This window comes from Halosimplex salinum, assembly GCF_003730195.1.
Lineage (GTDB): Archaea > Halobacteriota > Halobacteria > Halobacteriales > Haloarculaceae > Halosimplex > Halosimplex salinum.
The window spans coordinates 335,069-390,989 of sequence record NZ_QWGG01000002.1 but is presented as its reverse complement, the minus strand read 5'-3'; the positions used below and the strand labels follow the sequence as shown (position 1 = coordinate 390,989).

Annotated in this window: 52 protein-coding genes (2 of these 52 cut by a window edge); 23 read left to right on the top strand and 29 right to left on the bottom strand. The window is 69.7% G+C overall.

Going from position 1 to position 55,921, the window contains the following annotated elements; translation table 11 throughout:
• From D1409_RS25375 to D1409_RS07185, 3 genes are all read left to right on the top strand, one after another.
• On the top strand, positions 1–517 hold the final stretch of the coding sequence (locus D1409_RS25375; RefSeq protein ID WP_235853525.1) for a helix-turn-helix transcriptional regulator. Its footprint begins 836 nt before the window's first position; 517 of the gene's 1,353 nt are visible here — the last part of the coding sequence; the start codon falls outside the window, past its left edge; its stop codon occupies positions 515–517.
• Positions 518–619: 102 nt separating this feature from the next.
• Positions 620–1,411, top strand: coding sequence for an electron transfer flavoprotein subunit beta/FixA family protein (locus tag D1409_RS07190; RefSeq protein WP_123535528.1), 792 nt, complete (start codon positions 620–622; stop codon positions 1,409–1,411).
• On the top strand, positions 1,408–2,361 hold the full coding sequence (locus D1409_RS07185) for an electron transfer flavoprotein subunit alpha/FixB family protein (protein WP_123535526.1): 954 nt from the start codon (positions 1,408–1,410) through the stop codon (positions 2,359–2,361). The genes D1409_RS07190 and D1409_RS07185 overlap by 4 nt, the downstream gene beginning before the upstream one ends.
• 382 nt (positions 2,362–2,743) lie before the next feature.
• On the opposite strand, the gene D1409_RS07180 is transcribed toward D1409_RS07185, so the two are convergent.
• Together D1409_RS07180 and D1409_RS25175 are read right to left on the bottom strand one after the other, a co-directional pair.
• On the bottom strand, positions 2,744–3,745 hold the full coding sequence (locus D1409_RS07180) for a serine hydrolase domain-containing protein (protein WP_328587663.1): 1,002 nt from the start codon (positions 3,743–3,745) through the stop codon (positions 2,744–2,746).
• Positions 3,746–4,250: 505 nt separating this feature from the next.
• Positions 4,251–5,480 (bottom strand): hypothetical protein, encoded by a 1,230-nt coding sequence (locus D1409_RS25175; protein WP_206424997.1) that lies wholly within the window; start codon positions 5,478–5,480, stop codon positions 4,251–4,253.
• Between the two features lie 272 nt (positions 5,481–5,752).
• Between D1409_RS25175 and D1409_RS07170 the strand changes: the two genes are divergently transcribed.
• Positions 5,753–6,412 (top strand): HAD family hydrolase, encoded by a 660-nt coding sequence (locus tag D1409_RS07170; RefSeq protein ID WP_123535523.1) that lies wholly within the window; start codon positions 5,753–5,755, stop codon positions 6,410–6,412.
• 111 nt (positions 6,413–6,523) lie between these two features.
• Here the strand turns inward: D1409_RS07170 and D1409_RS07165 are convergent, their stop codons facing one another.
• Positions 6,524–6,790 (bottom strand): DUF7571 family protein, encoded by a 267-nt coding sequence (locus tag D1409_RS07165; protein WP_123535521.1) that lies wholly within the window; start codon positions 6,788–6,790, stop codon positions 6,524–6,526.
• 136 nt (positions 6,791–6,926) lie between these two features.
• On the opposite strand from D1409_RS07165, the gene D1409_RS07160 reads away from it, so the two are divergent.
• Entirely contained in the window at positions 6,927–7,232 is a 306-nt protein-coding gene (locus D1409_RS07160) for a hypothetical protein (RefSeq protein ID WP_164471600.1), read from the top strand.
• Positions 7,233–7,785: 553 nt separating this feature from the next.
• Complete coding sequence (locus tag D1409_RS07155; protein ID WP_123535517.1) at positions 7,786–8,628, top strand: polyprenyl synthetase family protein; 843 nt, start codon at positions 7,786–7,788, stop codon at positions 8,626–8,628.
• Positions 8,629–8,683: 55 nt separating this feature from the next.
• Here D1409_RS07155 and D1409_RS07150 read toward each other — a convergent pair whose 3' ends face one another.
• Positions 8,684–8,863 (bottom strand): hypothetical protein, encoded by a 180-nt coding sequence (locus tag D1409_RS07150; protein WP_123535515.1) that lies wholly within the window; start codon positions 8,861–8,863, stop codon positions 8,684–8,686.
• Positions 8,864–9,398: 535 nt separating this feature from the next.
• Here D1409_RS07150 and D1409_RS07145 point away from each other — a divergent pair.
• The 4 genes from D1409_RS07145 (at position 9,399) to D1409_RS07130 (ending at position 15,065) form a co-directional block, all read left to right on the top strand.
• A complete protein-coding gene (locus tag D1409_RS07145; protein WP_123535513.1) occupies positions 9,399–11,027 on the top strand; it encodes a DUF255 domain-containing protein in 1,629 nt (542 codons plus the stop codon).
• A gap of 91 nt (positions 11,028–11,118) precedes the next feature.
• A complete protein-coding gene (locus tag D1409_RS07140) occupies positions 11,119–11,922 on the top strand; it encodes a TrmB family transcriptional regulator (RefSeq protein ID WP_123535511.1) in 804 nt (267 codons plus the stop codon).
• 135 nt (positions 11,923–12,057) lie between these two features.
• A complete protein-coding gene (locus tag D1409_RS07135) occupies positions 12,058–13,122 on the top strand; it encodes a metallophosphoesterase family protein (RefSeq protein WP_123535509.1) in 1,065 nt (354 codons plus the stop codon).
• Positions 13,119–15,065, top strand: coding sequence for an ATP-binding protein (locus D1409_RS07130; RefSeq protein WP_123535507.1), 1,947 nt, complete (start codon positions 13,119–13,121; stop codon positions 15,063–15,065). The genes D1409_RS07135 and D1409_RS07130 overlap by 4 nt, the downstream gene beginning before the upstream one ends.
• A gap of 72 nt (positions 15,066–15,137) precedes the next feature.
• Here D1409_RS07130 and D1409_RS07125 read toward each other — a convergent pair whose 3' ends face one another.
• Positions 15,138–16,994, bottom strand: coding sequence for an ATP-binding protein (locus D1409_RS07125; RefSeq protein ID WP_123535505.1), 1,857 nt, complete (start codon positions 16,992–16,994; stop codon positions 15,138–15,140).
• A 558-nt stretch (positions 16,995–17,552) separates the two neighbouring features.
• On the opposite strand from D1409_RS07125, the gene D1409_RS07120 reads away from it, so the two are divergent.
• Positions 17,553–18,365 (top strand): endonuclease/exonuclease/phosphatase family protein, encoded by an 813-nt coding sequence (locus D1409_RS07120; RefSeq protein ID WP_123535503.1) that lies wholly within the window; start codon positions 17,553–17,555, stop codon positions 18,363–18,365.
• A gap of 125 nt (positions 18,366–18,490) precedes the next feature.
• Positions 18,491–18,850, top strand: coding sequence for a DUF7113 family protein (locus D1409_RS07115; protein WP_123535501.1), 360 nt, complete (start codon positions 18,491–18,493; stop codon positions 18,848–18,850).
• Between the two features lie 27 nt (positions 18,851–18,877).
• Here the strand turns inward: D1409_RS07115 and D1409_RS07110 are convergent, their stop codons facing one another.
• From D1409_RS07110 to D1409_RS07070, 9 genes are all read right to left on the bottom strand, one after another.
• On the bottom strand, positions 18,878–19,261 hold the full coding sequence (locus D1409_RS07110; protein ID WP_123535499.1) for a DUF5789 family protein: 384 nt from the start codon (positions 19,259–19,261) through the stop codon (positions 18,878–18,880).
• Between the two features lie 118 nt (positions 19,262–19,379).
• Positions 19,380–20,273, bottom strand: coding sequence for an ABC transporter permease (locus tag D1409_RS07105; protein WP_123535497.1), 894 nt, complete (start codon positions 20,271–20,273; stop codon positions 19,380–19,382).
• Complete coding sequence (locus D1409_RS07100; protein WP_123535495.1) at positions 20,270–21,310, bottom strand: ATP-binding cassette domain-containing protein; 1,041 nt, start codon at positions 21,308–21,310, stop codon at positions 20,270–20,272. Before D1409_RS07100 ends, D1409_RS07105 begins: the two co-directional genes overlap by 4 nt.
• A gap of 36 nt (positions 21,311–21,346) precedes the next feature.
• A complete protein-coding gene (locus tag D1409_RS07095) occupies positions 21,347–22,054 on the bottom strand; it encodes a helix-turn-helix domain-containing protein (protein WP_123535493.1) in 708 nt (235 codons plus the stop codon).
• Positions 22,055–22,121: 67 nt separating this feature from the next.
• On the bottom strand, positions 22,122–23,123 hold the full coding sequence (locus tag D1409_RS07090; protein ID WP_123535491.1) for a lipid II:glycine glycyltransferase FemX: 1,002 nt from the start codon (positions 23,121–23,123) through the stop codon (positions 22,122–22,124).
• Entirely contained in the window at positions 23,120–24,289 is a 1,170-nt protein-coding gene (locus tag D1409_RS07085; RefSeq protein WP_123535489.1) for a GNAT family N-acetyltransferase, read from the bottom strand. Before D1409_RS07085 ends, D1409_RS07090 begins: the two co-directional genes overlap by 4 nt.
• Positions 24,282–25,910: an alkaline phosphatase family protein gene (locus D1409_RS07080; protein ID WP_123535984.1), complete on the bottom strand. Its 1,629-nt coding sequence runs from the start codon at positions 25,908–25,910 to the stop codon at positions 24,282–24,284. The genes D1409_RS07085 and D1409_RS07080 overlap by 8 nt, the downstream gene beginning before the upstream one ends.
• Before the next feature lie 221 nt (positions 25,911–26,131).
• Positions 26,132–27,388: a DNA double-strand break repair nuclease NurA gene (locus D1409_RS07075; RefSeq protein WP_123535487.1), complete on the bottom strand. Its 1,257-nt coding sequence runs from the start codon at positions 27,386–27,388 to the stop codon at positions 26,132–26,134.
• A complete protein-coding gene (locus D1409_RS07070) occupies positions 27,385–27,777 on the bottom strand; it encodes a DUF7522 family protein (RefSeq protein WP_123535485.1) in 393 nt (130 codons plus the stop codon). Before D1409_RS07070 ends, D1409_RS07075 begins: the two co-directional genes overlap by 4 nt.
• An 85-nt stretch (positions 27,778–27,862) precedes the next feature.
• On the opposite strand from D1409_RS07070, the gene gpmI reads away from it, so the two are divergent.
• A complete protein-coding gene (gene gpmI / locus D1409_RS07065) occupies positions 27,863–29,449 on the top strand; it encodes a 2,3-bisphosphoglycerate-independent phosphoglycerate mutase (protein WP_123535482.1) in 1,587 nt (528 codons plus the stop codon).
• 23 nt (positions 29,450–29,472) lie between these two features.
• Here the strand turns inward: gpmI and D1409_RS07060 are convergent, their stop codons facing one another.
• From D1409_RS07060 to D1409_RS07050, 3 genes are all read right to left on the bottom strand, one after another.
• Positions 29,473–30,438: a Gfo/Idh/MocA family protein gene (locus tag D1409_RS07060; RefSeq protein WP_123535480.1), complete on the bottom strand. Its 966-nt coding sequence runs from the start codon at positions 30,436–30,438 to the stop codon at positions 29,473–29,475.
• 94 nt (positions 30,439–30,532) lie between these two features.
• Positions 30,533–30,769 (bottom strand): amphi-Trp domain-containing protein, encoded by a 237-nt coding sequence (locus tag D1409_RS07055; RefSeq protein WP_123535478.1) that lies wholly within the window; start codon positions 30,767–30,769, stop codon positions 30,533–30,535.
• A 90-nt stretch (positions 30,770–30,859) separates the two neighbouring features.
• Complete coding sequence (locus D1409_RS07050) at positions 30,860–31,936, bottom strand: saccharopine dehydrogenase family protein (RefSeq protein ID WP_123535476.1); 1,077 nt, start codon at positions 31,934–31,936, stop codon at positions 30,860–30,862.
• 228 nt (positions 31,937–32,164) lie between these two features.
• On the opposite strand from D1409_RS07050, the gene D1409_RS07045 reads away from it, so the two are divergent.
• The 3 genes from D1409_RS07045 to D1409_RS07035 all read left to right on the top strand — a co-directional run bounded on the left by D1409_RS07045 (position 32,165) and on the right by D1409_RS07035 (position 34,679).
• Positions 32,165–32,659: a DUF892 family protein gene (locus D1409_RS07045; protein WP_123535475.1), complete on the top strand. Its 495-nt coding sequence runs from the start codon at positions 32,165–32,167 to the stop codon at positions 32,657–32,659.
• Between the two features lie 105 nt (positions 32,660–32,764).
• Positions 32,765–33,109, top strand: a complete 345-nt coding sequence (locus tag D1409_RS07040; protein WP_123535473.1) for a hypothetical protein — start codon at positions 32,765–32,767, stop codon at positions 33,107–33,109.
• Positions 33,110–33,692: 583 nt separating this feature from the next.
• Positions 33,693–34,679, top strand: coding sequence for an AAA family ATPase (locus D1409_RS07035; RefSeq protein WP_123535471.1), 987 nt, complete (start codon positions 33,693–33,695; stop codon positions 34,677–34,679).
• Here the strand turns inward: D1409_RS07035 and D1409_RS07030 are convergent.
• Genes D1409_RS07030 through D1409_RS07015 form a run of 4 tightly spaced genes read right to left on the bottom strand, consistent with a single transcriptional unit; the run spans position 34,639 to position 38,064 of the window.
• Positions 34,639–35,337 (bottom strand): DUF7519 family protein, encoded by a 699-nt coding sequence (locus D1409_RS07030; protein WP_164471599.1) that lies wholly within the window; start codon positions 35,335–35,337, stop codon positions 34,639–34,641. The genes D1409_RS07035 and D1409_RS07030 overlap by 41 nt on opposite strands.
• Complete coding sequence (locus tag D1409_RS07025) at positions 35,334–36,599, bottom strand: DUF58 domain-containing protein (RefSeq protein WP_123535468.1); 1,266 nt, start codon at positions 36,597–36,599, stop codon at positions 35,334–35,336. Before D1409_RS07025 ends, D1409_RS07030 begins: the two co-directional genes overlap by 4 nt.
• Complete coding sequence (locus D1409_RS07020; protein WP_123535466.1) at positions 36,596–37,201, bottom strand: DUF7269 family protein; 606 nt, start codon at positions 37,199–37,201, stop codon at positions 36,596–36,598. Before D1409_RS07020 ends, D1409_RS07025 begins: the two co-directional genes overlap by 4 nt.
• Positions 37,198–38,064, bottom strand: a complete 867-nt coding sequence (locus D1409_RS07015; RefSeq protein ID WP_123535464.1) for a DUF4129 domain-containing protein — start codon at positions 38,062–38,064, stop codon at positions 37,198–37,200. The genes D1409_RS07020 and D1409_RS07015 overlap by 4 nt, the downstream gene beginning before the upstream one ends.
• A 220-nt stretch (positions 38,065–38,284) precedes the next feature.
• Between D1409_RS07015 and D1409_RS07010 the strand changes: the two genes are divergently transcribed.
• Positions 38,285–40,309, top strand: coding sequence for a bacterio-opsin activator domain-containing protein (locus D1409_RS07010; RefSeq protein ID WP_123535462.1), 2,025 nt, complete (start codon positions 38,285–38,287; stop codon positions 40,307–40,309).
• 83 nt (positions 40,310–40,392) lie between these two features.
• The gene (locus D1409_RS24380) at positions 40,393–40,566 is read left to right on the top strand and encodes a DUF7837 family putative zinc-binding protein (protein WP_164471598.1); all 174 of its coding nucleotides are present in this window, start codon (positions 40,393–40,395) and stop codon (positions 40,564–40,566) included.
• A 46-nt stretch (positions 40,567–40,612) separates the two neighbouring features.
• Here the strand turns inward: D1409_RS24380 and D1409_RS07005 are convergent, their stop codons facing one another.
• Positions 40,613–41,311: a hypothetical protein gene (locus D1409_RS07005; protein ID WP_123535461.1), complete on the bottom strand. Its 699-nt coding sequence runs from the start codon at positions 41,309–41,311 to the stop codon at positions 40,613–40,615.
• Between the two features lie 212 nt (positions 41,312–41,523).
• On the opposite strand from D1409_RS07005, the gene D1409_RS07000 reads away from it, so the two are divergent.
• Positions 41,524–41,718, top strand: coding sequence for a hypothetical protein (locus tag D1409_RS07000; RefSeq protein ID WP_123535458.1), 195 nt, complete (start codon positions 41,524–41,526; stop codon positions 41,716–41,718).
• A gap of 97 nt (positions 41,719–41,815) precedes the next feature.
• On the opposite strand, the gene D1409_RS06995 is transcribed toward D1409_RS07000, so the two are convergent.
• The 5 genes from D1409_RS06995 to D1409_RS06975 form a co-directional block, all read right to left on the bottom strand.
• On the bottom strand, positions 41,816–43,018 hold the full coding sequence (locus D1409_RS06995; protein ID WP_123535457.1) for a carboxylate--amine ligase: 1,203 nt from the start codon (positions 43,016–43,018) through the stop codon (positions 41,816–41,818).
• A 42-nt stretch (positions 43,019–43,060) separates the two neighbouring features.
• Entirely contained in the window at positions 43,061–43,675 is a 615-nt protein-coding gene (locus D1409_RS06990; protein WP_123535455.1) for an arsenate reductase/protein-tyrosine-phosphatase family protein, read from the bottom strand.
• Positions 43,672–44,778, bottom strand: coding sequence for a polysaccharide deacetylase family protein (locus D1409_RS06985; RefSeq protein WP_206424996.1), 1,107 nt, complete (start codon positions 44,776–44,778; stop codon positions 43,672–43,674). The genes D1409_RS06990 and D1409_RS06985 overlap by 4 nt, the downstream gene beginning before the upstream one ends.
• A gap of 68 nt (positions 44,779–44,846) precedes the next feature.
• Complete coding sequence (locus D1409_RS06980; protein WP_123535453.1) at positions 44,847–46,400, bottom strand: flippase; 1,554 nt, start codon at positions 46,398–46,400, stop codon at positions 44,847–44,849.
• Between the two features lie 332 nt (positions 46,401–46,732).
• Positions 46,733–48,079: a polysaccharide deacetylase family protein gene (locus tag D1409_RS06975; RefSeq protein WP_123535451.1), complete on the bottom strand. Its 1,347-nt coding sequence runs from the start codon at positions 48,077–48,079 to the stop codon at positions 46,733–46,735.
• A 231-nt stretch (positions 48,080–48,310) separates the two neighbouring features.
• Here D1409_RS06975 and D1409_RS06970 point away from each other — a divergent pair, with 231 nt between their 5' ends.
• From D1409_RS06970 to D1409_RS06955, 4 genes are all read left to right on the top strand, one after another.
• The gene (locus D1409_RS06970; RefSeq protein ID WP_123535448.1) at positions 48,311–49,252 is read left to right on the top strand and encodes a hypothetical protein; all 942 of its coding nucleotides are present in this window, start codon (positions 48,311–48,313) and stop codon (positions 49,250–49,252) included.
• Positions 49,253–49,259: 7 nt separating this feature from the next.
• On the top strand, positions 49,260–49,835 hold the full coding sequence (locus D1409_RS06965) for a metal-dependent hydrolase (RefSeq protein WP_123535446.1): 576 nt from the start codon (positions 49,260–49,262) through the stop codon (positions 49,833–49,835).
• Between the two features lie 558 nt (positions 49,836–50,393).
• On the top strand, positions 50,394–51,329 hold the full coding sequence (locus D1409_RS06960; protein WP_123535444.1) for a glycosyltransferase family 4 protein: 936 nt from the start codon (positions 50,394–50,396) through the stop codon (positions 51,327–51,329).
• Positions 51,322–53,271, top strand: a complete 1,950-nt coding sequence (locus tag D1409_RS06955; protein WP_123535442.1) for a hypothetical protein — start codon at positions 51,322–51,324, stop codon at positions 53,269–53,271. Before D1409_RS06960 ends, D1409_RS06955 begins: the two co-directional genes overlap by 8 nt.
• 633 nt (positions 53,272–53,904) lie before the next feature.
• Here the strand turns inward: D1409_RS06955 and D1409_RS06950 are convergent.
• Complete coding sequence (locus tag D1409_RS06950; protein ID WP_123535440.1) at positions 53,905–54,735, bottom strand: class I SAM-dependent methyltransferase; 831 nt, start codon at positions 54,733–54,735, stop codon at positions 53,905–53,907.
• Positions 54,736–55,292: 557 nt separating this feature from the next.
• On the bottom strand, positions 55,293–55,921 hold the 3' portion of the coding sequence (locus D1409_RS06945) for a DUF1616 domain-containing protein (RefSeq protein WP_123535438.1). It continues 376 nt past the right edge of the window; the window shows 629 of its 1,005 coding nt (coding positions 377–1,005); the start codon falls outside the window, past its right edge — the gene reads right to left on this strand; the stop codon is at positions 55,293–55,295.

Below are 55,921 nucleotides of genomic sequence, written 5' to 3'. Positions count from 1 at the left end.
GGTCGCGGCTGCGAGCGCCGCCGTGCTCGCCGTCTACATGCGCCGCGACGAAGACGACGACGGCCTCGGCGGACTCGTCGGTAGCGGCGACGACGGGAGTTCCGGGACGGACGCCGGCGCCGAGTCCCCCGCCGAAACCGAGAGCGACGGTGCCGCCGGAACCGACTCCCCGGCCGATACAGACGTGTCGGCAGACGACGAGAGAGCGGGCGTCGCGGCGGGGGCGGCGGCCGGCGCCGGTGCCGACGTGACCGCCAGCGCGGGCGACGCGACCGACGACGGCGGAATCGACGAGGAACTCCTCAGCGACGAGGAGCGCGTCGAGCGACTCATCGAGCGAAACGGCGGACGGATGAAACAGGCCGCCATCGTCCAGGAGACCGGCTGGTCGAACGCGAAGGTCTCGCAGTTGCTCTCGGCGATGGACGACGACGACCGGATCGACAAGCTCCGGATCGGTCGCGAGAACCTCATCTCGTTCCCCGACGAGGACGTCACCGACATCGACTCGGAGTGACCGGCAGATTCTCCCGTGCGTGGCGATTTCGACGGCGAAAACGCCGAACAACGGTCCGGCCCTCGGAAACGTTTAACCGCCGACCGGGCCAACGTTCGGTGCATGAAAGTCCTCGTCACAGTCACCGACGTGGCAGTCGTCGACGACGAGTTCGAGATCGACGGACTCGACGTCGACGAACGCTATCTCACCTACGAACTCAACGAGTGGGACGACTACGCCGTCGAGGAGGCCGTCCAGATCGCCGAGGACGTGACGGACGTCGAGGTCGTGACCGTCACCGTCGGCCCGGAGCGCTCGGAGGAGGTGATCCGGAAGGCGCTGGCGAAGGGAGCCGACCGCGCGGTCCGCGTCTGGGACGACGCCATCGCCGAACGGGACCTGCTCGACGCCGAGACGAAAGCCGAGTTGCTCGCCGCGGTCGCCCGCGAGGAGGAGCCGGACCTGATCCTCTCGGGCGTCCAGAGCGGCGACGACAGCTTCGCCGCCACGGGCGTCACGCTCGCCGAGAAACTCGGCGACGAGTGGGCCGCCGTCGTCAATCAGCTCGACCTCGACCAGGACGAGGGGCTCGCCTCCGTCCACCGCGAGCTGGAGGGCGGCGTGGACGAGTTGACCGACGTGGAACTGCCGGCCGTCCTGACCATCCAGACGGGGATCAACGAGCCCCGGTACGCCAGCCTCCGGGGGATCCGACAGGCCCAGAACAAGCCCCTCGACGTGAAATCGCTCGAGGAGCTGGGCCTCGACGGCAGCGCGCTGGAGTCGCCCCTGCGGTGGACGGCGACCTACGAACCGGAGAGCGAGGGCGAGGCGACCGTGTTCGAGGGCGCCCCCGACGAGACAGCGGGTGAACTGGCCGGCGTCCTGCGGGACGAGGGGGTGGGCCAATGACGGTGCTGGCCGTCGCGGAGCACCGACGCGGGGAGTTGCGCGACGTGAGCCACGAACTCGTGAGCGCCGGCCGGGAACTGGCCGACGCGACCGGGTCCGAGTTGCACGTCGCGGTCGTGAGCGGCGACGTGGAATCGTTCGGCGACGAACTGACCCGCGAGGGCGTCGACGCCGTCCACACCGTCGACTACGGCGAGGAGTTCAACCACGACGTGTACGTCCAGGCCGTCGAGGCGCTGGCCGACGATCTCGACCCGCAGTACCTCCTCCTGCCTCACACGGTCAACGGGCTGGACTACGCGCCGGCCGTCGCCGAGCGCCTCGACTACCCGCTCGTGACGGACGCCGTCGGCCTCGAAGCAGACGGGTCCTTGACCGTCACCCGCGAGATGTACGGGTCGAAAGTCGAGACGACTATCGAGGTCGAGAGCGACCACGCGGCGCTGACGGTCAGGCCGGCGGAGTGGCCCGCCGCGCCCTCCGGCGGCGACGCGACCGTCGAACCGTTCGACGTGAGCATCGACGAGGGCGCGGTCCGCTCGACGGTCACGGGCTTCGAGGAGGCCGCCGGCGGCGACGTGGACATCTCCGAGGCGGACGTGCTCGTCTCCGTCGGCCGGGGTATCGAGGAGGAGGACAACCTCGACATCATCTGGGACCTCGCGGAGGCGCTGGACGCCACCGTCTCGGCCTCTCGCCCCGTGGTCGACAACGGCTGGCTCCCCAAGAACCGGCAGGTCGGCCAGAGCGGGAAGGTTGTGACCCCCGACGTGTACATCGCCGTCGGTATCTCCGGCGCGGTCCAGCACGTCGCCGGGATGAAGGGCGCCGACACCATCATCGCGATCAACAAAGACCCCAACGCGCCCATCTTCGACATCGCCGACTACGGTATCGTCGACGACCTGTTCGAAGTCGTTCCGGCGCTGACCGAGCAGTTCGGCGGATAACGTCCGGCGAGGCGCGAAGCGCCGAGCCGGTTCGCCGCACCGAGCGACCGACGGGAGCGAGGTGCGGTCTTCCTCGTGAGCGAGGCGAACGAGGGGTCGTCAGAGCTTTGCTCTGACGGTTTTTCACCCATGTTTTTCCACGAGTGGGGTGCGAACGCAGTGAGCGGCCCCGAGTGGAAAAGATGGTTATCAGGTTGTACCGGCGCTGACCGAGCAGTTCGGCGGGAAAGGAACAGGATCGCTGGTTTCGCGCTTCGCAGGTCGGACTGCCCGTTCGGTTCGGAGTGCGTATTGATTACTCACTGGGATGCCAGAGCTTGGCACCTAAATACCCTGACTGTACGCTCTAAAATTGGTTCTTCTATCGCTTGCGAAGCTATCGTCAGGTTCGTTCCACCTTCGAGATCGAACGGAGCGTTCGGAAGAGAAACATCATGCTCTTTCGCATATACGACCACTGGTTGAATGTTCCGACCAGATAGACATCGATCGAGGGATTGTACACCATGAACGCGCTACTCGCGCCGAGTCCACCCCACGAGTGGAATCGTTCGAGAAACGGGAAGGGGCGAATGCGGACGAAGCCGTAGCCGTAGTCGATTCCTTGCCACAGTTTGTTCCACTGCCGCATCTCCTGGAGCGTCTCCTCGGATACGAGTTTGCCCTCGACCAGGGCCCGATGGAACCGAAACAGTTCTTCTGCGGTGTTTACGGTCTGTCCACCGGCATAGAAGGCGCTCAACGAAGGCACTGTGTCCACGTCGAGCTTCGTCTCGCCGATGTAAAATGGAGCTGTGGGGAGTTCGCTGTCTACTGCGGGTTCTGAGAACGGGGGTAAGTACGAATGCTCCATCTCCAATGGGTCAAAGAGGAACTCCTTCAGGGCCTCGTGATACGGTTGGTCGGTCACGCTCTCGATAATCAGTCCGAGCAAATTGTACCCGAACTCCGAATAGTAACAGTCCTCGCCGGGCGGGAAGTGGGGCTCCAGATTTCGTTTCGCCCATTCGATAGTCGCTTCCGGTTCCCACGTCCGGTCCGGGTCCGCCAACATCTCGTCGAACAGTGTCTTCCCCTCGGGTGATGCTTCCAGTCGAGTGTTCAAAAACATCTTTCCGCCTTCGGGGAGGGAGTGCGGAAGTCCGGAGGTGTGACCGAGGAGATGACTGATTCGAATCTCGTCTGTGTAGTCTGTCCCGTCAATCGTGTGAAGGCCGTCGAGGATCGAGGTCGATAGATACTCTCCTATCGGGTCGTCGAAACTGAGCTGGCCGTCGTCCGAGAGCATGGCCACGATTGTCGACGTGAAGCTCTTGCCGATGCTGGCTGCGTAGAATGGTTGCTCTGGAGCGGCTTCGGTATCTCCCGTCCGTCCGGTGGCCATATTCCAATGCAGGTCCCGGCTATCGGAATGGACCAACAAGTACGCGGAGTGGAGGTCGGGACTGTCTCTGACGGCAGATCGTAATCTGGATTCGAGACGTGATTTAGCTTCTCGCTGTTCCATAACGCCCGAATATACGACGTTAGAGATAGTAAATCGTTGTAACGTTCCAGATATCACAGAACGTCTTCAACAGGGAATCGCCCCTCAACAGATGCTCGGGAACGACGAGACTGGAGTGATTGATTTGACGGTGGGACCGACGAGAACACGGTTGTCCCGAAACTCTGTGAGCGTCCTCGTACTGGTTCGATGGTTTATTCAGAATACATCTTCTGGACCGAACGACAGGTGAGTACTCTGTACTGAGCATCCGCCGAGCGAACCGTACGGCCTTTTTCACCACCGGGAGAGCAAAGCTCTCCCGAGCCTCGTCTCGCTTCGCTCGAGGAGACCGTGTTTTTGCCGGAGGGGTCGCGGAGCATCCCTCCGGGAAATAGATAATCTATAAGCGGAAGAACCGGTCGAAGAGGGAGAACGGGCCGTCTCTGACCTCGGCGAAGACGAACTCCTCGAAGGTCGACGTCTGGTCCGGGAGTTCGTTGATTCCGTACGTGAGCGTCCGGTCGCCCGTGTACGAGAGGTACAGCGTGTCGCCCTCGCTCACGGACTCGGAGATGGAGCCCCTCCCGTGGCCGCTTCGGCTGTCGAGGACCACGTCTAGCTGTTCGACGGGCGTGCCGTTCGTCACGTCGAGTCGCAGGGCCTGGTTGTCCTCGACGATCTGGGCCTCGAACTGGTACCCCTCGGCGACGGCGGTGTCGTACCAGTCAGGCTGGGACACGTCGGTGTCGCCGACGCCGGTGAACGACGCGGTCCGCGTAGCCGTGACCGTCTGGTCGCCGTCGGTGGCCGTGATATCGTACTCGTAGCGACTCAGGTAGCCCCCCTGCGTGAGGAAGATCCGCGCCTGAAACGCGTCGAGGCTGTCGCCGCCGACGAGTCGGAGAGCGGACTGGTCGTGGGCGGCCGTCGACGTCACGTACTCGGCGACGGGGCGGCCGTTCTGTTCCGTGATCTCCGTGACGCCGCCCCACTCTCCGGCCCGGAGGAGGAGTTCGAGTCGGTCGGCACCGAGCGCCTGGTCTGGTGACGGGCCGCTCGAATCGATCCGGTATCGCTGCTCGAAGCCGGCGTCGAGCTGGACGAACGCGTCCGACTCCGAGGTGGACGCCCACAGTCGCTCGGTCACGTCGCCCGTGTCCCGCTCCTGCAAGACACCCGCGGAGCCGACTCGCCGGGTCACGTCGACGGGGCTGGCAGGGCTGTTGGAGCGGTCCCGCTGCCCCTGTTCCGCGATAGTGACCGAGCCAGCGTCGGTGATCGTCCCCGTGTGCGCGGAGACGAGCGACGCCGAGAGACCGTCGGCCGACGCTCCGTCCGCGTACTCGAACTCATCGACGGTGGGGAGCGGTTCCTCGGTCGGCGTCGGTGTCGCGGTCGGTGTCTCCGTCGCCGTCGGGCTCGGGCTGGGCGTGGCCGTCGGCGTCTCCGTCGGCGTCGCCGTCGCGGTCGGAGTGGGCGCCGGAGAGTCCGTCGCTGCCGGCGTGTCGGTGTCGCCTCCGTCGCCGGAACACCCGGCGACTGCCGTCGCCGCGAGGACGCCGCCGCTCCGCAGGATCGCTCGCCGACTGAATGACTCGTCTTCCTCGCCGTCTGACTCGGTGTCGTGCATCAGGCGAAGTCTCTGGAGTGGCCGTAAAGAGGTTGCCAAATGGCTACATACACGTACCGAGTATTCTATATTGTATCGACATAAGCGAAAGATCTGATCGATGTAAAAGATAGACAGGTCCGAGCGGCGTCGCGACGCGGTCCGCTGGTCTCGCGGAGTGAAACGAGGTCGAGTCGCCGTCGCCGGTGGTGTACGCAGCGCGCCCGAGACGGGCGCCGGAAGCGGAGTCGCGCACACGCTATCTTTATCAGGCCGCGTTCATAAGTACACGTATGACTTACGATACCGTCGTCTTCGACAACGACGGTGTCCTCGTCGGCCGGACGCATTTCGACGTTCTCCGCGAGGCTACCGAAGCGACGTTTGCGCAGTTCGGCGTGACCGACCCCGACCCCGATCACGTGGAAGACATGACTATCGGTGCGACCCCCGAACAGGTCGAGACCGTCAGCGACGTGTACGACTTCGAACCGGAGCAGTTCTGGCGGGCACGCGACAGCACGGTCTCGGGCGCCCAGCAGGAGGAGGCGCGCGCGGGCCGGAAGACGCCCTACGGGGACGTCCACACGCTGGCCGACCTCGACGTGTCGACCGGGATCGTCAGCTCGAACCAGCAGGAGACGGTCGACTTCCTCCTCGACCACTTCGAGATCGACGGGCTGTTCGAGACCGCCTACGGGCGCGAGGCGACCATCGAGAGCCTCACGCTCCGCAAGCCCCACCCGCACTACATCGAACGCGCGCTGTCGGATCTCGACGCGGAGTCGGCGCTGTTCGTCGGCGACAACGAGTCCGACATCGAGGCGGCGGAGAACGCCGGCATCGACTCGGCGTTCATCCGTCGCCCCCACCGCAGCGACTGGGACCTCAACGTGTGGCCCACGTGGGACATCGACTCGCTCGACGACCTCCACGACATCTGCGCGACCTGAAGTCGGTTGCGCGGTCGGTGCAGGCCGCGGACGACGAGACATCGTCTCGTGACGAAAACGAGCGGCCGCAGGAGCGCGGCCGCGTCTACTGCAGGGAACCGACGGGGTCGATCAGGACGGGGTTTCGAGGTGCCAGCCGGGGTCGCGACCAGTGCGGTCGATGAGGTCGGAGCGGCAGGCCGGGCAGTAGTCGGGTTTCGCCGATTCGGTCCGGGGGACGTACACCGCACCGCCGCACTCCACGCACGCGCCGTCTACGACTGTCGTACAGTCGACGCAGACGTTGAAGTCGTCGACTGTGAGGTCGCGCAGGGGTTCGAGTTGTTTGTCCAGGGTGTACTCGTCGATGACCGCCTGACAGTTTTGGCACGATTGCATAGCGATACGGACAGACCCATGCGACACCGACACATAGTCCTACCGGCTAGCGCAACCAAGTGACCCCGGGAGGGCGACGGGACTCGGTCGGGACCGCCTACCCGCAAGTGCCTGGAAAGAACCGTGAGGTAGTCTCGTGCCGTATCTCGAGGGAATGGAACGGGGCGCCGAGTGGGAACGGCGGGCCGTCCGTGAGCGCTGGGCGGAGCTAGAGCGACAGCGCCGGGCGGCGAAGCTGTTGCAGATCGGTGCCGTCCTGGGTCTCTGCGGGCTGGTTCTCACGCTCGCGGCGTTGCCGACGAGCGCCTGCGTCCAGCAGGGACCGTGGCCCCACGGCTGTACGGCCGTCGTGCCGTTCCCCTCGCGCGCACTCTTTCTCGTGAGCGGTCCCGCCGCCGTCGCGGCCGGACTGTGGCTCTGCTGGCGTGCGTTTCGTGAGTGACGGCGGGACGAAGGGAATCGGGGGAGAGGAACCGTCGGTCAGTGATGGCTGGGGGCCGCTCCCGTCCCGTGGCGCGTGGACCGACGCTCCAGTGGAAACACGGCCTCTGTCGAAGCTGTCGAAGCCGAAGCGTAGCGCCCGCGCCACGGAACAGCGCCGCCGTGGGACGCCTGCAGCCACCGGACCTAAGCAAATTGGGTCAAAGTCTATACCACTCACTGGCAAACCAGCACGATGCCCGCACACACGGGCCATCGAAGCAATTCGCAGGGTTTCACTCCTGCACTCCCACCCCTCCACTGCTTTCTGCCACCAGCGCTCGCCGAGGAGCGTGAGCATCCGCGCGAGCGAGGCGAGGTCGACCGGAGGGAGACCTCGATGCGAATAGCGTGGGAGCGAAGCTCCCACGGACTGTGCGAGCGGGCCTCCGGCCCGCGAGCAGACGGGGAGCGCAGCGACCCGTGAGCGAGCGACGGCCCGAGGACACCCCTCCGGCAAAAACATGGGGTCAGGTTCGTCAGGTACAAGCGGGACTGTTCCTAACCGACGGGCGATGGAGTACCTGAAGAGTCGTCGGGGGCGAGTCGAGGACCGGCTCGAAGCGGTCCTCGACGGCATCGAACCCGACGAGCTCGGCGAGGAGGTACGACACGTCGTGCTCTCGGGTGGGAAGCGGGTCCGACCGACGGTGACGGTGCTGGTGTGTGAGGCGCTGGGCGGCGACGTGGACACGGCCGTCGAGTTCGCCGTGGGGATCGAACTCGTCCACAGCGCGTCGCTGGTCGTCGACGACATCATCGACCGGTCGGAGCTCCGCCGCGGGACGCCCAGCGCCTGGGCCGAGTACGGCCACGGTCCGGCGATCATCGCCAGCGACGGCCTGCTCGGCGAGGCGTTCGCCCTCTTCTCCGCCAACGAACGGGCGATGCAGGCCGTCTCCGAGTCGATGGTGGAACTCGGCGAGGGCGAGGCCACGGAGCTAGTCGCCCAGCCAGCGAGCGAGCAGGAGTACATGGAACTCGCGCGGCGGAAGACCGGGGCCCTGTTCCGCGCCGCCGCCGAACTCGGGGCCATCGCCGCCGAGGCCGACGCCTACACCGTCGAGAACTTCGGCAAGTACGCCGAGCGCGTCGGCGTCGCCTTCCAGATGCGCGACGACGTCCTCGACGCCACCGCCGATTCGGAGGAGCTGGGCAAACCCACCGGCCACGACGCCGCGATGGAGCGTCCCTCGCTCGTTCAGGTCGGCGACCTGACGCCCGAGGAGGCCAACGAGCGCGCCCACGAGCAGTCACAGGTCGCCCTCGACGCGCTCGCGGCCGTCGACGCCGACGACTCGAAAGCGATGGAGTATCTCAGGGATCTGGCGGAGTTCGTCGTCGTCCGCGAGCGATAGGGTTCCCGTTGCGATCGAACGCGACTGCTTCGATCAACTGAGCAGAGAGCGACCGCTACTCCTCGTCCGCAGTCTCGACGATCGCGTCTTCGCCACAGTCGGGACAGTAGTCGTGTTCGGTCGAGAACCGCGCGTCGCACTCCGCACACCGGTAGTCGTGGGCTTCCTCGGCCGACTCCTTGGCCGTCTGCTTGAACTGTTCGACCTCCCGGCCGAGCCTGTTGAAGAGTCCCATCTGTTTGCTACAGGGACGGGACAGAGCGTCATAAGCGTTGGCTGAGTGGCTGTGATTTTATCAGATCGGATTCGAGGGAGGCTGGCTACGGGCGGCATCGAGACTGGGACACAGGTCTCGACCCGCTCGGTATGAGTTGGACCGCCCTCTGTGACCGTCAGCAAGCGGTGAAAGCCCTCGACCCGCTCGCGGGGTCTGTGCGGGATATCCTCGCGGCGCTCCGCTCCCTCGGATACTGCCCGACCAGCGACTCCGTTCGTTACACTCACCGCGACCGGGTCTCGCCCTTTCAGTCCGCCAGGAGAACAGCACCAGACAGTACAGCACGGCACTGCAACCGGCCTCACACCTCCCCACCCGACTGCGTTACTCGGACTCGCTCACTCCGTTCGCTCGCCCTGCGTTACTCATCCCTCGCACGGCTCCCTCTCGCGGCCTCACTATCGTTCGGCACGCTCGACAGCGCGCGCCACTACTGACCGGTCCGCTAAGTGCGATCAGTTAGCCCTTATCGGGCTGGAGCCGAAGCGATGGTATGGACGATTCAGCGGTCGACACGAAAGTCGAGTGGCGCGAGTGGGGCCCGGAGGCGTTCGGCCGCGCCGCGGGGTCGGGCAAGCCGGTCCTGCTCTCGCTGTGGGCGCCGTGGAGCGAGGACTGCCGGGAGATGGACCGCACGACCTACTCCGAGCCGCGCATCGCCGCGAACGTCAACGACGGGTTCGTCCCCGTCCGGGTGAACGTCGACCGCCACCCGCGCGTCCGCGACCGCTACAACATGGGCGGGTTCCCCTCGACGGTGTTCACGACGCCGGAGGGCACCGTTCTGACGGGAGCGACGTTCCTCGGCGTCGACGGCTTCCGCGAGATCCTCGACGCGGTGCGTCGCACGTGGGACGCCAAGGGGACCGAGGCGGGGTCGGTCCCGCGTCAGTTGAGCGACTCCGAACCGCCGGGCGGGGAGCTGTCGGCCCGCGCCGAGGAGCACATGGTCGAGCAACTGCTGGCCGCGTACGACGACGAGTTCGGCGGCTGGGGCACGGACGTGAAGTTCCCGCTCCCGCGCACCATCGAGTTCGCGCTGGTCCGGGCGCGCGACCAGGCGACGCGGACGCTCGACGCGGTCCAGAACCGGCTGCTCGACACCTACGACGGCGGCTTCTACCGCTTCTCCCACAACCGCAACTGGGGGTCGCCCCAGCGGGAGAAACTCGTCGACGAGAACGCGGCGCTGGTCCGAGCGTTCGCCCACGGCTACCGCTACACGGGCGAGGAGAGCTACCGCGAGACCGCCGAGCGCACCGTCGAGTACCTGACGACGGACCTGTGGACCGGCGACGCCTTCGCGGCGAGCCAGGGCGGCGACGACTCGTACTACCGGCTGGAGGCGACCGAGCGCGAGGACGCCGACCCGCCGAGCGTCGACGAGACGGTGTTCGCGGGCCACAACGGCGTCGCAGTGGACGGACTGCTGACCTACGCGGCGTACACCGACGACGAGCGCGCCCAGCGATACGCCGAGCGCGCCCGCGACCACGTCGTCTCCGAACTCGTCGGCGAAGACGGCGGCGTCGTCCACTTCGGCGACCCCGAGACGGGAGCGGTGGGCGAGACCGGCCTGCTCACGGCGCAGGCGCGGACGCTCGCCGGACTGGCGACCAGCGCATCGGTGCTGGGCGAACCCGGACCCGCCGAGGCGGTGGCCGACTACACGCTCGAACGACTGCAGGCCGAGTCCGGCGCGTTCCGCGACGGACCGACCGAGGGAGAGGGCCTGCTCGACCGCCCACTCCATCCCCTCGACACGAACGTCGACGCCGCCGACGCGCTCCTCGACTGGTGGCTGCTCACCGACGACGAGCGGTACCGCGAGGCCGCACGCGAGGCGCTGTCGGCATTCGCCGGCGCGACCGACCGGATGGGCGTCGAAGTCGCCACGTACGCCTCGGCGGTGGCGCGACTGCGCGATCCGCAGGTCGTCGCCGTCGGGACTGAGGCGGGGACGGACCTCCACCGCGCGGCGCTCCGACTCGTCGACCACGAGACCGTCGTCTCGCCCGACGACGACCGCGCCGACGACGGCGAAGCGGTCGTCGTCTCCGACGGCGACGTGACGGGACGCGCCGACAGCCCCGCGGAACTCGAAGCCGTCCTGACAGGATAGCGCCTCTGCGTAGCCGAACCGGCCGAACGGCCGTGCGAGCTGACATAAATTTGCCCGTTGTTTTTTGTTGTTCCAGCCTGACCGTGGTGTAATGGCGACGCTCAGAGACATGGGCCTCTCGGAGTACGAGGCGCGGGCGTACCGCGCGCTCCTGGAAGCGGGGCCGACGACGGCGAAAGACCTCTCGCGTGCGAGCGACGTGCCGATGGGGCGGATCTACGACGTGCTCAACAGTCTGGAGACCCAGCGACTGGCGCGCAGTCAGTCGGCGAGTCGGCCGAAGAAGTACGTCGCCGTCGAGTCCGACACGGCGCTGGACCGACTGCTCGACAACAAGAAACGCGAACTCGAACAGCAGGCCGAGCAGTACGAGGACATCGTCGACGAACTGGTCGACGAACTCGACGAGGCCGAACCCGTCGACGAGCCGTTCTGGACGGCCAGCGTCGGCCAGCAGGAGGCGCTGGATCTGCTGGTCGAGCGGCTCACGACGGCCGACGAGCGCATCGTCATCGTCGCGTCGGAGGCGGTCCAGCAGTTCGACATCGACGACGTGGCCGCTCGCATGACCGCCGCGCTCGAGGACGCGCTGGAGCGGGGCGTGTCGGTGTCGGTCCTGCTGACGCCGGAACTGGTCGACACGCTGCCGGAGCACGTCGGTCGACGCTACCGCGAGGCGCTCCAGACCCACGAGCGATTCGAGACGCGGACGAGCGAGAACGTCACCGGCACGTTCGAGATCGTCGACGACGCCGAGGTGTGTATCGAAGTCCCCCACCCGCTGAGCGACGGGGAGACGCTCGCCGTCATCGACCTCAAGGACCCCCAGTTCGCCGCCGATATCGCGGCCGAGTTCGCCCCGCGCTGGGAGGAAGCCGAGGAGTTGCGACTGTGAGGAGGTCGCCGCACGTTGCGGCGCCCGAGACGGGAGCGTCGAGCGGTCGCGGCGGTAAAGCCGATCGACTGCGCCGATTCTGTCGATAGCGTAACCAATCCTTAAGTCGCTCGCCGCCACCAGACCGGGGTACGGATGAGGGTACTCCACACTGCGGATCTCCACCTCGGACGCGGCGGCGAGCGGTCGGTCGCCGCGCTCGACGCTCTCCTGGACGCCGCCGCGCGCGAGGAGGTCGACGCCCTGACGGTCGGCGGCGACTGCTTCGACTCGGCCGCCGACGCCGACGAACTCCGCCCGGTCCTCCGCGAACGGTTCACCGACAACCCCTTCGACGTGGTCGTCGTCCCCGGGAACCACGACGCCGACGCCTTCCGCGGCAACGTCGAGTTCGGCCCCGACTTCCGGACGCTCTCGACCGAACCCTTCGAGGTCGCCACCGTGGGCGACGGCGAGGTGATCGGCGTCCCCTACCGGGAGCGACTGGGCGACGACCTCTTCTACTCGCTCCGGGAGCGCGCGGACGAGGACAGCGTCCTCTGTCTGCACTGCACGCTCGACGCCGGGTTCGGCGCCGGCGCGACCGGCGGGGAGGCGTCGCCGAGTTACTTCCCCGTCCAGACGGAGACGCTCGGCGAACTGGGCTACGAGTTCGTCCTCGCCGGCCACGTCCACGCCGAACTCTATCAGCGGAAACTCCCCAACGGCGGCCTGTTCATCTACCCGGGCTCGCCCGTCTCTCACTCCTGGGCCGAGACCGGTCGGCGCCACGCAGTCGTCGTCGACACGGACGACGCGAACGTCCAGCCCGTCGCGCTCGACACCTACTACCGCGACCGCTTCTCCGTGACCGTGACCCCCGGCGACGACTACGGGGCCATCGACCGCGTCGAGGGGTGGGTCGACGGACAGGACGCCGCCCGGAGCGACCTCGAAGTCCGGGTCGACGGCTTCACCGAACTCGACGAGGAGACCTTCGACGAGCGCCTGCACGCGGCCGCGGGCCCGGCGACCGTGGTCAACGAGACCCGCGGCGTCGCGGCCGTCCTCGACCACCCCATCTACGCCGACTTCGTCGACCGACTCGACGACCTCGACGTCGACGAGTTCGATCACGTGGCGGACCGCGAACAGGTCGAGCGGCGACTGGTCGAGTCGCTCGCCGAACTGCTCGCCTCGGGGGAGGTGACCCACGCGTGAAACTCCGCGAGGTGCACGTCGACCGCTACGGACCGCTCCGCGAGACGCTCCAGTTCGACGACGCCCACGTCGTCTACGGCCCCAACGAGTCGGGGAAGACGCTGCTCGTCGAATCGCTCCTCCAGTCCCTGACGGGCGACCGCCGCGTCGCCGCGACGCGCGTCGACGAGCGACCGGAAGGGTACGTCGTCCTCGACGGCGACGACGGCGAGCGAAAGCTCGAGAACGGCGACACGCTCCTGGACTGCTACGCCGAGCGCTACAACTTCGAACTGACGCCCGCGGAGTTCCGCAACGTCTTCGTCGTCCGCGATGCCGACCTGAGCGTCCTCGACGAACAGGCGTTCTACCGCAGCGTCACCGACCGCGTCGTCGGCATCTGGACCGGCGACATCGAGACCACCCGCGACCGCGTCCTCGAACGCGGGCGCCTCACGCCCGAGCGCTGGGACCTCTCCTCGCAGTACGACGACGCGCGAGAGCAACGGGACCTGGCCGCAGACCTCCTGTCCGACGTGGAGGCGTACCTGGAGCGCGCCGAGTCGGAGGGGCTCGACGCCATCGAACGGGACTGTTACGAGGCCGCCCGCGAACGCGAGCGTGCGGAAGCCGCGGTCGAAGCGCTCGAAGCCGCGAAGACTCGCGAGGAGTACGAGGAGCTCGTGAAGACGAAGGGGACGCTGGAACAGAGCCTCGACCAGCGCGCGGAGCTCCCGAGCGACCGCGAGCTCTCGGAGCTCGAGTCCCGACTCGACGAACTGGCGACCGGGAGCGAGGACGAACTGAAGCGGCGCAAGGGCTGGTACACCCGCGCGACGCTGGCGTCGCTGGCCGCGGGCGTCGTCGCCGCCGCGGTCCCGCTCGCGCTCGGGTTCGAGGAGCCCCCGCTCGTCGCCGCCGGCCCCGCCGCGTTCGGGGTCGTGACGCTCGTCGCGCTCGCGCTCTATCGGTCGGCCAGCAACGCGCTCGTCGGACTCGACGCCGAGCGCGAGGCCATCGCCGAGCGCGCCTCGGAGATCGGTATCGACGCCGCCGACCCGCCGGCCGTCCGGGGCGCTATCGCGGACCTGCGGCAGGAACACGAGAACCACACCGAGGTGATCCAGAGCAACACGGGCGTCCTTCGCACGTGGCTCGACATCGACGCGCAGGACCCTCACGACGTCGTCGACGCCGCCGCGGACGCGCTGGAAGCCCGCCGACCCGACGTCGACTTCGACGCCGACCGCGAGTTCACCGAGGAGGAACTGGCCGACGCGCGCGAGCGCGCCGAGGCGGCCGCCGCGCGCTACGAGGAACGCGAGGACGCGCTTCGGGACCACCGCCGTCAGCTCGACCGGTTCGGCGAGCGCGCGGCCCAGATCCGCTTCGAGGCGTTCTGCGGCGAACCGCTGGACCTGACCGTCGCGAACCTCGGCGCGCTCGAAGACCTCGCCGACCAGCTAGAGGCGTTCGTCGGCGCTATCGAGACGGACGCGGACGTGTCGCGAGCCGCCGCCACGATCCTGGAGGAGATGGCCGCCTCCGAGAACCAGAAGATGACCACGCTGTTCGCCGACGGCGAGGCCGCCGAGGTGTTCCGGCGCGTCACCGACGAGCGCTACGTCGACGTGGGGCTGACCGACGACTCGCGACTCGCGGTCGAACTCGCCAACGGCGAGCGCCTCTCCCCGCTCGAACTGAGCCGCGGGACGCGCGACCAGCTGTACCTCTCGGTCCGCGTCGCGCTCGGCCGCCGCCTCATGGAGGGTCGTGACGGCTTCTTCCTGATGGACGACGCCTTCCTCTCCGCGGACCCCGAGCGACTGGAGCGGCAGGCCGACGTGCTCGGGGACCTGGTCGAATCCGGCTGGCAGGTGGTGTATCTCACCTGCAAGCCCGAGGCCCGTGACGCGCTCGCCGAGGCGACCGACGCGGGCGTGAGCGAGCTGTCGTCGCTGTGAGCGGTCGATACGGGGAACAACTGTCGGTGAACGGGCGAGTCTTCCGGCCCGCGTCGCGGGCGGGCAGTCGGCCTACTCGTGGTTCGTCAGGCACTTCGAGAGCCCGACGAGTTCGACGGGCTCTGAGTTGTCCGGCGAGTAGACGACCTTCTGGCCCTTCTCCATGTAAGGGACCTTCTGTTCGAGGCTGGCGGGGATATTCACCGCGGAGATGGCGTCGTCGTCGCCGAGGTTCAGCACGACCGTCGAGTTGATCTGTTTGAACACCGGGTCGGCGATGTCCTGCGGGTCCTGCGTGATGAGGAACAGACCCAGCCGTTCTTTCCGGCCCTGTTTCGCGGCCTCGGTGAACTTGCCGATGATCTGCTCGCCCTGAACGCTGTCCACTTCGGAGAGGAAGTTGTGGGCCTCGTCGAGCCCCAGTACGAGCGGCGTGTGCTTGATGCGCTCGTAGTCGGGGTCGTTCGAGAGCTTCTGGTCAACGATCAGCGCCGCGAGCGCGAGGACGACCGTCACGGTGGTCCGCGAGTTGTTGATGTGGTAGGTCGGGACGACCGAAATCCCGCCCGCGCGGACGAACTCGTGGACCCGTTCGGTGATGGGGCGAGCGTCCTGGTCGAAGATGCCGTCGAAGCCCAGCGCGCGGCGCTTGACCGCGTTGAACGTCGCCTCGTGGACGCGACCGGTCTCGTCGAGTTCCTCCCGGAGCGCCGGGTCGTCGAGGAACGTTTTAAACTGCTGATAGGTGCCGTCGCCGTAGTCGCGGGCGAAGCGGTTCAGCAGGAGGCGGAGGGCGTTGTACTGGTTCCCGTTGAGGCTGGAACCCGCGATGAGCCACGGGTTGTCCTGCACCATCGAGAAGGGGATGGTGAACTCCACCTGCTCGGCGCGGTGGTCGCTGGTGGCGTAGGTTGCCCCGTCGACTTTGGGGACGAAGGCGATAGTGTCGTCGACGCCGCCGTGGGCGATGCCCTCGCGTTCGAGGCGGCGCTCGAACTCGGCGTCGAGGTCGGGGTTGTCGTCGTGCATCTGGGCGTACTCGTCCTGCGGGTCGAACATCACGAGGCCCGGGGAGACGTCGCGGTCGCCGTCCTCGACGGGATACGTTCGATCCTCGGCGAGGTACTGCCGGAGGACGTTCTTGGCGCTGTGGGTCTTCCCCGACCCCGTCCCGCCGGCGACGAGCGTGTGCCGGAACACGAGCGGGTCGCCGTCGCCGTAGTCGTCCTTCAGTCGGTAGTCGATCGTCGGCGGGTCCGCGGCGGTCCTGACCTTCTCGCCGCCGACGGAGAGGTGGCCGAGGAACACGCCGTCCTCAGGGATCTTGAGGCCGGTCTTGATCTCCTTCGTGTCGGTGGCCTCGCGGACGACGGTCTCGGGTTTGGGGACGCGGTCGGTCATCCGCCGCTTCAGTTCCCCGCCCTCCGAGTAGAGGACCGCGACGGGGTCGAGCGTGGCGACGAACTTGAAGTCCTGTTCGTCGATGTCGCTCCGGCGCATCGCGCGGCGGGCGTGGATCTCGGTCGCGTCGTCAGCGCGGAACTCCTGTGCGTACTCCAGCGCCGTGATCCGACAGAACAGGCGCTCCGTGTCCTGGTAGGGGACGAGCAGGTACTTCCCGATCCGCACGTCCGAGCGGTTCTCGACGGTGACGTACGCGCGCAGTTCCGTCTCCTCGCCGTCCTCGCTGATGCGCAGGCCCTCCGTGGCCGAGATGACGCCGACGCCGTGGTCCTCGCCCGCGGGCGTCACGTCCATCGACTCGAAGTCGTCGTCGGTGTCAGCGGTCGGTTCGGTCGAGTCGGCGTCGACCGCGCTCCCGTCGGTGTCGGTCGCTATGGCCGCCGTCGCCGTCTCGTCGGCGGCCGCACCTCCGTCGTCGCCGTCGTCGTCGCCGTCGAAATCAGTGAAATCCCCGAGGTCGGACATACCCGCCACGTCGTACTGCGACGTGAAACGCTTTCCGCCCCCATCTTTTTCGCTGGTGGGTCGCGCCATGCGCGACCCACCATCTGCTCACGGGCGGAGAAGCCGCCCGTTCGCATGGTCCGAGGGACCTTCGGTCCCTCGCTAGCCAAAAACATGGTCTTGCCGAGCGAAGTGAGGCAAGGCTCGGAAGTCGCAGTCCGCGCAGTGAGCGAAGCGAACGAGCAGAACCGTCTTCCGGTGGTGAAAAAGGCCGGAGCCTCACTTCGCTCGGCTTCGGTGTCCGCGGGAGTGAGCGCCGCGAACGACCGCGGGCTCTTCAGAGCTTGCTCTGACGGTGAATCGCGCTCACTGCGTTCGCGCGAATGCATAGCTATTCGTTAGGCCCTGCACTGAGCATCCGGCGCCGAAGGCGCCGGTTCACCGGACGCGAGCGAACGCAGTGAGCGAGTCGTCCGGCCTTTTTCACCCATGTTTTTGCCGGAGGGGTCGCCGCAGGCGACCCCTCCGGGAAAAAGATGGGTGGGTAGGCTCAAGGACCCCCACGCCCGACAGTCGGGTATGGACCGTGACGCCGTCCGCGTGCTCACGTACAACGTTCGCCGCGACGTGGCGAGCGACGGGGAGTTCGACTGGGCGGCCAGGCGCGACGCCGTCGCGAGCACGCTCCGCTTTCACCGCCCGGACGTGATCGGGCTGCAGGAACCGCTCTCGCACCAGTACGCCGACGTTCGCGAGGCGCTTCCGGAGTACGAGTGGGTCGGGCAGTCGCGCGAGACGGCCGACGACGAGGGGGAGTTCTGCCCCGTCGGCTATCGCCGCGACCGCTTCGAGCGCGCCGACGCGGGGACGTTCTGGCTCTCGCCGACACCCGACGACCCGGGGAGCGTCGGCTGGGACGCGACCTACCCCCGGATCGCGACCTGGGTCCGCCTGACCGACCGCCGGACCGGCGACTCCCTGCTGTTCTGTGGTACGCACCTCGACCACGAGGGCGAGCGCGCCCGCCGCGAAGGGGCGCGGGTGCTCCGGGACCGCGTCGCCGCGCTCCGGGACGCGGACGACGGCGGACGGACGCCGGCCGTCGTCGCTGGCGACTTCAACTGCGTCGCCGGCGACGACCCGCACGCCGTCCTCGCAGGGACCGGAGACCGAGAGAGCCCGTTGGTCGACGCCCGCGACGCGAGCGCGTACCCGCCCCACGGCCCGTCGACCACCAGGACAGACTTCGAGTCGCTCCGGCCGGGTCGCCAGATCGACCACGTCTTCGTCGCCGACTGCGAGGTCGACGGGTACGGCGTCGCCGCCGACGTGGTCGGCGACGGCTGGTTCCCGTCCGACCACCTGCCCGTCGTCGCGGATCTGGTACTCTGACCGGGAACGGTCGCCGATGGCTGGGGCGGAGGCGGGAGCGGGGGAGGGGGAAGGGCGAGAGCGGGGCGGGGCAGGTGGGTGCGGGGCCGGCGTCCTTTTGGCCGTCGGCGCCGTAGTTTCGAGAGATGTTACTGGTACGCGGCCACGCGGGCGGGACGGCGCTGACGGGGACGCTGTACGAGCGCGGCGAGCGGCCGCCCACCTTCGAGGGCGCGCCCGACGAGGGCGCCCCGTACGTCTGGGTCTGCGACGAGTTCTACGAGGTCGAATCGGGCGGGCAGATCCAGCAGATCGACGGCACGGAGCGCCGGGTGGCCTTCGAGGCGCCGATCACCCGCGGGTTCGAGACCCGCGAGGCGGCGCTCGCCGCCGCGAGAGAACACGTCCGCACGCAGTTCGCTCGGCTGGGACTGGCCGGCGACGACGTGGAGATCGAGGTCGTCGAGGACCCGGACAGGGACGATCCGGGGTTCGACGGCGCCTGAGACCGACGGACCACGCCGGCCGGCCGCTCACTGCTGGGTGGCGTCGGGGTCGGTCGCATCCCCCCGCTCCAGGTCGGCGGCAGTCTGTTCGCCGACCCGCTTCGCCGCCTCGGTCGTGACCGGGGTGGAACCACCGCGGTCGGAGTAGTTCGTCCGCCCCCCGGTGCCCCGGGGCATCTGCCCGAGGAGCGTCTGTCGGAGCTCCCCCTCGGACTCGAACGTCGCGTCGCCCATGTAGGAGAACAGTTCCCCGACGGAGATGGGGTCGGCGTTGGTCCGCGGGAGCTCGCGGTCGCCGTGGTCGGCGACGAACTCGTCGGTCGACACCGGGTACGACAGTTCTTCGAGCACGGGGTTCATCTCGGTGAAGTCGACGCCTTCGAATCGGTCGTGACCGCCGTCGTCTGTCATACGGTCCGCAGACGTGCGAGCAATAAACCCTCTCTGCGTGAAGGGGCAAGCACCCTCTGTAGAGCGGTTCTGCGGGCCGATATTCGCCCGTAGGGCCGTCGACGGGAAGCGCCGCCGGTCACTGCACGGAGGAACTCGACGCGCGGTTGAGCAGGTAGACCATGGCGCCGCCCAGCACCAGATCGAGCGCGAGGAGGACGGCGATCGCGGGGACGAGCGTGTCCCAGATGCCGCCGAAGCGCGTGACTTCGAGGACGGTCATCACGTCCTCGCCGAGCATGAGCGCGCGGGCGCCGTCGACGCCGTAGGTGACGGGGTTAAATCGTGCGACCGTCTGGATCCAGCCCGGCAGCACGTCCAGCGGGAGAAACGCCGTCGAGACGAACAGCAGGGGGAACTGGAGCAGGTTGGCGCCGATGATCGTCGACTCCTGGTCCTGGGTGAGCACGGCGACGATGTTCGTGAACGCCACGTACCACAGCGAGAAGACGATACCCATCAGGACGATGCCGACGGCGCCGGCCAGCCCGGTCGCGATCTCCGCGCCCAGGAGGACTCCGAGTCCGAGGATCATCACGATCTGGACGACGATCCGCAGGAGTTCGGCCGCGGTCTTCCCGAGGAAGACGGCGGTGCGGCTCATCGGCGTGACGAGCACCTTCTCGAACATCCCCTCCTCCATGTCGTTGACGAGGCCGATCCCCGACCCCGCGGCGGCCGCCAGCGACACCTGCATGGCGATGGCGGGCAGGAGGAACGTCTCGTAGGAGATGGCGGCGCCGCCACCGCTCCGGATCGCGCCGGTGGCGACCTGGCCGAACACCTGCGTGAACAGCACGAGGAAGATGATCGGCTGGACGAGCGACCCGACGACGACGAACGGGTTGCGTACCGCCTTCCGGTTCCAGCGGACGAAGTTCACCCAGAAGTCGCCGAGGAAGGAGTTGCCCGACGGGGTGAACGTCGTCGTTCCGCCGTGTGTGGCAGACTCCCCGGGTCGGCCATCGCTCATTCGGCGCTCACCTCCGGTTCCGTCACGGTCGCCGCGTCGGCCGAACGGTCCTCCGAGTCGAGTTCCTCGCCGGTGATCGCGAGGAACACGTCGTCTAACGTCGGCGCCCGGATGTTGAACCCGGTCACCGTGATCCCGGCGTCCCGGAGCGCCACGAGCAGGTCGGTGCCGTGTTCGCGGGCCCGCTCTGCGGTGACGGTGATCCCGTCCTCCGAGCGCGCCACGTCCGCGTCGGCGTCGAACACGTCGCCCTCGCGGGCTATCTCGGCGGCCCGCTCGCGGGCTTCGTCCCCCGCGGGGATCTCGACGTCGAGGATCTCCCCGCCGACGCGGCGTTTCAGTTCCATCGGCGACCCCGTGGCGACGATCTCGCCGTCGAGGATCACGGAGATCCGTTCACAGAGCTGGTCGGCCTCTTCGAGGTACTGCGTCGTGAGAAAGAGCGTCGTCCCGCGCTCGTTGATGCGCTCGAAGTACTCCCAGAGGCGGTTTCTGGCTTTCGGGTCCAGTCCCGTCGTCGGTTCGTCGAGGAACACCAGCGGCGGCTGGTGGACCAGCGCCGTCGCGGCGTCGAGTCGCTTCTTCATCCCGCCGGAGAACTCGCCGGCCTCCTTGTCGGCCACGTCCGCCAGGTCGACCAGGTCGAGGAGTTCGTCGATGCGGTCCGCGCGCTGGCGTTTCGGGACGCCGTAGGCTTGCGCGGCGAACCGGATGTTCTCCCGGGCGGTGAGCTCCTCGTCGACGCTCGTCTCCTGGGCCATGTACCCGATCGTCTCGCGAATCTTCCGGGGCTCCTCGTACACGTCGAACCCGTTGACGGTGATAGAGCCGCCGGTCGGCGAGAGCAGCGTGGCGAACGTCTTGATCGTCGTCGTCTTCCCCGCGCCGTTGGGACCGAGGAAGCCGAAGAACTCTCCCTCGGGGACCGTCAGGTCGATCCCCTTCACCGCCTCCGTCCCGTCGGCGTACGTCAGTTCCACACCCTGCGCCTCGATGGCGGCCCCACCGCCGTCTGTCCGCGGCGTGTCGTCGGTCACAGGCGTGCTTGTGACCGCGCACCCGTAGCCCGTGCCCTAATTTGTTCGGGGTTTTAAATCAGAACTGCGGCGGAACTCGGCGACGAGGTGGTGCTGCGCGCGGCGGAGGCGTTCGGAGAGCGACGCGGACGAGACCCCGAGTTCGTCGGCGACGTCGGCCATCGTGGCGGTCCGCGGCGTGTCGAAGTAGCCCATCTCGTGGGCGACGACGAGCGCCTCGTGCTGGGCGTCGGTCATCTCGGGTGGCCGGGACAGGTCGTCGTCGCGGCCGAACGGACTCGTGCCGAGGCCGGCCGATCCGTCGTCGCCTTCGACGAGGCGGTCCAGGCGGAACCGGTAGTCGTTGGCCCGACAGAACGAGCGGAACTGGGCGAACTCCTCGCGGTCGGCGAACCAGCGCCGCTCCTCCCAGCCCGTCGGCGTGACCAGCACCCGTTCGGGGACCGACCCGTTGTTCGCGAGCAGTTCGAGGTCCGCCGGGGGCCCGCCGGTCGGCCGACATCGGTAGCGTCGCGTCCCACCCTCGGCGGCGAGGAGCGAGTGGTCGGTCACCGAATCCGCGGCCGCGAAGGCCGCATCGACCGCGTCGGCGTCGGCGCCACCGGTCTGCACGACGAACGTCGGCGGTCCCGAGGGCCGCGCCTGGACCGACTCGAACTCGACGGTCGCGTCCGGGATCCCGGCTGCCACGTCGACCAGCGCCAGCCCCTCGGAGACCAGCCGGAACTCCGCGATCAGTCCCATGGGGAGAGACAGGTCGGACGGACAGTTAGGCGTGCCGGGCGGTGCCGTGGATGGATCGCCAGCCCCGTCACTTCACCCGCGAGTAGAGGCCGAGTAGCGCGTCCATCGCCAGCGACGAGCGCTCGACGCTGTGGAACGTCTCGACCGAGGGGCCGAACTTCGCCTTGTACTCGTTGATCCGCGGGTCGCCGGCGCCGACGAGGTCGTAGGCGTCGAGTCCTCGCTCCATCGCGTCGGTCATGACCGTCCAGTCGAGGGTGTCGTTGACCGGGAAGTCCACGTCGGGCGTCACCCCGCCCTGCCAGCGGTGGATCCACTCGTCGGTCTCGTAGGTGAGGATGCCGCCGACGAATTCGCCCTCGTGGCGGCAGACGTACGTGCGCATCGCCCCGTCTGGCAGGGCCTCGTAGCAGTCGCGTGCGAACCCGCGTGGGAGGCCGAACGGTTCGCCCTGCGCGTCGAAGCGGTCGCGCACGTGGTCGACGATCCGCTCGACGTCGGCCGCGTCGCCCTCCGCGAAGGTGGCGTCGACGTCGAGGTTCCGGACGTTCGAGCGGGCGTCGCTGCTGAAACTGGCGAGCAACTCCGCCGGGTCCTCGGGCAGGTCGACGACGTAGGTGAACTCCGGCGTGACGTCCGCGTCCGCCCACTTGAACGGGCGCAGGTCGGTGAAGGTGCACTCGGTCTTCACGCGGAGGAGGGTCGGGCTGCACTCCTCGTCGAGCCACTCGAGCGCACCATCCACGAACCGCCGGATGCGGCGCTCGGCCTTGCGCTGGGAGAGGTCGTCGACGTTCAACAGCGCGGGGCCGAGGCGGTGGATCCACAGCGGCGGCGCCGGCGAGAAGGCGGCCGTGATCGGGCCCTTCGACCGCTCGAAGACGGGGAAGACGCCGACCGGTTCCCGGCCCTTGTAGCCGACGAGGCGGTGGCAGGTCGTCCCGGAGTAGTCGGCTTCGACGGCGAGCGCCTCGGCGCGGTGGAAGGGGTTGGCGTCGGCCGACCGCTCGACGTGGCGGTTCCACTCCGCGGCGTCGCTCTCGTCGAGGGCTCGTATCTCGATCGTCATGTGTCCGGATAGGCGTATCGCTGGTAGCCGCGGCGCACGACCCGGTAGGCGTTCCAGAGGACGGGCGACCCGCCCCGCTCCCAGCGGAGCGTCGGCACGACTCGCGCGCCGTACTTCTCCTTGTACTTGAACGTCCCGTCGCGGAAGGTCGAACCGGTCGAGCCGAAGTCGTAGTCGTCGTACCCGCGCTCGCGCGCCCACTCGACGACGTGGCTGTGCAGGAGTTCGGTCGGGTTGTACTCGTAGTTCGAGTCGTCGCCGATGGCCGAGAAGAAGTAGTGGACCGCCGACTGCTCGTCGTCGAGCAGGTAGACGTACTGTCCGGCCTCCACGCCGTCGACCGCGAGGGAGAACACGCGCGTCCGCTCGGGACAGTCGGCGGCGAGTGCCGCGAAGAACGAGCGCGGGTAGGCGTCGCCGCTCGCCCGGTCCATGTCGCGGCGGTACCGCTCGTAGGTCTCGTCCAGCGTCTCCGCCAGCGAGCGCTCGGTCACGTCGTAGTCCTGCTCGCGGGCGTCGCAGACGGCCTTGCGTCGCTCCTTGTCCATCCCGTCGAGCACGTCCTCGAAGCGGCGGTCGACGTCGAGCACGAACCGGCAGTCGAGCAGCGTGGGGCTGTATCCCCGCCCCGCCAGGAACTTCCCGTAACGCATGTACGCCGGTTCTTTCGCCTTGACGACGTGACAGAGGGTGGACTCGGAGAGCGCGTCGTCGAGCGCGTCGAACAGCATGTCGAGACAGTCGGTCTCGTCGGCCAGGACGACCGGACCGCCGAAGCCCGGCGCGGTCGAGCAGATCCGCTCGACGGGGAGCGAGTCGAGCGCGTCGGCGCTCGCGTCGACGGGCGCGTCGGCGACCGTCGAGAGGGAACCCACCGCACCAGTGGGGAGGCGATCCACCAGCGCGGGCGCGTCGAAGCGCTCCACGATCGCAGACAGATCGGGGGCGTCGACGGGTACCCAGAAGTTCGGGAGGACGGCGACCGGGTTCGAGCCCTTCCGGACGACGAAGTGGACCGCCCGGCGGTCGAGGCCGCGTTCGACCGCCCGGAGCCAGCCGTGGCGGTGGAACACCGATCCCAGGTCCGACTGGCGGACCAGCGTGTTCCACTGGTTCTCGTCGACCGCGTCGATCGTCTCGTGGACGGTGAGCTCGAGGTCAGTCATCCTGGCCCCGGTCGATGTAGCCGAGGTCGGCCAGGGTCTCGGTCACCCTCTCGTCCTCGGTCCCGACCCGTTCGCGCGCCTCGCGCGGCGGGTACCGCCGTTCGGCCGTCGGTTCCACGAACGGGAGCGGCGACCCGTCCATCCTGTCGCTGCGAGGGATCCCGAGCGCGGCGCACACCGTCGGCGCCACGTCGAAGAGGTGCGGGTCGCCGACCCCCGCATCGGCGTCGACGGCGTCGCCCGCGGCGACGATCAGCCCCGATCGCTTGTGCGTCCACGGCTCCGAGGGGTCGCCGAACCGGTCGCCGTAGAGCTGGGCGACGAGGTACTGGTCGAAGTCGGCGGGGACGGTGACCACGTCGACCGCCCGGTCGGCCTCGGGACCGTGGAAGTGCGCCTCCCGGGGCGCGACCTCCTCGAAGACGGGCTCGCCGTCGGGCGTCCGCACGGATTCGAGCGCGTCGATCAGTTCCTCCCGGACTGATTCGTACTCGTCGGGGTCGACGACTCCGTCGGGGTCCCGGCCGGCGAGGTTGATCCGGACGCCGAGTTCGATCGGGTCGCGCATGTACGCCGCCGACGCCGGGAAGTCGACGCGCTCGGTCCCGGCCCGCTGGAGGTCGTCCGGGACCGCCTTCGAGACGATTTCGGCGAGTCCGAGCGCGTCTAGCACCCGCGCCGCGCGCTGGGTCGTGAGGCCGGCGCGAGCGGCGAGGCCCATCGCCGACGCCAGCGCGTCGGAGACGCCGGCGCCGGCCTCGTCGCTGGGACCGGCGCCACTGCGCAGTCGATCCTCGCGGATCGACACCCACGTCGGCATCCCGTCGCCGTCGGTCGCCGTCTCGACGAACCCCGCCTCGCGGAGGAACTCGTTGACGCGGAACTCGCGGCCCTCGCAGGGGCCGATGCCGTGGTCGCTGGCGAGGATCACGGTGTCCGGGTCGCAGGCGTCGAGCGTCGCTTCGATCTCGTCGTCGACCGCGTCGTACACCGCGCCGAGGAGGGCGTCGTCGCCGGGGAACTCGTGACAGACCGTGTCGGTCTGCTGGAACTGGACGAACCCGAACTCGGGGTCGAAGCGGTCGGCGAGGTACCGGAAGGCCGCGCCGCGCGAGCGGACGAACCCGCGGTAGTCGACCGCGGCCGTCTCGCGGTCGACGTCCCCCTCGGAGTAGAGCCGGTAGTCGCCGACGCGGTCGCGCACGTCGTCGAGGATACCCGGCGGGTGGCACTCGGGGTCCTCGGGGGCCGTGTAGCCCGGGACGAGCGCGCCGTCGAACTGCCGCGGCGGGTGGGTCACGGGCGCGTTCACGACGACGCTCGTCAGGCCGTGGCGGTCGGCGAGTTCCCAAAGTGGGCGCGCGCGGAGGTCGGTCGCGTTGACGACGTCCCAGTCGTAGCCGTCGAACCGCAGGAAGCCGAAGACGCCGTGTTTGCCGGGGTTCGTCCCGGTGTACAGCGACGGCCAGGCGCTCGCGGTCCACGGCGGGATCGCCGATTCGAGCGGCGCGGCGACCCCCCGATCGCCGAGTCGGTCGACGGTCGAGACCGCCGACCGGTCCGGCAATCGCTCTACGACCGGCCAGCAGGCCGCGTCGACGCCGACGAGTAACGTGTTCATCCCCAGTCGAAGTAGCACCTCGTGGGCGTTGCTACGACCGGCGCGAAAATTTGTTATTTAGCGATTATCCGAGCGTGCGAGCGGTCCCGCGCCGTCGCCGCCCTGTCTCCGAGTTCGGCCACCGGACGCTCGTCGCCGCTGTGGGGCACCGGAGAGGGCGCACCTGCGATAAGACACGGTTACGGCGAGGTAGGTAGCTTCCAGATGCCGTCGACGGGGCGCTACACGAGTTCCTCGACGTCGACGCCCCAGCGCTTGTCGTCGTACTCGCGGTGGCGGTCGCTGCCGAGTTCGCGCTCGATGCGCCGGCGGAGCTGTTCGTTGGCCTGCCGGTCGATGTGGGCGAGTTCGTCGGCCTTCGCCACCGAGAGGGGCGGCCCCTGCTCGCCGGCTACGTCGTGGAGCACCTGCAGGCGAAGCGCCTCGCGGGTGTCCTCGTCCTCGGTGAAGGCGTAGGGGGCCTCGACCCGGTAACAGAGGTCGTCTCGCGGGTCGTAGAGGACGAAGAACGTGACCTCGTAGGCCTCGGGGTCGAGGTCGCGGTCGATGCCGAGCGCGTCGCCGTCGGCGGCCATCACGCGGTCGGTGCCGACGCGCGAGCGGAACCAGTTCGTCGCGGTCAGGGCGTCGGTCCGCAGGTCGCCGTCGCCGTCGCGCCGGGAGAGGATCCGCTCGAAGAAGGCGTTGTCGTTGGCCCAGGGGGCGTTGGTCGAGTCGCGGACGACCTGCGTGATCGCCTTGGCGCTGCTGTTCTTGATGAACCCGATCAGGGGCACGTCGCGCTCGACGAAGGTCTCGACGAGGCGGACGTAGTTCTCCACCACGTCGCGCGGGCTCTCGTCCTCCGTGAGCAGGTCCGCGAGCGCCGTGTCGCGTTCGGCCCACTTGAGGAGGCCGGTGGGGTAGAGCGGCCCGTCGAGGACGAGCAGGTCGTCGACGATGCCGGCCTGTTCGAGCGCGTGCTCGCTCTCGGCGAGGTAGAGGGCGAGCGCGTGGACGACGTTCTGCTCGTAGCGGTCGACGCGGGGGGCGTGGAGCGCGCGCTTGCGGACGTAGCCCGCGTCCTGCATCGTCCAGTCGTCCTCGCCGAGGACGTAGGTGTCGTCGTTGGAGTGGACGGTCATCACGATGGTCCGCGCGCGATGGAGGTCGAGGTTCGATGGGACGGCGGCCATCGCGGCCTGTGACACGTCGAGCACGAGGCCGTTCTTGAACGTCGTCGGGTTGATCGTCCCCGAGTCGAGGCCGTGCTGCGTGGGGAACGGCGAGTCCCGCAGCGCCACGTCGTCGATCGGGACCTTCTCGCGGCGCTGGTCGCCCAGCGGTTCGAGGACGGGCTTCCCGTCGCGGCGGAGGGGGTCGAGGAACTCCGCCCAGACGGTCTCGGCGACGGCCTGGTGGTCGTCCTCGTCGACGCCTTCGCTGACGCGGCCGGCGAGGCGGGCGATGCCGTCGACGTGGACGGGGTCGAGCGTCATTCCGTGGTCGGGTCCTCGGCGAGCATCTTCTCGATGGCGTCGGCGATCTCCTCGTAGGACTGCATCTGGAGGCCGTCCGTGGTGATGAGCACGCCCGCCCGCTCGCCGGTCACGCGGAGGAGGTAGCCGTTCGTGAACGCGCGGACGGTGAAGCGGTACTGCCCGAGTTCGGAGGTCTGGTAGGCGTTCTGGGTGTCGCGGAAGCCGCGCCACTCGTGGCCGACGAAGGTGTCGAGGTCCGCGTCGCGTTCGAGGTCCTCGCGGAGGTACAGTTGCTCGAAGTCCGACCGCGTGAAGTACGTCACCGACCGGAGGCTGTCGCCGGTCGCCGTGCGGGCCGTCGTCACGATCTGGTCCGCCAGTTCGTTCGACAGCAGTTGCGCGTCCATACGGCCTCCGTCGCGCGCCACCACCAAAGTGGTAGCGGAGGGTACGACCGACACCGACTTGGGCCGGCCGGGCCGACTTCGGAACATGAAAGCCGCGCTCGTGATCCTCGACGGCTGGGCGCTCAACCCCGACGAGGGCGTCCGCGACGCCGTCGCCGCCGCCGACACGCCGAACTTCGACCGCCTCTGGAACGCCGGCGCGCACGGCACGCTGGTCACCTCCGGCCGCCGCGTCGGCCTCCCCGAGGGGCAGATGGGCAACTCCGAGGTCGGCCACCTCAACATCGGCGCCGGCCGCGTCGTCACGCAGGAGTCCGCCCGCGTCACCGACTCGATAAACCGCTGGCGCGCGACTCGCCCCGGTTCGGACGTCGACGAAGCGGGGATCCCCGAAGACATCGTGAACGACGGCGCTATCCACGAGAACGAGGCAATCCAGTCCGCCTTCGAGTACGCCCGCGAGAACGACGGCCGCGTCCACTTCATGGGCCTCGTCTCCGACGGGGGCGTCCACTCCTACCAGTCCCACCTCCACGCGCTGATCGAACTCGCCGCCGACGAGGGGGTCGACGCGGTCACTCACGCCTTCACGGACGGCCGCGACACCTCCCCGACCGGCGGCGAGGACTACCTCGCCGACCTGCAGACCCACGCCGAGGAACAGGGGACGGGCCACGTCGCCACCGTCTCCGGGCGGTACTACGCGATGGACCGCGACCAGAACTGGGACCGGACGGAACTCGCCTACGACGCCATCGTGAACCGCCACGCCGGCCACACCGCCGAGTCGGCCGTCGACGCGGTCCGGGCGTCCTACGACCGCGGCGACACCGACGAGTTCGTCGAGCCGACGCTGGTGGAGGGTCAGCCCGCGCTGGCGAACGGCGACTCGGTCGTCTTCTTCAACTTCCGCTCCGACCGCGCCCGCCAGCTCACGCGGATGCTCGCCGACGTCCGCTCGGACGCCTGGGGCGGCCACACCGACCCGCCGACGACGCGGGTGGTCACGATGACCCAGTACGACGAGACGTTCGACCTTCCGACGGCGTTCCCGCCGATCCGTCCCGCGGACACGCTCGGCGAGGTCCTCTCGGAGACCGGCGGGACACAGCTCAGACTCGCCGAGACGGAGAAGTACGCCCACGTCACCTACTTCCTCAACGGCGGGCGCGAGGTGGAGTTCGACGGGGAGATCCGCGAGATCGTCCCGAGCCCCGACGTGCCGACATACGACCAGCAACCGGAGATGAGCGCCCCCGAGGTGACCGACACCGCCATCGCCGAGATCGAGGAACGCGACCCCGATCTGATGGTTCTCAACTACGCGAACCCGGACATGGTCGGCCACACCGGCGACTTCGACGCGGCCATCGCCGCTGTCGAGGCCGTCGACGAACAGTTGGGCCGACTCGTCGAAGCCATCCACCGAGCGGGCGGTCACGCCCTCGTCACCGCCGACCACGGCAACGCCGACGACATGGGCACCGAGGCCGAGCCCTACACCGCCCACACGACCAACCCCGTTCCCCTGATATACGTCGCCGCCGACGGCACCGACGGCGGGCGGTTGCTGCGGGAGGGCGGCGCGCTCGAGGACGTGGCGCCGACGCTGCTGGAACTCATGGGCATCGAGAAACCGGCCGCGATGACCGGCGAGAGCCTGCTGGAGTAAGTCCCTCGGTCGCAGTTCGCTCGCTACTCTCGGAGGGCGATGGGCTCGCCGGTGTCGATCGACTCGTTCACCGCGAGCGTCAGTTCGAACGTCTCCAGCGCGTCGCCGTACGGCGAGCGCAGCCCCGCCGGATCGCCCGTCGCGACGGCGTCGACGAACGTCTCGACCTCCGCTCGATAGGGATTACGGTCGAACGACTCCTCGACCTCCTCGCCGTCGACGACGCCGGAGACGCGCCGTTCGCCCACTTCGAGCGTCGCGCCGTCGGCGACGACTTCGAGACCGGTCTTGCCGTCCTCCGCGGCGCAGGTGGTCGAGACGTGACTGATCGCGCCGTTCTCGTGAGTCATCGTCGCCGAGGTCGCGTCGGAGAAGTCGACGGCGTCCTCGATCCGATGGCTCCCGGCAGCCGAGACCCGCTCGACCTCGCCCACGAGATAGCGCAGGGTGTCGTACACGTGGGTGGCCTGTTCGACGACCTGCCCGCCGGAGTACTCCGCGTGGCGCCACCAGTGGTCCTCGCCGCCGGCGACGCCGCCCCACCAGTAGCCGTCGACGTAGCCGATGGCGCGGTCCCCGAGGATCTCCCTGGCGCGCTCGACGCCCGCGGAGTAGCGCCAGTCGTAGCCGACCTGCGCGAGCACGTCGTTCGCCTCGACGGCCGCGTCGATCTCCCGGGCTTTCTCGGCCGAGAGCGCGAGCGGTTTCTCGACGAAGAGGTCGTAGCCGCGCTCGGCGGCGGCTATCTCCTGGTCCTCGTGGGCGAACGGCGGGAGACAGACGAACACCGCGTCGGGGTCGGTCTCGTCGTACAGGTCGTGGTGGTCGGCGAAGGCGGGCGCGTCGAAGCGCTCGGCCGCCGACTCGGCGGTCGCTTCGTCCACGTCGCAGATGCCGACGACCTCGGCGTCGTCCATCGCTTCGACGGTGTCGAAGTGCTGCCACTGGGCGATACCGCCTGCGCCGACGAACGCCAACTCGACTGTCATGACCCGAGTCGCGGTGCCGGACGGCTTAAAGGCGGCGTCGGCGGAAACCTCCGCCGTGACGTGGCAGGCCGCCGCGTCCGCGGTGACCGCCCCCTCACTCCGGTTTCCAGTCGAGTTTGACCGTGAACGCCTCGCGACTCCCGCGGAGGAGCGAGGAGGTCTCGCGGACGCCGATCTCGACGCCGATGTCTCTGGGGGGCGAGAGGTGGACGGTGCGGTTGGCGACGTTCACGTCGAACGGCCCGTCGCCGCGGAGGTCGTCGGCGATCGATTCGAGTTTGTCGGCCGCCTCGTCGCGGGTCATGTCCATCTCTTCGAGCTCTTTGGGCATACTCGTCATCACGGATCGACCGGGAAAAGTAACGGGCGGGAACCGCGGGTAACTTCGACCTAGCGGCGCCGGAGCGCCGTCACGGCCGCGCTACTGGGCGACCGCGCCGGGTTCGGTCAGGAGGTCGCGGGAGACGCCGTCGAAGCGCTCGGCGAACTCCGGGCCGAACGCCGACGCGGGCGTCTGGAACCCGGACCCGGCCTCGCCCGCGAGGACGCGCTCGGCCGCCGCGACCGCGGTCATCGCGGTCAGGTCGTAGGTGTCCGGCGTTCGCATCCGTGCGCGGGCGACGCGTCCGTCCTCGTCGACGACCTCCCCCCAGACGTGCGTCTCGCTCCGGGCGCGCTCGCTGGCGGTCGGCCCGGAGACGAAGCGCTCGACGAGCCACCCGAGTGCCCGTCTCGTCGGCGCGGCGGCGAGCAGGGGGACGAGCGGTCGCGTCCGTTCCAGCAGGTCTGCCGCCCGGTCGGGGACGCCCGCGTATGTCTCGATATTCGGGATGCCCGTCGAGTAGTAGGCCGTCGACACGTCGCCCCAGGGGACGGTGACGGCGGCCGTCTCCCCCGACGGGAAGTCGAACGAGCGGCGCTTCCAGGCCATCGGCACCGTCTCGATCCGGCCGTCGCGCCTGACCGCGCCCGGTCGGTCCAGCCCCGCGAGGACGGACTGCAGCGTCCCCGGCGAGAACGTCCCGAGCCCGTCGATGGCGAGCGTGAGTTCCGTCGCGTCGGGGAGCAGTCCGTGGAGCTGGGCGGCCAGGCAGTCGGTCGGCACCACGTCGAACCCGACGCCGGGGACGAGCGCCACCGAGGCCTCGGTCGCCTCGGCGTCGCGGGCCGCCACCCACTCCAGCACGTCGACGTTCCCCGCGAGGTCGAGGTAGTCCGTCCCGGTCCGCAGACACGCCTCGACCAGCGGCGCGGTCGTCTCCGTGAACGGCCCGGCGCAGTTGAGCACGGCGTCCGCGTCGGCGACCATCCGCTCGACGACCGGCGGGTGTTCGAGGCTGAACACCCGGTGGTCGCAGTCGCGTTCGGTCGCCCCGGCCTCGACGCGCTCGGCCGCGCGACCGGCGAGTATCGGGTCGTGCCCCTCGGCGACGGCGCGGTCCGCGATCAGCGCACCGGCGTACCCGTACGAACCGTAGAGGAGTAGATCGCCGTCCATGCGCTCCCCTTCGCGCCCCGTCCGAAAAACCCGCGCGTCGGTTCACGGCTCCCGACGGCGGCCGCTCGGTCGCCCCGTCGACCGGTCGGTGAGTCGGTCCGTCGCCCGCCTCGTTCGGCGGAGCTTTCCGGGCGGTAACCCGAGTGTATCCCGTCGCGGTCAGGGGGATCCTCGGTAGCGGGTGGATTACTAACCGCGACGCGATCCGAGGGCCAGACGGTGATTTAGATGGCAGTGAACTCAGCCCAGGAGCTGTTCGAGCACGAACTGGAAGACATCTACTACGCCGAGCACGAACTGCTCGACGTCCTCGACGACCTGGCCGAGCAGACCGAACACGAGGAGATCGCACGGGCGTTCCGGGACCACCGCGAGGAGACGGAAGGCCACATCGAGCGCCTCGAGGAGGTGTTCGAGATGATCGGCGAGCCCCCCGAGAAGGAGGAGTGTGAGGGGATCCAGGGGCTCATCGAGGAACACGAGGAACTCGTCGAGATGGAACCCGACCAGGGCGTCCTCGACGTGGCCAACGTGACCGCCGCCGAGAAGACCGAACACTACGAGATCGCGGCCTACGGGAACCTCGCGCTGATGGCCGACCGGCTCGGCATGGACGAGGCGGGCGACATCCTCCACGAGAACTTAGAGGAGGAGGAGGCGGCGCTGGAGAAACTCAAAGACCTGACCGACCAGTACGACTTCGAGTCGATCGCGGCGGCCTGACAGTCGCGGCCTCGCGGTCGGTGAGTCCGACGAACGGCCCGGCGTCTGACGCCTGACCGACTGGGGTTTATACGGCGTGAACGCCACGTCTCGTGCAAGACGACGATGATCCCGACCACGGAACACGGCGGCGACGGCGGTGTCGGCGACGGCGGCGGAGAGCGGTCGATCCCCATCGAGATCAGCGTCGCGACCGACGGCGACGAGCGGCCGCCGGTCGACGACGAGACGCGGGTCGACGTGGAGGTCGACGGACAGATGTACCCGACGGCACGGCTCTCCGACGGCCGCTACGTCGCGTGGTGGTTCGAGACGGACGCGCCGGCGCTGGAAGACCCCGTGACCACCGAGTGGGTCGCCGCGCCGACGCGCTTTCTCGCCGCGGGCACCCTCCACGAACTCTGGCAGGACCCCGCGGCCTTCGACTCGATACCCGACGGCGAGTTCTGACGAGCGCGTCGCGATCCCTCGCCGTCCGAAACCCCCGCTCCACTCCGTCCGATAGCCGCTTCTCGCGACCCCTCACTCACTTCACACGCCGAGTGTCCCCTCCGCACGAGCCCGCTCGCGCGTCGTCGATCCGTCCCGACCGCGGCGTCGATTCCGGCCGTCGGGGCGGTTTAGCTGGAACATAATAACGACCCATGCGGTCCCAGTGTCGAGTGGACGTTGCCCGACGTCCACAGATCACGGGCCGGTGCCGACGTTCCCACCCAACGGCGAACCCACCCCAAGCCATCGAACGTCAACGCGGCCATCCACGGCGTGCCCGAACCCCAGTTCGCGCCGTACCCCAGTAGCCCGTCGCGACCGGCACCGGTTGCTGTCCACCGACGAACGCGCGCGGCACCCACCCGCCGGGCGCGTTCGTCTCACCACTTTATCGACCCGCGAGTTCCTCGACCGACCTGCGAATTCCTCGACCGACCCGACCGCCGAGACCACTCCGTCGGCGTCGTCGAGAGCGGTCGGCCCGAAATCGAGGCGAGTTACCACTGTCATAATAACGGCGCGGGGGACGGGTGTCGGACGTATGCAGGCCGCCGACGCGGGCGATACCTGTCGCACCGTCATCGAAACCGTCTCTCGCGGCGTCGTCGCCGACGACGAGCTCCTCGAGACCGTCCTGACCGCGGTTCTCGCGGACGGACACGTCCTGCTGGAGGACGTCCCGGGGACCGGCAAGACGCTGACCGCGCGGTGTTTCGCGGCCGCGCTCGGGCTGTCGTTCTCCCGCGTGCAGTTCACGCCGGACCTGCTCCCCGCGGACGTGACCGGCACCTACGTGTTCGACGAACGGACCGACGGGTTCGACTTCCACCCCGGGCCGCTGTTCGCGAACGTCGTCCTCGCGGACGAGATCAACCGCGCGTCGCCGAAGACCCAGGCCGCGCTACTGGAGGCGATGGAGGAGGAACAGGTCACCGTCGACGGCGAGACCCACGACCTCCCGGAGCCGTTTTTCGTCATCGCGACGCAGAACCCCGTCGAGAGCGGCAACGGCACGTTCCCCCTCCCGGAGGCCCAGAAGGACCGCTTCCTCGTCAAGACGAGCATCGGCTACCCCGACGAGCGCGGCGAGATGGAGCTGCTGGACCGACGCGAGGCGCGCGAAGACCAGTTCTCCGCGGTCGAGCGCGTCCTCGGCACCGAGCGGGTGCGCGCCCTCCAGCAAGCTCCCGAGGGGCTCGACATCGACCGCGACGTCAAGCAGTACGTGGTCGACCTCGTCCGGCGGACCCGGACCGACGGGCGCGTCGACGTCGGCGTCTCGCCGCGCGGCACCCAGCGGCTCTTCGAGGCCGCGCGGGCGACCGCTGCGCTCCGGGGACGGGAGTACGTGACGCCCGACGACGTCCGGCGGGTCGCACAGCCGGTGCTCGCACACCGGGTCGTGCTGACCGCCGACGCCCGCGTCGGCGACGTCACCAAACGCGACGTGGTCACCGACGCCGTCGACGAGGTGACCGTCCCGACCGTCAGTCGTGAAGCGCGCCCGCGAGCAGGAGGAGACCGGTAAGCAGCAGCGCGAACACGCCGAGCGGGAACCCCGGCGTCCCGACGCCGGCGACGGTCTTCCCGGCGACGACCGCTCCCGCGCCGACCGCCGCCGACGCGAATCCGTGTGCGAGTTCGACCCGGTACGTCTCGGCGCGACGGCCGAGTTGCGCCCCGAGTCCGATCGCGTTCTCGCCGAAGTCCCACGCGAGCACAGTGGCGACAGTGCCGACGAGGAGCGTCTGGAGCGGCGGCTTCAGCACGACGGCGGTCGCGAAGACCGAGAGGAGGACCAGCCCGGAGCCGACTTTCACCAGTCGTCGCGACCCCCGGCCGCGCGCCGGGATCACGCCGAGCGCGAGGACCAGCACGCCGACCATCCCCGGGACGGCCCGCGCGGCGACGAGGAGGTCCCGGGTGTCGATCCAGAGGAAGGCGAGCGCGCCGAGGACGACGGCGAGCGCGACGGCGACCAGCGCGTCGCCGGCCGGTCGCGACCGGTCGCGGCGGACCGTCGCGCCGACCGCCAGGAGCGCCAGTCCGAGCGCCTCGACGGCGAACACGGTCGTCAGACCGCCGCCGAGCGAGACGAGCGCGCCGAACGCGACGGCGACCGAGAGCGCCCCGCTCAGGCGCGCCGGACGGAGGTTCGCCGAGACGGTCTCGCCCGGGGCGCTCACGCGACCACCCCCTCGCTCGTCGCCGCGAGAGCGGCGGCCAGCGGTCGCTCGGGCGCCCACTCGACGACGCGTATCCCGGCGTTGCGGAGGTCGCTGAGTCGGTGGCGGCGCTCGGCGACGGCCAGGCGGCGCTCCGGCCCGTCGCGGTCGGTGACGGTCGGGCTGACGACGGTGACCGCGTGGCCGCGGGCCTCGATCGACCGCGCGGTCTCGCAGATCGCGTCGTCGGTCAGCGGCGAGAACAGCACCACCTGCGAGCGGTCGTCGAGGCGCTCGCGCAGCCGTTCGACCTGGTCGTCGAGCGGGCAGTCGCCGTCGGGCGGCGTCGGCGAGAGCGCCTCGTGCGTCGCGAGGAGCGCCTCGACGTCGTCGACGTGCGAGCGGCCGGCGCCCGGTTCGAGCCAGGCGAACGAGCGCCCGAGCGCCGCGACGCCGACCCGGTTGCGACTCCCGGCGAGACTGGCGGCGACCTGACGCGCGCCCGAGACCGAGTAGGCGACTGCGTGTGGCTCGCCCTCTCGACCGCGGTAGGCGGGCTCGCGAGCGTCGACGACGAGAACGACGCTCGCGGCGCGCTCGCGGCGGAACTCGACGGTCGAGAGCGACCCCGTCCGCGCGAAGCGCTTCCAGTCGATCCGGCTCGGCGCGTCGCCGCGCTGGTACTCGCGGGTGCGGTGGAACTCGACGCCGCTCCCGCCGTCGTCGGCGGTGACGCGGCCCACGTCGGCCAGCGTCTGGTCCCGCAACGGGGCGGCCGCGTCGGCGACGGTGCAGTCGATCTCGGTGTCTCGGGCGACCGACTGTTCGACCTCGCGGGCGCCGGCCGGGTCGCGCACGACGACCGTCGCGGGGTCGAAGGGGTGCTTGCCGCGCTCGGCCCGGACGGTGTAGCTGAACGTCAGGGAGTCTCCCGGACGGAGGACGCCCGCGTGACGCGGCGCGCCGTCGGTCACGCGGAGCGTCTCGGGGACCCCGTCGACGACCCGGCAGTCGAACAGCGTCGCGTCGCCCTCGTTCGCGAGTTCGACCGTCACCTCGACCGGGTCGCCCTGTCCGGGGCGCTCGTCGTCGAGTCGCCGCTCCAGCGACAGGACGGGAGCGGGTTCCCGCGTCAGCGCCGGGTAGGCGGCGAAGACGACGCCCGCGACCGACAGCAGGACGACGTTCGGGAGGGTCAGGAGCAGGCCGGCCGTCAGCGCGACGAGCGCGACGCCGATCACGCCGCGCCAGCGCTCCGTCCGACGGGTCCGCCGGTCGGTCATCGGGCCGCCTCCGACTCGCGCTCGGTCCCGCCGAGTTCGACGTCGGCGACGGCGTCCGCGGTCCGGCGAGCGCCGTCGCCGAAGGGCGTTTCGCCCCGCACCGCGCCGGCGAGAACGTCCGCCAGAGACGCGCTTCGGTCGGACGCGAGGAACGCCGCGGCGCGGGGGTCGGTCGTCCACGCGCCGCTGTCGACGCGCTCGACGGCGGCGGCCTCGTCGCAGTTTCGCGCCCTGCGAACGGCGGTGACCGCGTCCTCGCGGAGTCGATCGCGGACCTCGCGCCGGGCCCGCCGGCTCAGGACGGGGACGGCGACGCGCCAGCCGTCGAGTCGGTCGCCGAGGTCGTCGCCGGGTGCGGGGACCGCCGTCACCGACTCCGGGTCGGGCATCCGCGCCTGGTCAACCGCGTCGCCGTCGACGAGGACGGCCGCCGCGACCGCGAGGGAGCCGCCCCCGATGAGTGCGACGAAGAAGTAGTCGGTCCCGAGGACGGCGACGGCCGCCTCCGCCGGGACGAGGCCACCGACGAGGCCCGTCCCGACGAGCGCGAGCGCCACGAGGGCGACGCCGGGGACGCCGAGCGCGAGTCGCCGGCGGTTCACGAGCCCACCCCCAGTTGCGACCGGACGTCCGCGAGCCCGTCGAGGGCCCGGTCGCGCCGGTCGGGCGTGACCGCCGCGTGACCGTAGCGGACCGATTCGAACGTCTCCGTGACGCGCTCGACGGCGGCGCGGTCCGCCCCGTCCGCGACGGCGCGGCGGGCGCACTCGCGGGGACTCGTCGTCTCGACCCCGTCGCCGTCGACGAGCGCGGCCATCTCGTACCAGGCCCGTTCGACCTCGTTGTCCGGTGCGGCCCGGAGCGGCGGTCCGTCGGCCTCGTCCGGGAGGTCGTCGCCCCGACCGAACCGCTCCCGGAGCGCCGCGGCGATGCGGTCGCGGTTGGCGACGGCGGCCGCGAGCAGCCCCAGAGCGACGAGGACGGGGAGCGCCCGCAAGAGCGCCGCAAGGAGGGCGCCCAGTAGCGAGAGCAGCCACTCGAGCAGGGACTGCGTGTCGCGGCCGGGCAGATCACCCGGCCCCTCCGTCCGTCGCTCTCCCGTGTGGTCACCCGCCGTCGGCTCGGAGGACCCTCCCTGCTGTCCGTCGCCGTCCTCGCTCTCGCTCTCGCTCTCGTCCCCGTCTTCGCTCTCGCTCTCGCTCTCGTCCCCGTCTCCGGAGTCGCCGCTCGGTTCGGACGGGTCGCCCGACTGGTCGGGAGCGGTGCCGTCGGACCCCGAGTCGGAATCGAGGCGGTCGGCGTACTCGCCGACGTCGTCCGAGGACATCGGGAGCGACGCGCTGTCGACGTCGATGACGTCGTCCGGGGTGGTCTCTACCGTCGACTGGAGCGTCGTCGCCGACGCACCGATGCCGGCGAGCAGCACCACCGCCGCGGCCACGCTGAAGAGCCGTTCAGAGTCCATGCTCCCTCCACGGAACGAGCGGGCGGCCCGCGCGGGCCGCGCGGCCGCCGCGCAACGTACGCACTCCCGACATACTGTGGACGAGGACACGCCGTCCCGTCCGTTTATTATTCAGATGATAAGGCCCGCTACCGCACAGATAATAACGACGGACGGGACCCTCCGGCGGGTAGATGCAGCGACGTCCGAACACACGCCGACCGGCCCCGGGCCAGCGGCGATGACGCTCCGCCCCGACACCGTCGACGCGTTCGAGCGGCTGGTCGAGCGACTGCCGGTCGCCGTGCTCGACCCGGCGGGCGAGACGCGGTACGTCAGCCCCGCCGCCGCAGCCGTCGCCGGCGTCGCCCCCGCGGCACCGCTCGAGGACGTCGGTCGGTTGGTGGCCCCGGCCGACGTCCCGGCATTCGCCGACGCGTTCGCGTCGCTCGTCGACGGCGACGGGACCGAGGCGCGCGTCACCGTCCGCCCGGCCGGTCGCTCGGACGGCGCCGCCGTCGCCGCGACGCTGTTCGATTTCACCGCCGACCCGGCCGTCGGCGGCGTCGTCGTCCTGTTCACCGACGAGACGCCGGCGGCGAGCGTGCGACGGCTGGTCCGGGCCGTGACCGACCCCGACGAGGGCGTCGCGACCGCGGACTCGCCCCGCGACACCGTCGACCGGATCGTCGCGGCCGCCAGCGGGCTTCCGTGGCTCGAACTCGGCTGTTACCTCCGCGACGAGGCGTCGGCGCCGCTCGGACCCGTCGGCCCGTCCGTCGCCGGCGACGCCGAGCCGGTCGTCAGGGCCGCCGACCGGACCGGCGAACGCCGCGTCGTCGGCCCCGACGCGGTCCCGCTGAACGCCCTGCCCGACCGGCCGTACGCGGGCGGCCTCGCCGTCCCCATGGGGGACCACGGCGTGTTAGTCGCCGGCGTCCGCGACCGCGACGACGTGACGCCCGACCTGCTGACGGGCCTCTCGCTCGTCGCGACGACGGGATCGCTCGCGCTCGATCGACTCGCCGCCGGCCGGGCCCTCCGGCGGTCCCGGGAGCAGCACCGCCGGTGTCGCGCCGAGACCGACCGCCTCGCGGCCGCGACGGCGACGGAACGCAGCGCCGAGCGACGCGTGCTGGCGGCCGAGTCGACCCAGGCGGTCCGAGAGGCGGTCTGCACCGAACTCGCGGCCGCGGAGCCGGTCGCGCTCGCCTGGTTCGGCACCGTCTCGCCCGGCGCGAGCGAACTCGTCCCCGCGGCGGTCGCGGGCGACGGCGAGGCGTATCCGTCGGGCGTGACCTTCGACCTGGGCGACGAGTCGGGGCCGCCGGCGGCGCGGGTCCTCTCCGAACGGACCACCGTCGCGGAGCGCGACCTCGCGGCCGGATCCGCGCCGGCCGCCTGGCGGCGGGCCGCACTCGACGCGGGGCTCCGCTCGGCCCTCGCGGTCCCGATCGGCGGCGAGGAGGGCACGCACGGCGTGCTCGCGGTGTACGGGCGAGCGGTCGGCGCACTCGACGGACCGGTCCGCGCGGTCGTCGAGCACCTGCGCCGCGTCGTCGCGTACGCGCTGACGTCGGTCGAGTTGCGGGCGCTCGCGCTCGGGAACACGACCGTCGAACTCGAACTATCGGTGCCGGAACCGAGGACGGTCCTCGCGGAACTGGCCGACGCGACCGACGCGACAGTCAACCTGGAGAGCGCGGCGCCGAACCGGAGCGGATACACGCGGCTGTTCGTCTCCGTCGACGCGCCCGGCGACAGGGTCGTCGCGGCCGCGACGGCCACCGACGGCGTCGCCGAGGCCCGGCACCTCACTGACCGCGACGACGGCGCGCTCGTGGAGGTGATCGCCGAGGGCGAGACGGTGCCGGGGACGCTCGCCTCGCTGGGCGCGGGCGTCGTCGACGCGGAGACGACCGGCGACGGGGTCCGCGCGGTCGTCACCGTCGCGCGGAGCGTCGACGTCCGCGAGTTCGTCGACGCCGTCCGCGAGTCCCACCCCGAGACCGTCCTGCTGGCCCGGCGAGTGCGCGAGACGCCCGTCGAAGCGGACCGACACTTCCGCCAGCGGATCGAGTCACAGCTCACCGACCGACAGTACGAGGCGCTCCAGGCCGCCCACTACGGCGGCTACTTCGAGTCGCCGCGGCGCCAGACCGGCAGCGACATCGCGGCGACGCTCGGCATCACCCAGCCGACTTTCGCGAACCACGTCCGCGAGGCCCAGCGGAAACTCCTGACGGCGCTCTTCCGGTCGGGCTGACCCGTCACCGCCCCCGATTGCTCCGACCGTCTCCGTCGCTTACCGACACGGTAACAATTGCGCCGGGCGTGCTACGTCCGGGTATGTCCACCCCGCCCGACGCAGACCCGTCCGAAGAACCCGGCGGCCACGTCGGCACCTGCCCCGACTGCGGGACGCCCCTCCCGCGGTCGAACGTCGTCATCGAGTACGAGACCGGAGAAGAGTGGGGACAGCTCGCCGTCTGCACCGAGTGTCGCGACCTCGTCCACGCGTAGCGGACGCGGTGCGACGGCGGTCGATCGACCGAACGCTCGCCCCTTCTCAGGGCGCGTACTGCACCGACCCGTTCCAGACGCCGTAGACGTCGTCGTACTCGCTGTCGCGGTCGACGAGCTTGACCGTGAGATCGAGTTCGCCGGCGTCGAAGCGGTCGAACCCGCCGTCTTTCCGCATCGTGATCTCGAAGGTCCCGTTCTCGTCGTGGACGACGTACTTCGAGCGCTCCAGGAGCTGGCCGTTCACGTAGACGAGGAAGTACGGTTCACCGTCGACGGTCCCGTGGCTCGCGGGGTCGACGCGGGGCATGCTGGTGTTCGCGTGCACCGCCAGATCGAAGTTCGAGTAGCCGGAGCCGGTCTCCGACGCGACCGTGTTCACGACCTCGACGGACGAGATGCGGGGCTCCGACGACGCGTTGGTCTTGTCCTCCATCGGCTTGTTGGGGAGCTCCGGGTGCGTCCACGACTCCGACGTCTCGGTCGCGGTCTCCGAGGACGTCTCGGTCGCGGTCGCCGAAGCCGTCGCGGTCTCCGAGGACGTTTCGGTCGCACTCGTCGAAGCCGTCTCGCTCTCGTCCGTCCCGGCGTCGGCCGCGTCGGTGTCGGTCGCGGCCGCGTCGGTCGCGGTGGGCGTCGAGTTCTCGTCGGGCGTCGTCGTGTCGCCGAGACTCGGCCCCGCGCTGCAACCGGCGAGCGCGACGAGACAGGTGATCGCTACGACCGTCAGAATTCGATTTTGCACGGACCCTCGTAGCCCCGCGTGGATCATTATTACGCGGCACGTATCGTGCCACCGAGTGGCATGCACAACGGGGCCGCCCGGAGAGACCCCTCTCCCATGTTCGAGACCGGCCGCGAACGCGCCTCTATTATCCAGTTTTCGGGGGGTGAAACAGTACGCAACGGTCGAGACGGTCGAACCGTTTTATCCCCTCTGAAGGCCTTCGAGAAGGTATGCAATCCCGGAACCCGACGACGGAGAACCGGCAGGAGTTCGAGGCGGCGCTCGGCGCGCTCGTCCGTTCAGCCGAGCGCGCCGGCGTGGATCTGGACGACTCCCAGGCGGTCGCGGCCGACGGACTGGGACGCTGGGAGATCGACATCTCGCGCGTTCGCGACGACGAACTCGAGCGGTCCCCGCCCCGGTGACCGGCGGACACCGAACCCGAGACCGCCCCGCCGCTCCTTTCTGCTGATACGTACCCACGGACTGCGAGGCGACAGAACGACGACCGGCGGCGCCAGGCTACCGGTCGCCGAACGCGTGGTTCGCGACGTCGCGGAGGAAGGGCGCCGGGTCGTCAGCGGCGAGGTAGTCGAAGTTGGGCTGGCGGACGACCGACAGCGCCACCGACGCGACGGCCCGCGCCAGCGACGGCCGCTCGGCGTGGTCGTGGTCGTGTCTGAGGACGCTGTGGAGGTAGCTCGCCTCGCCCCGGAGCGTGTGGCAGCCGACGCCCGTCTCGTACTCGGCGGGGTCGTCTGCGGAGTCGTCGGCAGGACGGTCGCCGGCAGAGCCACCGGTCCCGAGCCGGTAGTAGACCGCCGGGAAGTCGACGCCCGCGGCGACGGCGAGCGGGAGCGAGCCCCAGAACCGCGGGTTGACCTCGAGCAGCTTGAAGCGGCCGTCACGCCGGTCGCGGCGGAACTCGACCATCGCCGGGCCGTGCCAGTCCAGGGCGGCGAGCAGGTTCCGGCCGGCCGCGGCCAGTTCGGGAATGTCCACGGCCTCGCGGTAGACGCTCGCACCGCCGTCGTAGCTGTAACTACGGACCCGCCGGTGCTGGAAGGTGCGGACCGGCTCGCCCTCGTCGCAGACGGCGAAGAAGCCGTACTCGCCGCCGTCGGGGACGTGCGACTGGACGATCGGTTCGTGGCCCATCTCGTCGACGAGCGCCTCGACGTCCGGTCGCTCGCCGGGGTCGGTGACGTGTACCTCGGGATAGGCGACGCCGCCGTCCTCGATCACGAAGGTGTAGCGCGGTTTGACCACCGCACGGCCCGACCAGTCCTCGCGCTCGCGCAGGAGCGACGTCTCCGGGACGGGCACGTCCGCCGCCCCCGCGATCGCGAACAGCTCGCGGCGGTCCTGGGCGCGGCGGAGGCGGTCGCTGTCGACCCACGGCGTCGACACGCGGTCCGCGAACGCCGCTCGGTCGGCGGCGAGGGCGTAGATGTCGGGTTCGTACAGCGGGACGACCGTCCGCACGTCCGGTCGGTCGGCGAGGTCGAGGAGGGCGTCCCGGTACCCGTCGAGGTCGGTCCCCGGCGAGGGCGCGACGCGGCTCTCGTCACAGTGTCTGGAGGCGAGCGCCGGGGCGGACTCGCTCGACGCGACGCCGATCACGGTGAGGCCGAGGCGGCTCAGCGACCGGATGCAGGCGAGGCTGCTCCCGCCGTGGTCGGCGGGGACGACGACGGCGTCGGGACGGCGCTGCCGGTCTGACATTCGCTTCGCCCTCGGGCGGCCACCGCCTTTCTTATCGCCGTCCTAAGCGGGCGGGGAGACGCGTTCCGGCTCGGCCAGCGCGGCGACGAGGCGCTCGGTCGCCGCGGTCACCGACCGGTAGGCGTCGTCGAACGCCCGCCACCCCTCGCCGTGCGGGTCGGGGACCGCGATCGCTTCCTCGTCGGTGAACGCGTGCAGGAAGTACGGCCGGTCCGAGCGCTCCGGGAAGGTCCGCCGCAGGCGACGCAGGTTCCGGACGTCCATCACGACCACCAGGTCGCTCTCGTCGAGCAGGTCACCGGTGACGCGGGTCGACCGGTGAGTCGTCAGGTCGACGCCGTACTGCGCGGCCACGTCGACGGCCTGCGTCGGGCTCGTCCGGCCGTCCTCGGCCACGAACCCCGCGGAGTCGAACCGCGCGGCGTTCCCCTCGTCGCACTTTCGCGCGTAGCGTTCGGCCAGCGGGCTCCGGCAGATGTTCCCGTGACAGAGAAAGAGGATCCGCGGCGTCTCGGGGAGGTCGGCGAGCGCCGACTCGGGATCGAGCGGCCGCGGCGACGGAGCGACGCGCAGCCGCGTCCGTTCGACCGTCCGCGCCGCGCGGTCGATCCCCTGGCGGACGTACTCGCCGGCGACGGTACGGAGTTCGCTCGTCACGACTCCGCCCTCCGCGTCCGGTCGGCGACAGTGCCCATCGTCGCGATCTCCAGGTCGCCCGCGTCGCGATGGTCCGCCGCGCGCTTCAGGACCCGTCGGATCCGGGCGTAATCGGCGGGGTCGGTCAGGTTGTGCGGGTGGAACCACAGGTGGCAGACGCCGCCGTCTTCGGCCGCGGCGTCGACGCCGCGCTCGGCCCGGTTCGCGACCGGGTCGTCGTGCAGCGCCGCGGCCGCCCCGGTGACGGGGCCGAGCCCGTCGAAGAGGTACATCGACGCGGGGACGTTCACGAGCCCGTATTCGTCGACCCGCGGGCGTACCAGCGGGGCGTGACCGCGGTCGAGCAGCGCGCCGGCGGCCTTCCGGACGCGGCGGTCCGCGGCCGTCCGGTCGGCGGTCGGCGCGCGACCGCGGTAACAGCCGAAGTCGGCCCCGGCCAGCAGGTCGCGGTAGCCCACCTCGTTGACGGGGAAGACGAACGAATCGAGGTCGCAGCCGACGGCCGCGGCCGCGTCGCGCGTGCGCTCGACCTCCCGGCGGGCGAACGGCCGCGTCATCCGCTCGTGGTCGAAGTGGACGTGCGTGAACCCGTGGCCGGCGATCTCGTGGTCTGCGCCGGCTTCGCGGACCGCCTCGACGAGGTCGCGGCCGTACCACGCCCGATCCGACGAGAGCGACCGGGCGCCGTCGCTCCCGGGCGCTGCGTCGCACGGTCGGGCGCCGGCCGGGTGGTCTCGGTGCGGTTCCTCACAGTCGTCCAGCAGGAGGTGTCCGACGACCGCCCAGGTGGCAGGCGCCTCGTAGCGGTCGAACAGCGCGACCAGCCGTCGCCAGCCGCGGCGCGCGTCCGCGATCCGCTCGGCGGGCGGGTCGACGTCGTGAAAGCCCCAGGCGAGCTCGGCGTCGAGCGAGAGCACGAGCGTCCCCACGGTCACCGCCTCCGCGCGGCGCGAGCGGTCGCTGTCGGTCGCGTCGCGGCCGTCCGGCCCGTCAGTCGCGCGGAGGCAGTCCAGTCCGTCGGTCGCGCGGCGGGCGTCCGGCCCGTCACTCGCGAGCGGGGCCACCGCGACTGCGCCCGTTCGGTCGGCGTCATGACCGAACACCGGCCCCGTGACGCCATTGTTATGTCTCAGGTAAGCGCCGCGCAACTGTCTCGCCGCCTGATGGGCGGTTAGCTCGCGGTGCGCTCGGGGAACCGCCGACGGAGGCGACGCCCGACGGTGCCGAGCGGGTCCGGGCAGGACGCGAGGACGTCGACCGTCTCGCCGACGCCGACCGCGCCGGTGAGGTACGCGATCGTCAGGAAGACGAGCAGGCCCGCGGGCGGCACGACGAACAGCGAGAGGGGGAGCGAGACGCCGACGGCCGGGACGACCAGGTCGGCGGTGACGAACCGCGGGAGGGCGAGGATCGGACCGGCCGCGAGAGCGACGGTGGCGACGACGCGCCCGACCCGGAGGTCCGCCAGCGGCTGGAAGCCGACCCGACGGGCGCTCCAGAGGTGGAAGCCGAACATCGACGCGTAGCCGACGCTGGTGGCGACCGCCGCGCCGCGCATCCCGAAGCGCGGGATGAGCGCCAGGTTGAGCAGGGCGTTGACGACCGCGCTCGCGCCGGTCGCGGCGATAGGGTAGCGCAGGTCGCCTTTCCCCTGTTCGATGGCGAGAAGCGGGCGCGCGAGCGCGAAGCCGACGGCGCCGGGGACCAGCAGGACGAGCGGCGTCACCGCCGGGGCGTACTCGCTCCCGAGGTACGTCGGGACCGCCACGTCGGCGAGCGCGACGAGTCCGAGGCCCATCAGCGCCGTCAGAAGGAGCGTGTAGCGGGTGGTTCGGGCCGCGATCTCGTTGATCCGGTCGACGCGGTCGTTCGACCACAGCTCCGACATCGAGTGGACGAACACGGACTGGATCATCAGCGGCACCATCCAGAGGAACTCCGCGAGGGTGAGCGCGCCCTTGTAGTAGCCGACGGCGGCCCCGCCGACGAGGACCTGCAGCATGACGACGTCGACGTGGTACAGCGACATCATCAGGAACATGAGGAGGATCGTCAGCGAGTTGAACGTCAGCATCTCCCGGCGGGGGAGCCAGTCGGGCGACGCCGTCGCGCCGCGGAGCGAGACCTTCCGCGCGATGATGGCGAGCCCGACGACGGCGGCGACGAGGCCCGAGAAGACGCGTCCCGCGAGCGCGCCCGCCGCGCCGAACCCCAGCGCGACCAGCGGGAGCGCGAGACCGACGAAGAGGCCGTGGTTGAACACCTTCAGCGGCTCCGAGTAGCGTTCGAGGCCGAACCCCATGAGCGTCCGGCGGGCGTAGCCCCAGAACTGCGCGGCGAAGACGCCGACGACCAGCAGGTAGAACAGCGGCTCGTATGCCTGGCCGAACACCGTCCCGACGAGCCCGAAGTGCGTCGCCGAGAACATGAGGAGGGCGCCGGCCGCCGCGAGGAGGAGCGCCAGCCGGAAGTAGAAGCCGACGACCGCTCCCTCCCAGCGGTCGCGGTCGCGGTCCTCGGCCACGTACTTGCGGACGCCGTCGGTGACGCCGGCGCTCACGAAGATCATGAACAGGGCCTGCACCGAGACGACGGTGCCGAAGATGCCGATCCGGCGGGGCCCGAGCAGCTGATACAGGACGGGCGTCGTGAGGATGCCCATCACGAGCGAGATCGCTTTCGCGCTCGCGATCGACAGGAACCCGCTGAGGATGCTCCGGTCCACGCTACGACCACCCCGGGACCGGATCGGAGCGACCAGTCTCGGCGGGAGCGGCTCGACCGGGCGCGACGCGACGGTCGACGGGCGCGCGAGCGCTCTGGGCCCCGCCGTGGCTGGCGACGTTCACGGATACGGAAACGTGGCGCCGGAGCCGCCTTTCTTATGCGTCTGATAAGGGAACGGCGGGACAGGAACCGCCGGCCTTCGGTCGGACCGTCCCCCGCGACGGCGCACCGTTCGACTGCGGGCCCGGTGGGGTCGGCTTCCGGGCCGGTGGAGATGACTTCGGGGACCGCGGGGGCCGAGGACAGTACTGAAGCCGTCTCGAACGGGGGTCACGGCGCGAGGTCGCCGTCCAGGAGGTCCGACGCGGTGACGACCTCGACGTCCGCCTGGTCGACGTACTCCAGGGTGGAGCGGAAGTCCGACTCGGAGATCCCATCCGGGCCGATCGCGTGGTGGTTCAGGACGACGAGCTGGCCGTACTGCTCGGCGTAGTCGACGTATTTCTGGACTGCACTCGGGTTAGTGCCGTTGATGCGGCCGAAGTTGTACGTCGTCGTCGGGGAGAGGCCGTTGGGCATGCCGCCGAAGGTGAACAGCGACTCGTGGTGCTCGCGGACGAGGTCGTAGGTGTTCGGCCCGACCATGTTCTGGGGGGTGAGGAAGTGCCGAGCGCCCTCGCGGAACCCGTTCCGGTCGAGGAACTGCTTGTTGTCCTCGATGCGCTGTTTCTGCTTGGCCTCCGAGAACTCCGTGAGGAGTCGCCCGCGGGTGACCGGATGCGAGGCCATGTCCCAGCCGGCGTCGCGCATCTCGCGCATCATCCCGACGTCGAGCCGATCCTTGTTGTCGACGGCCGCCGCGATGACGCCCTCGACGCCCGGCAGGCCGTACTCCTGCATCGCGGGGAACGCCGTCTCGTAGTGGCTCTCGTGGGCGTCGTCGAAGGTCAGCATGACACGGCCTTTCTGCGGCCGTTCCACGGCGCGCAGGTCGTCGACGGCGAACTCGACCGGTTCCTCGACGCCGCCGCGCCGGCGGCAGACGATGCGGATCTCCTGGACCTTCGAGAGGTCGGGGTCGCGTTCGACCTTCGTCGTCCCGAAGTCGACGCGGACCCAGCGGTCGGTCGGGCCGGGCATCGTGCGCATCATCCTGACCATGTTCCCGCGGTCGGGCGCGAGCAGAGCCACGGATATCTTCGCGATCTCCGGCTTCGAGAGCTTGACCGCCAGCGAGAGGTTCCGGTCCGAGAAGTCCTGCGGTTCGTCGAACGCCGTGTAGACGCCGCCGAAGGCGTCGCCGCTCTGTGACTCGACGCGCGCGGACTGGCTCCCGTCGTAGGGGTCGCTCGTCTCCGCCGAGAGCTCCCCCTGGTCGCTCAGGACGAACCAGCGGTCGAAGCGCTCGAAGTCGTCGAGCTGTTCGCCCGGGAGGTCGAGCGCACTCGTCGGCGTGGCGGTCGCGGTCGACGCGTCCGTGCCGTTCGGTGCGGTCGCCGTCTCGTCGGGACTCGGCGAGGCGGTGGCGGTGCCGGTGCCGTTGGTGAGCGGGTCGTCCGTCGAGACGCCGTCGCGGTCCGGTGAATCCGTGTCGCCGGAGCGGAACGACGAGAGGCAACCGGTGACGGACAGTGCCCCGACGGTGCCGAGGAACGCTCGTCTGGTCTGTCGACTCATGCGCTCGTACCGACGAGCCGACCCGTCTTTCTTATCGGCACCGTAGCGGCGCACGCCTCGCCGCGGTCCCGCCTGCCGAATCCGGCGGGTTCGCCGCGACGCGTTTCGACGCGGGACCCGCGGGGCCGCAGCGTGTTCGGCGGCGCGCCGCGTCGGCTTACGACTGCGCTAAACGGCGGTTTCGTCGTTACCAAACGCATAGTGAAACCGACCGCTGGGGAAGGGGAGGGCATGCCGGTCAGTTTCAGCGACTGGGTGTCAGCGCTTCGCGAGGGGCTCACGGAGGACCCCCGGCGGGCGGTCCTCCGGGGCGCCTACTCCACGTATCTCGGTCTCTGGTACACCGTCACCTCGCGCGTCGATCCCGGTCGAAACGTCTACGAGCGCGACTGGGACGCGCTGATCGTCCTCGACGCCTGTCGCGTCGACGCGCTCCGCGCTGTCGCGCCGGAGTACCCGTATCTCGACCGGGAAGACGTCGAGAGCGTCCGCTCGGTCGGGTGCAGTTCCGCCGAGTGGCTGGTCAAGACGTTCACGGAGGGCCACGGGGACGCCGTCGCAGACACCGCTCACGTGACGGCGAGCCCCGTCGCCGAACCGGTCTTCGAGGAGGGCGTGTACGGACCGAACCTCACGGCGCCGTTCGGGTGGCCGCGACGGAACGTCGTGGGAGACGACGACTTCGCGGACTTCGTCCGCGTCTGGCCGCACGCCCGCGACGAGCGGACCGGAGCCGTGCCGCCCGTCGACGTGACCGAGCGCGCCATCGTCGCTGGCCGCGCGACGGACGCCGACCGGCTCGTCGCCCATTACGCCCAGCCCGGCACACCCACGACGGGCCGGGCGACCGACGGGGACGACCGGGCGGACGAGACCGACGCCTGGTCGGCGCTCCGCGACGGCGACGTGAGCCGCGAGCTCCTCTGGGAGCGCTACCTCGACGACCTGCGGTACGTCCTCGACGAGGTGACGGTCCTCCTCGAGAACCTCGACGCGCGGACCGTCGCGATCACCGCAGACCACGGCGAGGCCTTCGGCGAGTGGGGAGCGTACGGTCACCTCGACGGGCTGGCGATCCCACAGGTGAAGCGCGTGCCGTGGGTCGAGACCACCGCCACCGACACCGGCTGGCGGACGCCGACCGGCGACGTCGAACGGGTGTCCAACGGGTGACCCGCTGATGTGGCCCTGGGAGCACCTGGCCGTCGGCTACCTGTGCTACTCGGTCGTCGTTCACGCCGTCGACGGACACGCCCCCGGCGGTCGGTGCGTCCTGCTGCTCGCTCTCGCGACCCAATTGCCAGACCTCGTCGACAAACCGCTCGCCTGGTCGCTGGACGTGCTCGCCGTCGGCTACGGGCCCGCTCACTCGGTGCTCGTCGTCGGGCCGGCGCTCTGCGTCGCCGCCGCGGTCGCGGTCCGCGAGGGGCGCGGCGAGCGAGCCGTCGCCGCGTCGGGGATCGGCTGGCTCTCGCACCTCGCCGGCGACCTCGTCTATCCCGTCCTGCGAGGCGATCCGGTCCCCGTGGGTCGGGTCCTCTGGCCGGTCGCCTCGTTTCCGGGCCCGGTGACCGAGCGCGGGCTGGTCGAACGGGCGCTCGTGTACTTCCTCCGGTACCTCTACCAGATCCTCTCGCTCGACCCGAGCCCGCTGCTCGTCGTGCAGATCGGGCTCGTCACCGCCGTGGGCCTCCTCTGGCTGGCCGACGGCGCGCCCGGCCCGGTGGCCGCCTGGCGACTCCTCGACGGCCGGTGACGCCGGCCCGCCGACGAACGCGACGAGACCGGCAGACAGTGCCGACGTGACCGAGGACCAGTCCCGGAACCCACGGAGTCCGTCTCGATCTTGGGAAGCGACCCCGGAGCGCGGGGCGACGGCGAAGCGCGGGGCGTCGGCGAAGCGCGGGGCGTCGGCGAAAACGCGGTCCGTCGCACTGCTCGCGGCGACAGCCGCTTCGCGGCCGGACGGGGAGTCGCGCGAACGGACGGGAAATCGAGCAAGCGGACGGGAGATCGAACGGGCGGACAGATCCGGAGACCGGCGTTAGCGAGATGGTAAGCAGCGCGGTCGGGGCGACGGCGGGTGGTGGCTGTCGGTGCGGCTCGCTTACCGCCTCTATAATAAACCACGCCGCGAGCGACGCCCGAACCAGAGACGGAGCGCCGCGCGACAGCGGCGCCCCGGGACACCGAACGAATGACGACGACACAACACGACGACACAGGGGGTCACGGGTCGAGAACCAGTCTCGGTGGGGAGACCGGGCGCCGCGAGACAGTCGCCGAGCGGGCGCGCCGGACGGGGGCGTGACAGATGCGCGCCCTCCATCTCTACACGACGACGCGGTCGTTCTTCGAGGAGCAACTGGCCGCGCTCGAGGCGCGCGGGATCGACTGCACCGCGGTGGGCGTGCCAGGGGAGTACGAGCCCGACTCCCCGCGGACGGCCGCCGACTACGCCCGCTACCTGCCGCGCGTCCTCAACCACAGTCTGGACGAGTACGACCTGGTCCACGCGAACTACGGGCTGACGGCGCCGTTCGCACTCGCCCAGCCCACCCGCCCGGTGGTGTTCACGCCCTGGGGGACCGACCTGCTCGGCGACCGCAGGTGGCTCACCGGCCTCAGCCGCCTCTCCGCCCGGGCCGCCGACGCGGTGGTCCTGCCGAGTCGCGCCTGCGCGTCCGCGGTTCCCGGCGACCACCCGGTCGTCCCCTTCGGCGTCGACCTCGACCGATTCCGCCCCGTGCCGCGAGCGGAGGCGCGCGAACGCGTCGGCTGGGACCCCGACGAGCGCGTCGTCCTGTTCCCCTACGACCCCGCCCGCCCGGAGAAAGACTATCCGCGCGCACGCAGAGCGGTAGCGGCTGCCGACGTCGACGCCGACCTCCGGATCCTCACCGGCGTTCCCCACGAGGCGGTCCCGCTGTACATGAACGCCAGCGACGCAGTGCTCGTCACGTCGACCCGGGAGGCCGGCCCGATGGTCGTCAAGGAGGCCGCCGCGTGCAACGTGCCCGTCGTGTCGACGGACGTCGGCTTCGTCCGCGAGACGCTCTCGGGCGTCTCCAACTGCCGCGTCTGCGACGACGAGGCGGCGCTCGTCGACGGGCTCGAGGCCGTCCTCGACGGCGAGCGCCGCTCTGACGGGCGATCGACCGTCGACGGCCTCGGGATCGAGCGGATGGGCGAGCGACTCGCCGAAGTGTATCGCCGCGTCGGACGCGGGGAGGCAGTCGCCAATGTCTAGCTTCGGAGCCGACCGGTCGAGCGGCGTCCGCCTCGACGTGCTCGCGGCGTTCGGGGGGCTTCTGGTGGCGCTGGCGCTGTTCCCGCTTCGCTTTCTCGCCTCGCAGATCTACATCCTGACGATCCCCCTCGTCCTCGGACTGGCCTGCGCGCTCTACCTGATCGCCGTGTACCGGCCGCGGGAGGCGACGGCGCCGCCGCTGTTGCCGACGACCGTCGCGCGCTCGCTGCCCGGGCTATCGTTCGCGGCCATGGGGCTGCTCGTCGTCGTCGCGACCGTCGAAGGCGGGCGGACCCTGCCGTTCTACCTCGTCGCGGCCGTCGTCGCCTCCGCGCTGACGGTCCAGCCGCTGGCCGCCAGCGACGAGGACTTCCGGCCGCGGCTGACGCTCGTCCAGGTCGTCCTGTTCGCGGCCGTCCTCCGCTTCACCGCGCTGGCCACCACGCCGGGATTCATCGGTATCGACATCTGGTCGCACGTGCCGATCCTGGCCGACCGGGTCGCGACCCAGCACTCGCTCTCGGCGATGGCCGGCAACAAGTACTACGCGTCGCCGCTGTACCACCTGCTCGTCGCGGCCGCCTCCTTCCTCTACGACGTCCCCCTCCGCGCGGCGCTGTACCTGTCGCTCGGCGTCGCGATGCCGATCTCCGTGGTGTTCGTCTACCTGACGACCGGGCTGCTCGTCCGCCAGCGGTGGGCGGTGCTGGCCGCGTCGCTGTACGCCGTCGGCGACTACACCGTCCAGTGGGGGATGCACCTCATCCCGACGAGCATGGGGCTCGCGTTCTACCTCGCCGTCCTCTACGCGCTCGTCAGGGTGATGCGCACCGAGTACGGCAGCCGCGACTTCCTGTTGCTCGTCTTCCTCACGGTCGTCGTCATCCTGACCCACCAGGTGTCGTCGTTCATCATGCTGGTGACGCTGCTGACCGCCATCGTCGCGCAGGTGCTGGGGTCGCTCGGCGTCTTCGACCCGACCCGACCGCTGCGCTTCACGAAGCGCGAGACGGTCAACGTGGTCGGGCTGTTCGTCTTCGACGCCGGCTTCGTCACGTTCATGTGGTCGCTGACGCCGTACAACGGCAACTCGTTCCTCGAAACCGTCTTCAGCTACCTCGAGGAGACGGTCCGAACGAGCGCGGGCTTTCTCAACCTCGCGAGCGGATCGTCCGGGTCGGCCGGCGGGCCGGAGACGACGCTGATCGAGCAGGTCGCGCTGTACGTCGACACGCTCGGGTTCCTGTTCCTGCTGTTCGCGACGTTCGTCGGCTGTCTCTACGTGGTCTCCAGAGACCACGCCCGCCAGTCGGTGCTCACGCTCCTGGTGTCGGCGGCCGTCATGCTCGTGTTCGTGATGCTGTTGCCGATGTTCGGCATCCGAAACTTCATCCCGACGCGGTGGTTCGCGTTCCTCTACGCCCCGATGGCCGTCCTCGCTGCCGTCGGCTTCCGCCACCTCTCGCGGGACCTCGCGAAACCGCTCCTGGCCGCCGTCCTCCTCCTCTTCGTCGCGGTCTACCCCGGCGCGATGATACTCTCGGGCGAAGCCACCGTCGACAATCCGGTGTTCGAGGACGACCGGGAGGAGCTCGCCTACACGGAGTCGGAGATCACCGCCGCGCACACGATCGGCGACATGACCGGGAGACCCCGGGGCCAGGAGATACGCCCCAATCAGGTGATCTTCACGGACCACCCCTACCAGACCGTCATCGACCGGATCGATTCGCACCCGACGGACGTGGCCGTCCTCAACGAGAGCCAGCGCTCCGAACACGACATCACCGTCTACCGCCGCGCCCAGTCGACGGAAGCGACCTTCTTCCTCGTCGCCGGGAACGGACACGCGCTCAACGTGCCCCGCGAGCGGGTCTGCCGACCGAACCAGAACGTCCTCTACGCCAACGGAGACGTGGCGCTCTGTACCGCGCCTTCCTGACGACGGTTCCCCGCGGGTCACTGCGACGCGGCGGCCGGTCGGTCTTGGTTTTTCGGCACGAGTGAAAGGCAAAGACACGGTGAGCGGCGCGGCGGTACGGACGAACGTACTCGGAACGAATGGGACTAACCGATCGTCACAGAGACGCGACCTCTTCTCGGCGCGGTCGGCGAGAGGGAGCGTCCGTCAGGACCGACCCCACCGGGAGCGCCGCGTCGAGAACCGTCCAGGGTACTCGCCGAATCCCGGGACGAGCGCCGTACTGAATGCACCGTCGAGGACTGCGATGATCGCCATCGTAGCCCCAATCCGAACGTGGACAGGCGGGGCGTGTGCTGTTCGAACCGGATTCACGGCTATCGATTCGGGTGGTGAAGCCGTGTCTGGTCTCCCTCGTCGCCGCGAAAACCAGCTCCCACGGCTCTGTTTAAATCCCATTCTTCAGACAGCTTTTCACGTGAAATAGCGGGTCAACGAAGACTGCGAATTGACCGCTGGCCACCTTGTCGAAAATCGGTAGTGTTCAGAGTGTCGTGCTGAATATAGGGCGCGTATCTTTCAGCCGTGTCCAGTACTGACCTCGACCACGTGAACTGAGTAATGTACTCGATACTGTCGGCCAGGCCAGCGTTTTCACTTCGTCCCGACAGCGATATGCATCCGGTTGGTCAGGACGGCAGGGCCGCTCCCTCCGGAACGGTCACGGAGTTTGGTGTCCAGGATTCTCTGAACCTCGGCTATTTGCTCTTCGGTCAGGTCGGCGACCAGTGTTGCGGCGATTGGGTTGCTGTTGACCACCATGTCCCAGAGGTGCTCGGCGGACTGGATCTCCATGTCCCACGTCTCGGTGTCAATGCGGATATCGTTCAGTCCAGCGTCAGCAAGTTGTGCGCGCAGCTTCTCGGCATCCGCCGCCTGGAACGGTAAGGGCGGGGGGTCCATCGGGAGGCCATCGAACCCAGGAATGGCCGCTTGCGTTGCCCCCATGAAGAACGTGAGAAACTCTGCCTCCGTCGGCGGACCAAACGCGAGAATCAGCACTTGTCCACCCGGCTTCGTGACACGTACCATCTCGCGCAGCCCGCGCTGCATGTCCGGAAACAGCGAGACACCGTTCTGGGATGCGGCGACATCGAAGGTGTCGTCCTCGAACTCGAGGGCGTGGCCGTCCATGACACGGGACTCGATATCGGTCAGTTCCTCATCCCGTGCGCGTGCAGTGAGCAACTCAACCATCGCGGGAGAGATGTCGGTCGCCACTACCTCTGCGCCGAGTCGTGCCGCCGGAATGCTGAGTGCTCCGCTGCCGGCGGCCACGTCGAGAAACCGCGTCCCTGAGCCGACATCGACTCTGTCGAGGGCCATCTCCGCGAAGGAGATAGTCAATGGTGTGGCGTACTCGTCGAAGCCAGCTGCGACCTCGTCCCATGCGGCCTGCGTGTCGCGGAGGTCCTCAGCGGTCATGGGTGTTCCCCGCTTTGTCAGGCCGGAGGACGGGAGTGTGATGTCTCTCTCGGAAGTCTATAACTGCATTACCATCTACCGGGTTTGCCTGTATTGTCATAGCAAGACAGGTCCTAGATACGTTACGGGAGAGCAAATAGTTAGCCATGAATTTTCATTATATTTTCTCGCCATCATGAGGGGGCGAGGAGAACGTCTCTGGAACTGCACCTCTGCTAAATCCAGCCTCTGTATTCAGCACGCGAGTTCTGACAGACACCGGGTAGGTCACGACAACCCCCGTTACATCGCTCGCCTGTACTGACCGTAGGTAGTCAAAACAGGTCTATTTCGGAGGATTTCAACGGAGCCGCTCCTGCCTGTTCAGTCACCGTGAGAAATAGACACCGGGACGATCTTTCCCGTCCGTAGCGCTTCCGTCCGCCGCCCGTCGGGCGCGTCATCGGATGAGCGACCAACGGAGAACGGTACTTCGGTGTCGCCACGGCGTCGGGTCGGAACGGGAAGTGCGGAAACGTTGAGAGTAGGAGAATGCAGATAGACGGCCGCCGGGCGAATCAGGAGACCGTGACGTCGAGCCGGAGCGACCGGTAGGCCGAATCGGGGGTCGGGTTCTCCGGCGAGTCGCCGCGGTAGAGGTGGAGGACGATCCGGAGGTCGTCGCCGGACAGGTTCGGGGTGATCGCGAGCGGAGTGCGTTCCGTCTGGTTCGCCGGGACGCTCACGTCGCGCGTCGCGAGGCGCTGCCGGTCGGTGACCGTGACCGTCCCGTTGCCGTCCGCTCCCCTGTCGACCTGCTGGAGCTCCGCGACGACCGTGTAATCGGTGTGCGATCCCTCCCGGTTCCCGACGAACACGTCGAGCGTCGACTCCTCGCCGCGGGAGAACGTGTCGGGGTAGTTAGCCTGGCTGTCGATGGTCATGTCGCTCGTTTCGACGTAGAACTCGGTGAACCCCTCGGACTGGGAGGGCGCGACCGCCGCGTAGCCGACGCTCGTCGACAGGACGACGAGCCCGACGACGAGCAGAACGTTGGGGATCGTAGCCTCGTGTATACGATTTCGGCCTGGCGTATACCACACGCTCGGGAACGCGAATCCGACGGCGAACCGGTCTTCGGGGTCGATCCGCAACCGAGTGACGGCGGCGGCGAGGAGCGCTATCGCGGTCGTCCAGGCGACGCCGG

What these genes read in the sequence shown, in the direction of transcription:
- D1409_RS07190 (WP_123535528.1), top strand. Translation starts at nt 620, where the DNA reads ATGAAAGTCCTCGTCACAGTCACCGACGTGGCAGTCGTCGACGACGAG.
- D1409_RS07185 (WP_123535526.1), top strand. Translation starts at nt 1,408, where the DNA reads ATGACGGTGCTGGCCGTCGCGGAGCACCGACGCGGGGAGTTGCGCGAC.
- D1409_RS07180 (WP_328587663.1), bottom strand. Translation starts at nt 3,745, where the DNA reads ATGGCCACCGGACGGACGGGAGATACCGAAGCCGCTCCAGAGCAACCA.
- D1409_RS25175 (WP_206424997.1), bottom strand. Translation starts at nt 5,480, where the DNA reads ATGCACGACACCGAGTCAGACGGCGAGGAAGACGAGTCATTCAGTCGG.
- D1409_RS07170 (WP_123535523.1), top strand. Translation starts at nt 5,753, where the DNA reads ATGACTTACGATACCGTCGTCTTCGACAACGACGGTGTCCTCGTCGGC.
- D1409_RS07165 (WP_123535521.1), bottom strand. Translation starts at nt 6,790, where the DNA reads ATGCAATCGTGCCAAAACTGTCAGGCGGTCATCGACGAGTACACCCTG.
- D1409_RS07155 (WP_123535517.1), top strand. Translation starts at nt 7,786, where the DNA reads ATGGAGTACCTGAAGAGTCGTCGGGGGCGAGTCGAGGACCGGCTCGAA.
- D1409_RS07150 (WP_123535515.1), bottom strand. Translation starts at nt 8,863, where the DNA reads ATGGGACTCTTCAACAGGCTCGGCCGGGAGGTCGAACAGTTCAAGCAG.
- D1409_RS07145 (WP_123535513.1), top strand. Translation starts at nt 9,399, where the DNA reads ATGGACGATTCAGCGGTCGACACGAAAGTCGAGTGGCGCGAGTGGGGC.
- D1409_RS07140 (WP_123535511.1), top strand. Translation starts at nt 11,119, where the DNA reads ATGGCGACGCTCAGAGACATGGGCCTCTCGGAGTACGAGGCGCGGGCG.
- D1409_RS07135 (WP_123535509.1), top strand. Translation starts at nt 12,058, where the DNA reads ATGAGGGTACTCCACACTGCGGATCTCCACCTCGGACGCGGCGGCGAG.
- D1409_RS07125 (WP_123535505.1), bottom strand. Translation starts at nt 16,994, where the DNA reads ATGTCCGACCTCGGGGATTTCACTGATTTCGACGGCGACGACGACGGC.
- D1409_RS07120 (WP_123535503.1), top strand. Translation starts at nt 17,553, where the DNA reads ATGGACCGTGACGCCGTCCGCGTGCTCACGTACAACGTTCGCCGCGAC.
- D1409_RS07115 (WP_123535501.1), top strand. Translation starts at nt 18,491, where the DNA reads ATGTTACTGGTACGCGGCCACGCGGGCGGGACGGCGCTGACGGGGACG.
- D1409_RS07110 (WP_123535499.1), bottom strand. Translation starts at nt 19,261, where the DNA reads ATGACAGACGACGGCGGTCACGACCGATTCGAAGGCGTCGACTTCACC.
- D1409_RS07105 (WP_123535497.1), bottom strand. Translation starts at nt 20,273, where the DNA reads ATGAGCGATGGCCGACCCGGGGAGTCTGCCACACACGGCGGAACGACG.
- D1409_RS07095 (WP_123535493.1), bottom strand. Translation starts at nt 22,054, where the DNA reads ATGGGACTGATCGCGGAGTTCCGGCTGGTCTCCGAGGGGCTGGCGCTG.
- D1409_RS07090 (WP_123535491.1), bottom strand. Translation starts at nt 23,123, where the DNA reads ATGACGATCGAGATACGAGCCCTCGACGAGAGCGACGCCGCGGAGTGG.
- D1409_RS07085 (WP_123535489.1), bottom strand. Translation starts at nt 24,289, where the DNA reads ATGACTGACCTCGAGCTCACCGTCCACGAGACGATCGACGCGGTCGAC.
- D1409_RS07080 (WP_123535984.1), bottom strand. Translation starts at nt 25,910, where the DNA reads ATGAACACGTTACTCGTCGGCGTCGACGCGGCCTGCTGGCCGGTCGTA.
- D1409_RS07075 (WP_123535487.1), bottom strand. Translation starts at nt 27,388, where the DNA reads ATGACGCTCGACCCCGTCCACGTCGACGGCATCGCCCGCCTCGCCGGC.
- D1409_RS07070 (WP_123535485.1), bottom strand. Translation starts at nt 27,777, where the DNA reads ATGGACGCGCAACTGCTGTCGAACGAACTGGCGGACCAGATCGTGACG.
- gpmI (WP_123535482.1), top strand. Translation starts at nt 27,863, where the DNA reads ATGAAAGCCGCGCTCGTGATCCTCGACGGCTGGGCGCTCAACCCCGAC.
- D1409_RS07060 (WP_123535480.1), bottom strand. Translation starts at nt 30,438, where the DNA reads ATGACAGTCGAGTTGGCGTTCGTCGGCGCAGGCGGTATCGCCCAGTGG.
- D1409_RS07055 (WP_123535478.1), bottom strand. Translation starts at nt 30,769, where the DNA reads ATGCCCAAAGAGCTCGAAGAGATGGACATGACCCGCGACGAGGCGGCC.
- D1409_RS07050 (WP_123535476.1), bottom strand. Translation starts at nt 31,936, where the DNA reads ATGGACGGCGATCTACTCCTCTACGGTTCGTACGGGTACGCCGGTGCG.
- D1409_RS07045 (WP_123535475.1), top strand. Translation starts at nt 32,165, where the DNA reads ATGGCAGTGAACTCAGCCCAGGAGCTGTTCGAGCACGAACTGGAAGAC.
- D1409_RS07040 (WP_123535473.1), top strand. Translation starts at nt 32,765, where the DNA reads ATGATCCCGACCACGGAACACGGCGGCGACGGCGGTGTCGGCGACGGC.
- D1409_RS07035 (WP_123535471.1), top strand. Translation starts at nt 33,693, where the DNA reads ATGCAGGCCGCCGACGCGGGCGATACCTGTCGCACCGTCATCGAAACC.
- D1409_RS07025 (WP_123535468.1), bottom strand. Translation starts at nt 36,599, where the DNA reads ATGACCGACCGGCGGACCCGTCGGACGGAGCGCTGGCGCGGCGTGATC.
- D1409_RS07015 (WP_123535464.1), bottom strand. Translation starts at nt 38,064, where the DNA reads ATGGACTCTGAACGGCTCTTCAGCGTGGCCGCGGCGGTGGTGCTGCTC.
- D1409_RS07010 (WP_123535462.1), top strand. Translation starts at nt 38,285, where the DNA reads ATGACGCTCCGCCCCGACACCGTCGACGCGTTCGAGCGGCTGGTCGAG.
- D1409_RS24380 (WP_164471598.1), top strand. Translation starts at nt 40,393, where the DNA reads ATGTCCACCCCGCCCGACGCAGACCCGTCCGAAGAACCCGGCGGCCAC.
- D1409_RS07000 (WP_123535458.1), top strand. Translation starts at nt 41,524, where the DNA reads ATGCAATCCCGGAACCCGACGACGGAGAACCGGCAGGAGTTCGAGGCG.
- D1409_RS06995 (WP_123535457.1), bottom strand. Translation starts at nt 43,018, where the DNA reads ATGTCAGACCGGCAGCGCCGTCCCGACGCCGTCGTCGTCCCCGCCGAC.
- D1409_RS06975 (WP_123535451.1), bottom strand. Translation starts at nt 48,079, where the DNA reads ATGAGTCGACAGACCAGACGAGCGTTCCTCGGCACCGTCGGGGCACTG.
- D1409_RS06970 (WP_123535448.1), top strand. Translation starts at nt 48,311, where the DNA reads ATGCCGGTCAGTTTCAGCGACTGGGTGTCAGCGCTTCGCGAGGGGCTC.
- D1409_RS06965 (WP_123535446.1), top strand. Translation starts at nt 49,260, where the DNA reads ATGTGGCCCTGGGAGCACCTGGCCGTCGGCTACCTGTGCTACTCGGTC.
- D1409_RS06960 (WP_123535444.1), top strand. Translation starts at nt 50,394, where the DNA reads ATGCGCGCCCTCCATCTCTACACGACGACGCGGTCGTTCTTCGAGGAG.
- D1409_RS06955 (WP_123535442.1), top strand. Translation starts at nt 51,322, where the DNA reads ATGTCTAGCTTCGGAGCCGACCGGTCGAGCGGCGTCCGCCTCGACGTG.
- D1409_RS06950 (WP_123535440.1), bottom strand. Translation starts at nt 54,735, where the DNA reads ATGACCGCTGAGGACCTCCGCGACACGCAGGCCGCATGGGACGAGGTC.